Origin of the sequence: uncultured Psychroserpens sp., from assembly GCF_947494225.1 — a bacterium.
GTDB lineage: Bacteria > Bacteroidota > Bacteroidia > Flavobacteriales > Flavobacteriaceae > Psychroserpens.
The window spans coordinates 403,700-461,370 of sequence record NZ_CANLUG010000001.1 but is presented as its reverse complement, the minus strand read 5'-3'; the positions used below and the strand labels follow the sequence as shown (position 1 = coordinate 461,370).

The window sequence follows — 57,671 nt, the reverse complement described above, 5'->3', positions numbered from 1 at the left end:
TCGCTAATTTAGATCCTCCAGAACGTTTTTTATTAATTTTTTTGGCATATTTTACAATTAAACCAGCAAGAGCTTCGTGTTCTTTTATGAGTAACGGATTTAAACAGGTTAGATATAAATAATCATGTATAGATTTTCTCACTGTCAAGTCTTGCCCGTATAATTGATGGAATAAAAACCAATATAATTGGTTCTGACTCACAGCTATATTTCTCTCAATTTCAGTAGGAGGAAGAATAAGATTGCCATAAATACTAATGATTGAATTGTCGTCTAAAAACAACAACTCATTATGCGTAACGTTTGCCTTTTTAATGGCACGATTTAATTTTTTATAACGCCAATAAATAATCACGCAAATATCATGAAGTTCTACAGGAAATCCATTTGGATAATGAACATTTTCAGGGTGTAAGAAACCATTTTTATGCTCTAGAAGCACTTTGTAGAATTGTTCATTTAATATCTTGAGTTTCATAAAATCAATTTTAAAAAGGAGCATAAGCAAGACTCGAACCTGCAACCTCGGATTTGATGTCCGCTGTTTTTCCAATTAAACTATTACGCTCCCAGTATTAAATAAAGTGAGGGTGTATGGGATTCGAACCCATATCCTTCTGCGTGACAGGCAGACGCTCTTCCTGTTGAGCTAACACCCAATATTATAAAAGTAGAGAATGTATGAGATTCGAACTCATAACCTCGGGGTTGTCGACCCCGCGTTCTTCCAATTGAACTAACATTCTCCACCAATTTTTTAAAGTAGCAGACGGGACTCGAACCCGCAACCTTCGCTTGGCTGGCGATGTTCTTCCAATGATCTTGAACTACTGCCACAAAAATAACTTACCAAGATTCAACTCTATAATTTTTCAAGAGTTTTCCGGCTAACTTTTTTTGATGTGTTAATGTCTCGATAATAGGATGAATAATACGAGATGCACCATCTACTGGATCTAAGGGAGGGATATAACCACATTCATATTGTTTTTCTCTCAATGATTCTATCGCTCCTGTAGAAACCCAGCCAACATCAACGGCACTCATACAAATATTATAACCCTCATATTCTTTGGCTGAGGTTCGTGTGAGCATATTCAAAGCGGCCTTTGTCATATTAGTATGCGGATGAAACACCGTTTTATTAGTATAACTAAACTGGCCTTCAGAAGAGGTTACATTAATAATAAACTTCTGTTTAAATGCAGATGCTTTCATTAATGGCGTAAGCTCCTTTATTAAGAAATATGGTGATATTTGGTTGATTAAATTAACTTCAACCAACTCATACATTGACACATCTTCCAATGTTGAGTTCCAACTGTTTTTAGAGCTTAAATCTACGGGTTGCCCAAAACGATTCAGTTTTAATTCTAAATCACTTACAGATGCAAGTGCTTGCCTGTTTTGAATTATAGGCGTTTTGTTTTCAATAAGCTGTTGAGAAGGCCCATAATTTAAAAGCAACTCTTGCTCGTTCTTAACAATTGGCTCATAATATTGGTCTGAGTATTTTATCGTTTGTGCCGCATTATTTATTAATATATCAAGGCTGTCATGATGAGATGTATAATACGAAATAAAATCTTCAACAGATTTGAGGTGCTTTAGATCTAACCCATATATAGTTAAATTGCCCGACCAAGCATTATAATCTTTTTCCTTCTTAAAAAGAGCTAATGCCGAAGCAGGAAACCGCGTTGTTACTAAGACATTGGCATGACTTCTTAAAAAACGCAATGCAGTGGCGTAACCAATTTTTACTCGACCTCCAGTTATAATAACATTTCTAGAACTTAGGTCTACAGAGGCAAAACGATTGGCATAATTGAGCTCAGCACATGTTGGACATAACCTATTATAAAACGAATGAACTTCATTATAAGGAGCATTACATGAATAACAATTTTTAGGAATATTGATGGTTTCATAAGACTGCTCTGTTCTTGTAAAACCATTATATTCTGTAGTATTGTTTAACGCGTTTTGCGCAATTTTAGAGCTTTTAAGTATTTGCAAATCGTGGGTTCTTTTAGCTTTATAACTAGACGATCTGTTTTGTTTTTTGGCATTCTTATGAATTTTAGAAATCAATGTCCCAAATGTTTGATTATCTGGATTATCTAAGGGCTTGTCTTTTAACTCAGACAAAACCTTTAAGCAGGATTCCCATTCTTTGGATGTGAAATTATACGACTTCATAATTTAAGTTATAAAAAGGGTTCTAAAAAACCTATTAACAATTGATCTTTGTATGACCATCGCATACCATGACCACTTTCTACTCGTATTTCGAAAACGATTTCATGTTTGTAATGATGAAAGGTATTCCACCAGGTATGCTGTTCAATTAGTGTTGTTATGATTTGTTTTACTTTATTTTGTTTTTGCTGCGGTGTCCCTTTTATATTGCCCCAAAAAGCATCTTCAGAGCGGTCTGTATGCTTTTCCCAAGCCCGAACACCTACACTTATTTGTGAGTTAAATGCGCTTAAAGAACTATCAATAAGCACCTGTTTTTTTAATGGTAAACCCTTAATGGTTTTTAGAGTTGCCGACGTTTGTCGTTGCCCCATAATTAAAAGGATGTGATTAAAAGGTGTATTTTGAATCGTTTCCACAAGTTTTTCCGTTATAGCTATATCATTACTAATTTTTTCATCTATTATTTCTGAAATATCAGACTCAAAAAACCTGTATGAAGTATCTAAATTTGGCGTTATCTCTTCTGAAAAATGAGGCAATGGCAAATGGTCTGAAACCCCGTTCTCATGAAACCTTATCAACCCTTTTGAAAACCTTTGAATGTGTTCTCGCTCAAAGAACAGTCCATAGGATTTTAGCCAATCTTTGGAAAACAAAGATTTTGCGTCTAATATAAGTTGTGTTAATTGATCTGCTGTCATGATTACTTATGTCTTTGGCAAATATGATACAGTTGTACGCAGTCTTTTTACGTAATGATTAATAGTTGTTATAAAATTCTGTTCTTATAGACGCCAACAATGTATTAATATGAGCCATGTTTGGTCGTTCCATCAAATTAGAGCTTTTATAAATATCGTCTAATTCGCTTTTCATGTGTTCGGCTTTATTAACCAGGTCATCATATTCAAATTCGGCATTTTTCACAGACAATAAAAAATCCCGATCCAAGCGTTTCACATTAATACTCCCATCCAAACCAATTTCTTTTGCCATATGCAATAGCCTAAAAGTATGCATCATGTTTTTAGCATCATAGTTTTTGCTATGAGAGATATTGTTTTTATAGCGTTCCTCATTTCGAATATCTACCCAGTTCCAATACTCTTTATATGTTTTACAATACGCAGAGTAGCCATCCACATTAAAATACAATACAGCTATAGGCTGTTCTGGTTTTGGTACAGAACTTAAACAAACCTCGTTGGCATTAACTCTTGCAATCCCGTTGTAATTTAGATTTTCGTGATAAAACAGGTTGTAACAGTCCTTCATGTGAGGTAAATTTACTAGTCCGCAGTGTTCAGCTTTTAAATTATTATTCTTAATAAAATCTTTAAAAGGTATCGATTGTTTATCGGCTCTTATGTAACAAAAATCCTCTACTGTTTTACGCTCTTTATCGATTGGGTTAACAATTTTTTTGTTTAAACCTCTTGCTTTTTTAATTTGAGTAAAGGCATAATTAGCAAAGGTGTTTTTGCAAAGTTTAGATAGAAAGTCTTTTTTTTCAATGCTATCAAAAATGGGATGCTTATACAGGATGCACTCGTCTGGAACATTTAAAAGTTCTAAGATATTTGGATTGTTTTTAGACAATAACTCTACAAACTTATTCAGTTCATAATAGGCAATATCATTAGTTTCGTTGTTAACTTGCCCAATATAATTAAGCCCATAAAACAGGTTCTTAGGCAAAATAAAAACGCCTCTTATATCTGTATCAGAAGCGGCAGTATCTAAGCCATATGCTTTACTGCCGCTAATACTTTCAAAGATGATTGCTCCAGATGTTTTAAGATCTTCTATGGTCATGATATTGTGTTTAAGAAGAAACTATTAAATTCTTCTGGATTTGATTTTTTATGCATTACATCGTTTTTTATACGATTATTTTCTGCAACAGTTTCTCTAACCAATGTAATTAAAGTAGGATCAACTGGTTCTTGGCTTTTCTCTATTTCCCGACTTTTCAAATCAATTAAGTCATCTAATATTGAATGATATTTCATGTCGATTATAGGATAGAGCTCTTTAAATAAAACAGGCGGGATGCTCTCTTTTTTATAGATCCAATTGGCACATAAGGCTGTTCTAATCGCATAGAAAAAACTTTTAAGTGTCATTTTTTCTGTATCTAAAGTTTCTTCAAAGCCTTTACTCATACTGCTATAATGGTAAAACCCAGAAACTGGATTAAAGTTATTTGTAGCGAGTGATTTGACGTCATTTAAAAACGATTCATCGGCTCTATAGATTACTGGAGAAAATAACCACCCTAAGAATGAAGCATTTGATTTTGCTAATAGTTTAAGAGCCTTTCTTAAGTCCCACCCTGAACCATCAAGATCGTCATCGGTCATAAACTCTATAGTGTCTTTTTGCTCCCATAGATTCAAATACCAGTCTGTATTGTGTTTGTACACAAAACGAATGTCATAGTCTGAATCTGGAGATTCAAAACCCCAAGCCCTGCTTCCAGATTCCACTGCAAATAGGATCTCTATGTTACGCTCCCTTTCTATCTCGGAGAGTTTTTCTAGTATTTTAGTTTTCATTGTTTTTAATTTTTATTTTCCAAAAGACTATAAGCTATTGATAACCGATTAGCTTCTTCTTTATGTGTTGTGTTTAAGAAATGTTGTTCAATTTTCTCAAGGATTTTTGGATGTGCATATAATTCTGCTAACCTTTCGTTTATAGGCTGAGAATAACCTGTTAAGGCTTTATCTACAATATTTGAAATGAGCTTTTCTGAATCAGATTCTAATAAAATCTTAGATAATGTTTCAAAATCATTGTAAAGTAAATTCAATGAAATGAAACCGTCAATATGTTCTGAATTCTCATTTAGAGCCTGTATTAGAGCGCATTCTAAAACAGATTTTATAGCTTTAATCTCTTTCGCTTCCCAACCTTCCCATTTAGCATAGTCTAACTTTTCAAAAGTTAAAAAATCCTCTCTTACATCTGCTGAAAATATTACAAGTTCTAGTATTCTTGGTAAAAAGTGCTTGTAATCTTCAACATCTCCAAAAGTGGTCATTGCTGAGGTCATAAAATGATAAATATCGTCTTTATCAAGTGATTTAATAGGCTTAGACAATAGCATTTTTATTTCGGTATCAAAGACGCAACAATCACAACTCCTATCTCTTAAGTTTCCCAATATTGTATAAGATTTAAAAGTATCGTATAGATGATCTATAGCTTTTAAAAGTTGTGTTTTCATTGTTTTTAATTTTTCAAATTATGTATTGAGCGACCTATTAATTCAACGAAGGCATCAATATTATTATTTCTTTTATAAAGATGCTTAAAAGCATTGTAATGTTCCTTATGAATCAAGTTATCGTTTTCAATTTTCACCAATCTCGGGTAACTTCTATTGGAACAATCTTTTACCAAATGTCTAGTAAGTAAATCGTGTGTTAAACTTCTTTCAACCTTGATGCAAATAATATCCTCATATTTTTCCTTAATTACTTTCGAAAGATTATAACGATTATAATAGGCATGAATAAAATAAATTTGACCATTATTGATTTTTAGAAGCTCTTTAAGTTCAGATTTATCCTTACGTTTTTGAATTCCCCCAGAAATAATAGTATAAATTATAATTGGAAGGAAAATAACCGCAGCAATTATGATAATTGGAATGGCAACTATAAAACTCATAAGTCCTCTTATAATTTCTACTATTTTCATGGTCTTGTTTTAAAAAGCAGACCGACTAAAACCAATTAAAGTCAGCCTGCTTTTGCGTTTTCAAAATTCACTTTCTATTTTTTTTACGTTTTTCTCTTCTAATCTTCCAAGGTGCATTTTTTTGCCAGTCGCCTGCCATAATACAACCATAAGGCATCACTTCATCAATAACTTTACCTAAGCCAAATTCGTCCATTTGAGTTCTTACGGCTTTTGCATTTTTGTAAGCACTAGGAAGCTCAGTAATATCAATTTCCTTAGAGAAAAAACGAACATCCAAACCTCTAGTTTCTTCATTAAAGATCTGCATGATGCTTCCTGTTTTGCTTTTTCTATGTTGAGTTCTACTCACATTTCTACCAGCACCATGAGGTGCAAAACCTAAATTGGTTGTAGTTGTAGCGCCTTCAACAATTAAAACAGGCTCACTCATGTTTAATGGAATCAATCTCGGACCCGTAATATCTGGCATAAACTTAGCATCTAAAGGCGTTGCACCTTTGGCGTGATAAAACAAATCTCCATCCTTGAACACAAAATTATGTTCGTTCCAATACCTGTTTTCAATAGCGATCTCTAAAGTATCTGCCACCGAATTATGAATCACTTCATGATTGGTTTTTGTCCACTGTCTGATCACCTGCAACGCGTCCCAATATGATTGTCCTTCTTCAGTATCAAAAGGAATCCAGGCGTTTTGTTTTTTTGTGTCTGGCGATAATTCCTTTCTGAAACGTTCGGCTATTTTCATTCCTTTAGTATACAAACGTGCTCCAGGACCTCTTGATCCATGATGCGTTACTAACATGGTATTTCCCGTTTTTTTAGATCTACCAACAAACAAGAAATGATTACCATCACCTTGTGTTCCTAAGTGTGATCTGGCTATTTTCACCATTTCTTTATCATTCAAGAATACGTTAGTTTCAAAAGCCTCTAATAAGTCCTTCGGAAACCGAAATTGAGTGTTTCTATCACGTCCACCAGGACCAAAATGCGTATTGGCGTGAGCAGCGTCAAGGATGTCTTTAGGATCTGCTTTACCGAAATCGGTTAGCATCACCGAGCAGCAAATATCGGCACTATGCATTCCTGGGTGAATGGCGTTTTTTGCAACAGCCACACCTCCAACTGGAATAGTTCCGTCTGGACCAGCAGGACAAGCGTCAGGCATAATTGCACCATCAACAAGTGTTGGTGTTTTCATTAAAGTCTGCATTGAGTTAATCACTTTAGAAACGTTGTCTTCTTCCAGTTCGTTTTCTGCTTTAATATTTATAGAAAATGCCACAGGAGCATTATGCAAAGCTATTGGGTCTGGTGACTTAAATTGTTCTAAGTACGATGCCATAGCCTCACCTTCTAAGCCATTGTCATTAATATGAGCAATAGCTTCTTTCATCCATTTTCCTTGTCTATATCCTAAGGCGATTAAATCGTGACCTGTTGTTTTTGTTTTCATTTTCATTTCCCGTGAAAACGGGATTTTTTTAAGTTAAACTTTATTTTTAATGAGATTCCTCGATTGTGCTCGGAATGACATTACAAATATTATAACGTATTACGCAGTCTTTTTGCGTAGTTAAATATATGTCTTATTTATAGTGAAATAAGTGAATAATGCTTTGAAAATAGCCTTAATATTTGTGTTAGGATAAAAGCCAGAGCTATTAATACAGTTAATTTCTACAATTTTCCAACCGTTATGTGTTAAGCCAATATCCATTACGAAAGCGTCGGCAATATTAAAAAGGCTTATCATTTGCTTTGCAAACTGAATACCTTCTGGTGGAACATTTAACTCGAATGCGCTGTTTTCATTAAATTTATAATAACCTGCATCTATGATTTGTTCGCCTACAATCCAAAGTCTTGCTTCCTTACGAATGTCTTGTGGCTTTGAGATTTGGATAAGCGTATTTTCGTTGAGGTTTTCTGATCGTTTACTCGCAAGTGCTTCATAAACATAATCAGACCACGTATGCTTGTTGAAAACCTGTCCTGTGAACACTTTTGCATCACGAAAAGGCTTAATAAATAATTGGGTGTTTGTTGTCCAATCTATGTTATCTGTAAGTTTCATGACTTGAAATTCATAGTTTAACACATGGTCTTTGTAGTGTTTTGAATAGATTTCAAATAAGTGATTATTCCCATAAAATGAGTTGGGTTTCCAATCGGTGTATTGCAATGCCAAACGTGCTAATCTTACCGAGCCATATACAAAAATATCTTGTCTATTTGTGTTGAGTTTTAAGTGTTTCGTTTCTTTTAAAACTTCAATGGTTTCATAAGGATAATTTAGCTCATCTAACACATCGTAAATTCTGTTATGATCGGGATCTGAGTATATATTTGATTGAATTAAAAAGTACATGTTTTCAATAGTGTTTGTTTTAAATTAAGCCTACAAGATTGGGCTTGTAGGCTATTGAAACTTCGTTCTAATTAAAAAGTTTTAAAAAACTATCTTTTTCTAAATTTTCCAAAGAGAAATCAAAATCGGCTTCGTCTTTATAATCTGTAATTTGAGCTCCTAAAGCTCTGACTAAACTATCAAAAGATAAAGATTCATTCCATTGTTGATATAAGGCTTTGGTTGCTAAATTTGATACTTCAGAATTACCAGACACTCTAGTGTGACCTGCACCAAAGTTTAATAATACAAAGCACTGTTTGTCTTTTTTTGGAATTAATATTCCTAAAATAGTTTGCTTTTGTACAGACTCACATCTAATATCTGCAAACAGTTTGTTTGGATTCATCATATAGTCTTTAGAAACAGAATCGCCTTTACCGACGATAATTTTGTAGCCACAATCGGCTGCTCCGGAAAACACATTGTTTTGAATCAAAGTAGGAACATTTAATCCCTTGTTAGCATATAAATATTCTACAGCGCCATTAGGTGCTGAGGTTATATCTCCAGAATACATAAGATTGCCTTGTTGTTGATTATATGCGGCATTCCAACCTACTTTACCTGCAATGTTTAAGCCTGATAAATCTAAGTCTCTTGCTCCCCAAGCATCTTCCCAATAAATACCGACTGCTAACTTTTTACCATAGAAACGCGTCCCAGTAGGAATATTTCCCACATACATTTTTTCTGATGTTGGTAAAGCATAAGTAATGTCCTCAGGAAAAAATAAGCGCTTACCTGATAAATCAAAACGTTGTTTTAAATACTTAAGCAAGAACGCGTAATTTTGCTTGAACACCGTGTTTTCAGGAACGACTCCTTTATATTTAGCTGCTTTATTTTTCTTCAAAAGATTAACAAGCATGTTCTTTCTAACTACGGTAGAAACAGTATTAGATTTGACCCAAGATTTACCATTTCTAATTCTGTATAAAAAAGCATCTTGACCTTGGTTTCTGGTGTAGCATGCCGACAATGCTTTAAACAAAGCAAAAGGCGTTGCGTTATCTAACCAGTGAATATCGTTATCTGTTATTAATGCATTTGTGACATCGTTTAACGGATTAGAAATTAAAGGCTTGTGATACGTTTTAGATAACTTGCTAATCTTGTTGATCGTTTTAGGAGCTTTACTTTTGAATGCCAAAAACAAAGGTTTGAATCGGTTAAAAATTTCCGCAAGTTTTTCTAATCCAAACGTATTAAATGCTTGCGCTGGATTGTATGAACTGTCTTTGATTAATTCAATTAATGCGTCGTTTTTGATTAACAAGGTGGTGTCTGTAGCTCTATAAATGATATACCTAAAAAATTCAACAGGATTACTAGGGTAGATGTCATAATACTCGGCTAATTTTACAACGGCCTCTTTGTTTCTAATGTGTTCTTTGCCAGTAAATGTGTATCCTAATTCATCTACTAAAATAGTAATCAAGGCATCTACTGTGTCTTCTTTTAAAGCCATACCAGATGCTAAGATGTTCAAGCATTTCTGAGTCATCTCATCTATTGAATAGGCATTTATTATCTTATAGCTGAGCTTTACATTTGGAATACTTAAAATTTCTTCTGGAATATAAATGTCATCTCGAAAGTTACTTCCATAGGTTGACAGATAGTGCTTAATTTGCTCCATGTATAACTCATATCTTGAGCTATTTCTAATTTTAAGCCACGACTTGTGGAACGTTTTATTTAGATCATTGCCACTGAGTTTTTCAGCTTTTAAAAAAGCCATGATTCTATCTTTTGCCCAAAGTGCATTTGGTGCTATAATATAGCCTTCATCTGAGATGTATGGCTTGTCGTTTGATGTTTTCGCTAATACGGCGTTAAATAATTTTAATGTATTCATAGTATTCATATTTAAATAAGTGAGGTGTATGGATTTGATTAAAAGTCAATGAAATAGGAACACCTTTTACCTATTATTTTTAAAGACGAAGAGTAATTATCCTGCACCCAATGGGTGCAAGTCGTGAATTTATAGGAACTCTATTTGTCTTTTAAGACGAGATGTAGATACAACCAGAAGACCCTTCCGGGCGCTGGACTCGAACCAGCTAATTATAGGAACATCTTATGTCTTTTACTAACGGAAAGTAATTTCTCCGATGAATATTATAGGAACTTTCTGTGTCAGTAATTTTAATGTAGTCCAGGTGGGACTCGAACCCACGCCCCGCGGATTATGAATCTTTACAGGAACTTTTTTATGCCTAAAGCGAAAAGTATTTTCGCTGCTCTACCTTCTGAGCTACTGGACTATTTTTTTAAAAAAAGCGTTCTGAGAATACCTTCGCTTATAGACAAGCTTTCCTAGAATTATAACTTTCGTCTTCTCTAGTTTTCCACATTCTTCTCATTGCTTAGAGTGTCATGTACTTGTCTGATGCCTATTTACATTGTAGCTGTTCGGCAACTTAGACTTGGCTTGCATAGTGGCTTATTGCCACGCTTTGCAATTACGAGGGTTGGCTCCCTCACCATTCGTAGGCGTCCTCTCTTGAGGCGGCCTACTAGAATGTTCACCGCACGACAAAGGTTTGCGACCTTCATCGCCCCATATATTGCAATGGGTTTAGGCAACTACTAGCTGCTACAATGTTCGAAGTCTTTTGCGTTTACGATATGGGAAAAACCCAACCTCTGTATGTGAAATAACAGCGTTCTATAATTGAACTATATCTTTTGACCTAGGAGAAGGGCTTCGAAAATGGCTTCGTAGATTTTAGCCTACAAAATACCAACCTTCTCCTTGTGTACTTCCCAGTACACGATATGTTAAGCTACCGAACCGTTTCCAATCGGGTAACTCTAATATTGCAATACGCTCCGTTCGGTTGGATGACCTATACGTAACCTATTACTACAACTTTTCCTATTGATGTCTCCATCGCAAGCCTATCAAGTGTCGGCTACAAACCCTCTTTTACTTCAGCGGTTGCCCCTTGCAAAAAGTGGTTTGTGTTAGTTGCTTGCTTACCTGTACTATTTTCAAAAGAAAACAGTCTCCATTCACAGTGCCTGTAAATAGATTTATCCTTGTTGCCAAGTTTATCTAAGGACGATAAGCCGCCCTATCAAGCGATAATCGAGATTAACGCATGATGATTTTTTTATAATTGAAGCTCTAATCTGAGCTTCATTTTTATTTCAATGAACTTTTTTATTAAGCTCCACCAGAATCCCTCGGTCTGGTGGAGCACTACTACCAAAGTCTAACTAACAAGACTTCTTTATGATTACACTGCAAATGTTTAACCCTATTGCGCAATCATTTTGCGTAGTAAAAAAATAGTTTAATTTTCACAACTTTTTATAATGACATCTAGGACTTTTTCTGGGTCACAAGCGTAAATTCCTGAGCTGTATACAGGGTTTGCTTCAATTATGGCCCATCCTAAATCTTTAATGTATCCAAAGTCTACAACAATGGCTTCTGGAAGTTTTACGTCTGAGTCATTTAAAAATGCGCTTGTAAACTTTTCAAAACCATCCTTGTCTTTCGGAATATTAGAATCAATAAAATAGCGTCCATTTTTAAGATATGTTGAATAGGTTTGTATGGTGTTATTTAGAACAAATGTTCTAACCTCACAATCCCATTCTACAACATTACTTGTATATACATATTGATCTTTATCTAAGCTATGATATCCATTAATAGCTTCTTTAGTTTCGTACACACCAGCTTTAAAATATTTTGTATCTACTGGTTTAATGAAACTTTCATTTATTGAAACATCTTTCAATCTTTGGTGAACTACCGTTCGTTTTAAATACTTATTAGGAACACGAGCCAACCAATTTCCTTCTACATTAGATAAATGGAAACCACATTGGTGTGCGACATGTGTTGTAAAAAAATCTTCACCATAAACACCTACTATGTTTTTGCGCTCATTAAAAGGAACATTCCATTTTATGCAACGCAAACTTTTTAAATCTCTACTATATGTTGCCTGATTTATTAAGTTAGAATCTGTGCTATAAATAGGCGATAATGCTATGTGTTTTGTTCTCATTTTATTTTTTAATTACCATATAATTAAAACTAAGAAAGCTTCTTCCTTAATGAATTTGCTAACTCGTTTTTCAATTCGCTACGAAAACCTGAAAGCCCAGGAATATCGTTATACTCTACAATGTGTAGTTCTCCATTTTCGTCCTCAAGAATGTCAATAGCTAGAATATCTGCTTTAAGTTCTTTTTGTAGCATTAATAGCTTATTTGATATTCCTTTTAAAGGCTCTATTTCAGTAAAGTCAGTTGTCTCAATATTAGCTTTCCAATATTTTCCTTTTCTAGACATTGCCCAGACTTTGTCATTAATAACGATATATCTAATGTCTCTTTTATAATTAATATAAGGTTCTGTAGTAACGTAAGTTTCAGACACAAAAAGTAAATCTCTAATATCTTGCCATTGGCTCTCATTTTGTATTAATACCTTTCCATATCCTCCATGATAATTTCCAACTTTAACAACAAAAGGAAACTCCATCGTTATGTTTTTTAAATACGAAGATGCCGTAACTACGTTAAAGTCTATTATTGGTAACCCCATTTTTTTAATCATAAAAAGCATGGACAATCTATCAAAACCTTTTTTTAAGGTTTCCGACGAATTCACGCAAGGAATACCGGCTAACTCTATTAAATTTAGAGCTGTCGTCTGTATTTCCGATGGGCGAATAGCTCCTACTCGCCAAAGAATCCCATCGGGTTCAATGACACTTTCAGAATCGGCTACAAACAACCTATTGTTCTTTAATATCCATGAGGTGTTTTGAATAAACTTTTGTACTACTTTAAACTCAGGTAAAAAGTCTTGCCAATAAGTTTCTCCATTTATAACTAATATTGTTTTCATTCTACTACTTGTTATAACCTGAGCAGTATTCAACAAAGTACTGCTCAGGTTTAATTACTATTCTTTTGATTAACTGAATTCTACGAAAACCACTAATCTTTAATACAACTGCAATAATTCTTGTCTTACAAGCTTTGCTGAGTATTGATTCAGCTGTTTTGTTAATCGTTTTTGTTCTGATTTCTCAAGAGTTTTATATTGAATTTTAAACGCTTTTAAGAAATCTTCAAAAGCATCTTTAGATAGCAAACCAATAAGTTTACCAATTTGGATACTATCCAAATTACTTTCTTTACTCATTACATTTGCCAAACGATTAGGGTTGACATAGCGTTCTAATTCAGACAGTAAAATATGTGCCTCTTTTGACAACTCAATCTGTACTGAATGTTTTGAATTAGCTTTGCTTTTTTCGCTCCATTTCGCATTTTTATTCTTAATAATAACACGACTTCCGTTTGGTAAAAAATGTGGCTCTATAGGTTTAATAACTACACCTTCACAGATATTATCTGAGATTTCGGGTAGCTTTAACCATTCAGGAATTTTACTGTCAAAGGCATTAGGATAATCCAGCACCTCTTTTAGTGTTCCTCTGCAAAGTGTTTTTGCATAGAAGAAACCGTGGGTTTCTAATAGTTGATTAACCTCAATGACGTTGAGATAAAACTCCTGATTGATCATAATATCAAATGCATAGAACTCATTATAAGGTGCGTAAAACACTCCTTTCTGAACCTTAAATGCTCCTCTAACTTGCTCTACATCTGGATAGCTACCGCCAAATAGCTCACCAAAAACAGTTATACTTTCTGTATTTGGGTATTTGATTTTTACAGCTTCAAAGAGAGCTAACATTTTTTCATAGTATAGCGACTTGATTGAAGCATGGTTGTAAAACGTATCAGTATCTTCTAGAATACTAGTGCGTTTTGCAGACCTTAAATCCTTCCCGTTGGTGATTAGACTAAAATTAGCACCATGTACTTTTTCTTGCACCACAAAATCATTACTGTTTGCGGTAGCTATAGCCACACGCTCAATAAATTCTTTGCGGTATGCATTCTCGATTGAATTATATTTTTTAAACATCATAATTTTATGGTTTTAAGGGTTAATAATTATTTTAATTTTCTAAACGTTAAACTTATTCTTCCGTTTTCAGTATTAGCTTTTGTTATGGCATGTTGCCATATATTTTGGATCTCATTATTCACGTAAATCAATGAACCAGGTATAAGATTAAAGTCTACAGTCATACTTCTATCTTCGATATTTCTGAAGCAAAGTGTTCTTGTTTCTCCAATAGAGATAATTGCTACGCCTGTGTTTTCTTCAAGTATATCTATCTGGTCAGAATGAAACCCCATTCTTGAACTTCCATTTTCATAATAATTGATTAAGCAGTTATTAGATCTATAACCAACTAATGCTTCAATAGAATCCCTAATTTCTTCTAGTTCTTCTGTGAATTCCTGAAAAAGATATTCCATCTGAGCGTAATTGTAAGGCCTACCAAAACTTGCTGTTTTTCTATTAGCCATACGCGTATCCCATATGGTATTACTTATTAAGGTTTCAAATAATAAAGCATGATTGCTTAAAAAGTTTTCTATGTAAACTATTCCTTCCATGATTGTATTAAACGGCTTCATCTCATTTTAAGAGTTCTGCCAGGTTCTAGGCTAATTAAAACCCAGCAGAATCCCTTATAAAAAGAATAGGAATCTATTCTAGAGTGAAGTATTTTAAACCACTTTATCTGCGCAAGATGAACTTGCAAAAGCATGTGGTTTTGCTTTAAAAACAAAGCCCATTCCAAGAATGTAACCCATAGCATCTTTTAGGGCTACGTTAGATTGAAATTTTGGATCTGTATTGATATCGGCATGAACCTCTAAAGCAACATCGTATTTATCTAGAATATCACAAATAGTATAAGCGACTTCTACAGACATTGTTACTTCCTTGAGCATTCGTTCTTTAATACCAATGTGTTTTGTGCCTTTGTAATTTCTCATAAACATGAATCCACCTTTTCCTTCACGTAAAACCACAATAACAGTAGCATACTCAATATGAGATTTATAGGCTTGAGAATCTGAACCTACACAAACCTTTAAGCGATATCCAGCATTTTGCTCTTTCACAATGGCGCTTTCAATCAATTCTGTAATAGGTTGATTGTAGATTTTCCCACTAAAATTTCTCCATTTTTGTTGTACGATTTTCATTGGTCTTCATAGTTTAAATTAATAACAATTACTGCGGAACAAACTGGATTTGAACCAGTATCTTCTGGGCTTCAACCAGACGCATAGACCTACTTTGCTATTGTTCCTTTTTAGGGTGATTCCGAGATTCGAACTCTGTTCTCCTCATTCACAGTGAGGTACTTTACCACATAAGCTAAAACCACCATATTTTAGTTCTGATAAAAGGATTTGAACCTTTATCCACAAACGTATCAGGTTTGTACTTTACCAGTTAAGCTATATCAGAATATGTTAACCTGACAGGATTCGAACCTGTACCGGAAGATTCAAAATCTTCCATGCTGCCGTTACACCACAAGTTAATTTGTAGGTTTAATAGGATTCGAACCCATACCACAAGGGTCGAAACCTTGCATGCTATCCATTACACCATAAACCTAATTGTACTTCGCCTTGGATTCGAACCAAGAAATCACAGCGCTTAAAACTGATGCCTTTTCCAGTTTGGCCAGCGAAGCATAAGTACAGGAAGAGAGACTCGAACTCTCAAAATCTTGTTTCTAAAACAAGAGTGTATGCCAATTCCACCATTCCTGCAGTTGTTGAGATGTCAGGAATCGAACCTGAATCCTTCGCCTTATGAGAGCGATGCTCTACCAGATTAAGCTGCATCTCAATATGTTGAGGTAATGGGATTCGAACCTATGACTTTCACGATGTAAGCGTGATGCTCTAACCACTGAGCTATACCTCAATTTGTACTCTATAAGGGAATCGAACCCTTGTCTTCCGGTAGAAAGCCGTTTGCACTAACCACTATGCTAATAGAGCATGTTTTTCTTTTATGGCGTTACCCTAAAGGGTCAGGTTTTCGGTAGTCGCTCTCTGCGAGGAGCTTCAACAATACCTCAATCCTTAACGCGGTTGTTTAGCGGTTCATACGAGAATCGAACTCGTGTCTCCCGAGAGACAGTCGGGAAGGATAGCCATTACCCCAATGAACCATATTGTACATCTACTAGGATTAGTTCGTATCATACATATTGTTATAAATATGTACTCATGAACGCTTCGCGTTTCGAACCAAAGAACCTAAAGATTAGAAATGCGCAGCATTCACGAACACCTTCATTTAAAATAAAAATGGGTGAGCTAAATCTTTAGTGCTATCCCTTACATCATAGATGTGTGTTATTAATTATGAGCATCTATCGAGACTCGAACTCGAAACTATAGATTGGAAGTCTACTATGTTGCCAATTACACCATAGATGCTTATTGTGGGAATCATAGGATTCGAACCTATTTAGCTTTAGCACCAGTTTTACAGACTGGCTCAACTCTCCAACGTTGACGCATTCCCGTATTTTGAGACAAGGATGAGGATCGAACTCATAAAAATTGGTGTTGCAGACCAACGCCTTAGCCATTCAGCCACCTTGTCTTTTGCGATACCGATAGGATTCGAACCTATAACCTGATGGTTAACAACCAACTGCTCTGCCTTTGAGCTACGATATCATTTTGTGGAGCTACGGAGACTTGCACTCCATTCTGCGAATTGCAAATCCACTGTTTTGGCTTGTTAAACTATAACCCCATTATGTTGCGGAGAGTAAAGGAATTGAACCTTCACCGCGATATTGCGGACTTGTTTAGCAGACAAGCGCAACAAACCAATATTTGCCTACCCTCCAAAATATTTTTCAAGAGCATTTTTAATTTTATTATAAATACTCATGTTTTTAATGGTGCATTTCCATGCGCCATCTGGCACGTTCACTAAAAATGTCTACTAGACATTTTCTTAACGTTCCGTCCTGTCTAAGAGACAGGATTCGAACCTGCAACCTCTCACTTCCAAAGCGAGTAAACAGCCATTGTTATTCTCCTAGTTTTGCGGAAGGAGTGGGAGTCGAACCCACACGAGTCGTAATCTCCGAACACTTTTCAAGAGTGTGGCCACCGCCTATTGGCTTGTCCTTCCTGGTTTGTTGACGCAGTGAGAGTCGAACTCACATCATCTCGATTAAAAGTCGAGTGCTTTAGCCAGTTAAGCTACGCGTCAGTATTATTTAATTTCGGTTTACACCATAAAAAAAGCACCTCTTTTTAAGGAAGGTGCTTTTCTTAAATCTATAGATACATCAACTCATGGATCTATAACCTTCCTATTAAATACTATTGATCTGGCATCGCCGCCACTACGTAAGACTTCCATCTGCTTCGGTTCGAGCAGCCAGATCATTTCTTGATATATATGTTTTAAATAATTTCGCATTATTATCTTGTTTGTTTTGATGTTGCAAATATGAAACCAATTTTTGAATTTCACAAGAAAAATTTCAATTTAATTTATTGATAATCAATATGTTACGTTTATTTTGGACAAAGAAATTCCTGTCCGTTTTTTAACGAATATTCAACATGTTGTACAATAGTCTGTCTCCCAATTGTTTCACTGTTTTAAGCGTCTATTTTTGTCTTTTTACTTTTCGATAATTACTTTTAAAAAAAATTAAAAAAAGCGCCCAACTTTTAGGTTGGGCGCTTGCTATTCTAATATTAACTGTGTTTAAATCACAATGTTCTCTTTAAAATATGCATGAAACGCCCTCGAAGATGATTGAGTTCAATGACCATCCATCTATAATCGCATCCACTAAAATGCGATATCGGTTGTTTATGTATTAATTGTTTTACCATTCTATTATTATTTACCATGCAAAGATTATGTGTTAATACGCATTGTTTTTGCGTAGTAAATTATTTTTTTAATTATTTGGATGCGTACATTTTGTCTCTCCTGTCTATTTCGCCTAAGGGGCTTCCTTTGAAAGTTAAAATGTTTACGAACCCATTTTGTTTGGTGATTAAAGAGTCTTGTTCTTTAACGGCTCCAATACTTTTGTTGCCATAGTCTCCAGTAAACTTATTAGTCGCTGGATCAACATCTCCCCAAAGAATATTTGGTTTTCCGCTATCTATAGGTTCAACAAAATAGGTGATTCCTGTAACTTTAGAACTCACGATGAAACGACCAGTCTTATCTGTTCCTGTAAGAAATCGTTTCATTAATTCTTGACGTGTCATAACTCTTAATTTTTAATATTACTCGTTTTTAAAATGGTGGCTCCCACGTTTTTTTACTCATAATCTGCTTCACTTCTTCATAACTTATCGGATAAAAATCATGACAATCTACGCCAACATCGAAACTATTCATTGTTGGATCGTCGGGTAAACTACCATGTGAATGACCGTAAAGATGCCATGTGCCTCTGAAACTAGATCTCCAAACTCGCATTGCATAGTGCAAGAGCATGATTTTCTGCTTGCCATTTGGGGCATCGGAATCATTGACATTGAGTTCGAAATAATCTTTTATCCATTCAAATCTATTTGGGTTTGCCAAAGCAGCACCTTCATGATTGCCTCGAATTAAAAAGATATGTCCGTTTAACTCTTGTAAAATGTCCCGCATACGCTCGGCTTTACAGAGTCCGAAATCGCCTAAATGATAGACTTTATCATGTTTATTTACACGGCTATTCCAGCGTTTTATGAGTTCCTGGTCCATGTCTTCTACACTACCAAATGGACGATTGGTGAATTTTATAATATTCTCATGACCAAAATGATGATCTGAAGTGAAATATATGTTTCTTGTTTTATTCATGTTTTCTAATATGTTTTACAAATGATATTTAATCATTTTTGTTATTTTTTTTCGACTTCTTTTTATTCTTTTTTTTCTTTTTTGAAGTCTTCTTTTTCTTTGGTTTTATTTTGTTCTTGACCCTCGTTATTTCAGAATCTATGAACGAAATAAAACTGTTGTTGTAAACAAACAACTTCGATTTTTTAAAAGTTTTTAATGCCTTTTTATATGCGCCTTGGCATTCAAAAAGTTGAGCCTGTAATACCATAAGCTCTCCTTTTTGAATTGACCTTACAGTAGTTGCAAAATCAATTAGTTTTTGTGCTTCGTCAAAATCATGATTCCAAATTAAAACCAAAATGTATTTTGGATATACTTTTGCAAAATCCATCTTGCTAGCAAGCGCTTCTGCAAAGTAGTATTTGGCCTTTTCATAATCTCCAAGTTGCTCTGCTTGTAAACGACCCATGAGATATAATGCATAAGCGTTATCGCTCTCATAAGACAAAGCATAATTTAGATTTTCTACCGTTTCTTCTAAATCGTATGGATATGCATCTATTGCTTTTAACACGTAGTTGCTTAACAAATTCGTGTCCATTGTTTTTTATTTTAATAATTTGTTTGGTGCGAAAACATTCGCTTTAGCCCATAATTTGAGCTTTATATTTTAACTGTTTGGAGGAGGTTTAGCAGATCTGCTATAGACTGAAAACAAAAAATCCGAAACAGTTAAACAAGTGCTTCGGATTTTTCATTGTGTTTGAAAATGTATATTAACTATACGCTCGAAGCATCACAGAAAGGGCTTTTCCCTCTGGATTTCCTGAAATAGGTATGAATAAATACATAGCTTCGTGTTTTAGTTAATATTAATTTTTTGCCTGAATTGTTTAATTCGCTGTTGCAAATATTTAGATTTATTTTTCAATTTTCAAAATTTATTTTTTCATTTTCTGAAAATTTCCAGCCTTAATACATAGTATTAACTTTTTTTGAAAAAACAAAATCTGAATTCAAGTTTTTCGTTTTTTACTTGAATTTCATCACTACGCAGTATAATTGCGTATATTTAATTTTGCTATGATAATCATGCTAGACAGCATATGAAATTTAAGTTTTTTCTTTTTATTATTCTTGCCATAAGTTTTCAAAAATTGGACGCTCAAATTAGTATTGCGGATGAAGAAAAATTAGCAATATTTTTATTAGAGCACATCAACAAATTGAGAATAGAAAAAGGTAAGCAAGCTCTAAAAAGGCATGAAGATTTAGCCAAAGCGGCAAAGATACATTCTACCTACATTTCAAAGCGAAATAAGCTCACGCACATTCAAATTAAAACGGCTCTGCCGCAACCAAAAGACAGGGTAGAAAAATTTAATACATCTTTCGCGAATATAGGAGAGAACATTTTGTATTCAAAAACGATTAAAACACCACTATCTTCAACTGGTTTAAAGCGATTAGCTTTTGATATGTTTCGTTCTTGGAAAAACTCGCCTGGTCATTATGCGAATTTGATTTCAGATAGTTTTACGTATGGTGATTTTGGATTTACTTATAACGCAAAATCGAAACGTGTATTTGCTGTTCAGGTCTTTGGTAAAAAAGGACATGTGATAGACGGACAATTATCTAAAAATGCTTTTGGTATACAGCCAAGAGATGTGTCTTGCCATTATTTAATAGGCAACAAAGGCAATATTGTTGTTAATATGGGTAATGCGATATCTATCGTTGACGATGAGGTTATCTTGTCTCACCACAATCTTGAAACGATGCATGAAATATTTGAAAGTGTAAAGGATGGTTTGGCTATTGATTTGGTAGCGAGGGATCAATTGCAATGTGGTGAAGAGAATAGATTAGACGTTTCAAATATTTATGAAGGCACTTTGCTTGAACCCAAATATAGAGATGATATTTTCGGGAGTAATACTGCACAAAACCCTAAACGACTTATTGTGTCGTTGGGAAAAATCCCGGAGCATCTTAAAAATAAAGATTTAAGCCCTAATTTGATTTTAATAAAAGATGGGAAGAAATGCAGTTATGCAGTGCCTTCAAATATTCCTAGTAGAAGATATGATCTTAGACCTGTGGATCCTGAAATTTTAATCCCAGACGAGACTTTAAAAACCGAAGGAGTTCATGGGATTTATGAAGTGAGTTTTGATTTTAAAACTGGAAAAACGATACCAATAATCAACCCCGAAATTCAATTAGAAGGTCGTAAGGTTCATTCTATCGATATCAAAAGTTTCACTTCGGTTGATGGTAATTCGGCAACAAACAACGTATTACACAGTAAACGTGCGAGTTACATTAGAGATTTTTTAAATAAAAATTTAGAGTTAAGCGAGATTCCCATTACTATTAACGCTAAAGAAAATTGGGATTTGTGCTTTTATCATTTAGAACTTTTAGGTTTGGACCGAACCTTAGGGCGAAACAAAGAAGCGATTAGAGCCTACATTCTCAATAATTTGGATGATAAATGGGAGGAATCTCTTAGCTTACAACGACAATCAAAAGCTATTATATATACCATTGGAAGTTGGAGTGAAGCAGATAACCTTCACTTAAACAACAACCTAACCAATGCACTCTTAAATAAAAACTATGATTTGGCAAATCAAGCGCTAGCCGAAATGTATTTTTCGGGAAAAGATGACCTTTTTTTAAATGAAGAATTCATACGAGATAAATTATTTGACAAGCCAGAATTGGTTCAAAACGTAGCGGCTTTATTGTTGAAAAACATCAGTTATTATGCTACTGACAATATCGTATTTTTTGTTCGAAACTGGTTATCGAAACCTGATTTGCTTTCAGAGGAAGCTCAAAAAAACCTTTTGAACCTTTATACTATTACGTCTAGAGAACTTCTTAGAAAATGGGACAGTAGTGTAGAAGATTTTTCTAAGGTTTTGCATCCTGAGAAAGTAGAACCCCTTTTCGAGAATTACAAAAACAAAGATAAAGTAAGCCCGTTGTTTCTTAATTTTCATATGTCTAGTATCGAATACTTTGGTCAAATCAATTTCAGTCCTAAAATAAATGAATCGTTCGAGTTTATCACAAACTACTTTAAAAGCGCTGCTAAAAGTGTTAAAGATGATACAGATTTAAGCCTGTTTTTTAATAGTTGGAGTATGTATACGATGACTGTAGATCGTTTAATGGAGCGGTTTGATATTGGAAAAATGGATGAGAATTCGGCCTTTGTCTTAGCAAAAACTTTTGTAGCAAAGACTAAAGACTATGATCCCGAAATTTTGCTAAACATCCACAAACTGTCCATATCATTTAATAAAGATAGATGGTGCAAATGGATTAATAAGGACTTTCAGAATTTACGCGATGACGGCGTTAAAAATTTATTTTGTAAAACTTGTAATAACTAAACAATGGCAGTTAACAAAAATGCTCTAATACGATATAAAACAATTGATAGATGTCTTCAAAACAACTTTAGGCAATGGACACTCAATGATCTAATTGATGCTTGTTCTGATGCTTTGTATGAATATGAAGGTAAGGATGTTGATGTAAGTAAGCGAACAGTTCAGTTAGATATACAAATGATGCGAAGTGATAAACTAGGTTACAATGCACCAATTGTAGTTTATGATCGAAAGTTTTACAAGTATGAAGATGTCAATTATAGCATTACCAATAGTCCAATTTCTAATCAAGATTTAACTAAATTATCTGAGGCGGTATCATTTTTAAAACAATTTCAAGGATTTTCTCATTTTGCCGAGTTAGGTAGCATGGTTCAGAAGTTAGAAGATCATGTTTACACACAACAAACACATGAGAAGTCATTGATAGATTTTGAAAAGAATGACAACCTAAAAGGGTTAGAGTTTTTAGATCAGCTCTATCAGTTTATTTTAAAAAAACATGCGATAGAAATGACCTATCAATCGTTTAAAGCCCGACAAGAAAGTACCTTTACGTTTCATCCATATTTACTAAAAGAGTTTAGAAACCGATGGTTTGTGATAGGAAAAAGAAGGTCATCAGAAGGGATTATGAATCTAGCCTTAGATCGAATCGTTTCCATAGAGAAAAGCCCACAAACATTTAAAATCGATAAAGACTTTGATTCTGAAACCTATTACAATCATGCTATAGGTGTGTCTATTAGTCCTAACTTAGAGCCAGAGCACGTCTTGTTATATGTAAATCACAAACAAGCCCCTTATGTGCTTACAAAGCCATTTCACCATTCGCAAAACGTAGTAAGCCGAGATAACTATGGTGTTACGATTTCTTTAGATGTTCAATTAAATTTTGAATTAGAAAAAGAAATTTTAGGATTAGGAGAGGGTATAAAAGTAATTTCGCCAGAGCGTTTAAAGCGAAATATAAAAACTAGATTATATGATGCTGTAGATGCTTATGAAACGGAAATTGATGACAAAAATTTACGCACTTTATCAAAGCGGTTGGAGTATAAGGGTTTTGGAATTTTAAATCATGTCTACTCTAAACGTGATGTGAGAAAACTTAAAACAAAATTAGATGCTTATATAAAACAGCATCATGACGAAAAGGTTTTTGGCATGCGAGAAGTACTTTTAAAAATGCCAGAACTTAAAGCTATTTTGTTTAATAAAAATTTCAGAAAACTTGTAAGATCTATAGATAAAGATGCGTTCTTAACTAAAGCGATATACTTCGATAAGACCCCTAAAGATAATTGGTTTGTAAGCTGGCATCAAGATATTCCAATTAACGTTTCAGAAAAAAAGGAACTAAAAGGATTTGATTCTTGGACCAATAAAAAAGGTGTTATTAGCGTTCGGCCACCAGAGGAAATTTCTAAAAACACGTTCTCAATGCGAATTCATTTGGATGACACAACATTTAAAAATGGTGCTTTAAAGGTTATTCCTGGATCTCATAAAAAGCGACTAAGTAGTGAAGATATTAAGTTGATTACCACAAATTCTATCCCATTTATTAGTGAAGTTGGTTCTGGAGGTGTACAGTTATTAAAGCCCTTATTGCTTCATGCATCTTCTGAATCTAAAATTCAGCGACGCCGACGCGTACTTCATTTAGAGTTCTCATCAATAGAGTTACAACATGGGTTAAGGTATTCAGAAAAGGAACAGTTGTAAAATTATTTTAAATAGAAAATGTCTATGACATTGGTAATATTTCTATCACTTTTCCATAAACATGTTTTGTCCATCCGTTAATTCTCCCGCGATTATTTCCAATTAATAATCCGCGTTTGCTGTTTTTGCCTTTCACAATATGTGTAAAACAATATCCTCTAACTTTACAATAAACAATATCACCTACGTCACAGTTTTCCCAAGTTATAGGAATGAGCTTTACAGGCTGTTTAGATTTTAGAAGAGGTAACATAGAATTACCAGGTTCTTTTGAAATGATGGTTTCACCATTTTGAAGTTTTTGAATTTTCCAATTCATAATTTTAAATTTTAAAAGTTATATAAGTCAATATTGACGTATATATCCTCCAAAATTTCACAAAAGAACATTCAATGAACTAGAACAAATATATAGTAAATTATTTAACCTGTTTTAAAAACACAATGCTTTGGCTCTTAAGCGCAGTAGTATGTTCGAAAAAAAGAGTGTTGTTATCTGTTTCAGCTTCAATTAAATAATAATGACCTTTAAAGTAGCTTTTGGAAACGGTTACTTTGAGTCCAGATGTTTTGGTTATTTGAAGTTGATGTGCATAGACAATTGTATTATTTATACGATTAAACTCCCCAAAAAATGAAGCTATCAAGGCTGTTTTTGGCTGGTGATACAGATGTTCAGGTGTATCTATGGCTTCAATTTTATTGTCGTGTAAAACAATCATAGTATCTGCAAAACCAAGTACATCATCCTTGTCATGAGTTGCGAGAATGCAACTAATATTTTTACGTTTTAGGTATTTAAAAATACGTCGTCTTAGAGATTGTTTTTTAAAATTATCGATATGGCTAAAAGGCTCATCGAGTAAAACAATTTCAGGTTGTCTTGCCAAAGCTCTTGCCAGAGCAACACGCTGTTTTTGTCCACCCGAAAGTGCTTTAACCTTTGTTTTTGCGAATGCTGAAAGTTCAACAACTTCAAGAAGTTCTGCTGTACGTTCTTTTTTTTCTTCAGGAAAAAAGTTAGATAGAAATTTTCCAATGTTCTCTTCTACTGAAGTATAAGGCATGAGATCAAATTCTTGAGTCACATACTTCATGAAATCATATCCAATAACGAGGTTGTATTTTGGTCCGAGAATTTCGGTGTCTTTCCAGTAGATATTTCCGAAGTTTAGATCGTACTCACCATACAATAGTTTTAATAAGGTACTTTTTCCTGATCCGCTTTCACCTATAATGGCAAGATGCTCTCCTTGTTCTACTTTAAAAGTGAGGTCTTTTAGAACAGGCGTTTTATGGTATGAAAAAGTGAGGTTTTTTACGCTTAGCATATGATGCAAAAATACTACAAAAAAAGTCGCTCGATACATGAGCGACTTTTATATAAGATTGTGAAAAAGGGCTAGCCTTTTACTTCTCCTTCGGTTTTGCTTGGCAATACATCAAATCCCATATTATATAACGTAAAGCCAAAAATATCTGCATATTGCTCAATGGTTTTACTAATTGGTGTTCCAGCGCCATGACCAGCATCTGTTTCGATACGAATGAGCGTTGGGTTATTACCAGTTTGTTTGTCCTGAAGTTCTGCAGCAAATTTAAAACTATGGGCAGGTACTACACGATCATCATGATCTCCTGTGGTCACTAATGTTGCAGGATATTGAACCCCTTCTTTAACATTATGAACAGGCGAATATCCTTTTAAATATTCAAACATTTCTTTATTGTCGTCTGCAGTTCCGTAGTCATAAGCCCAACCAGCACCTGCCGTAAATGTATGATAACGTAGCATATCAAGAACACCAACAGCTGGCAATGCCACTTTCATTAAATCTGGACGTTGAGTCATTGTTGCTCCAACTAATAAACCGCCGTTAGAACCACCTCTAATGGCTAAGTAATCACTAGACGTATACTTATTTTCGATGAGGTATTCGGCAGCGGCGATAAAATCATCAAATACATTTTGCTTTTGCAGTTGTGTTCCTGCTTTATGCCATTCTTTTCCATACTCTCCACCGCCACGTAAATTAGCCACAGCATACACACCTCCTTGTTCCATCCAAACAGCATTAGTAACGCTAAAAGATGGATTTAAACTAATATTAAAACCACCATATCCATACAGAATAGTTGGGTTTTTTCCGTTGAGTTCAATACCTTTTTTATAGGTGATAATCATTGGAACTTTAGTGCCATCTTTTGAGTTATAGAACACTTGTTTACTTTCAAAATTGTCACTGTTAAATTCAATAGATGGTTTCCAGTACAACTCAGATTTTCCAGTATCAACGTTATAGGTGTAAATACTACTAGGTGTGTTGTAGTTTGTGAAAGAGTAATAATCGACTTTAGCGTCTTTTTTACCTCCGAAACCACCAGCGTTTCCTACACCAGGAAGTTCAATATCTCTAATAAATTTTCCATCAAAATCGTATTGCTTTACTTTAGAAACCGCATCTACCATATATTCTGCAAAGAAATAACCACCACCACTTGAAGGGCTTAGTACATACTCTGTTTCTGGAATAAAATCTACCCAATTGTCTGGAGTTGGGTTTGAAGCATCAACAGTTATAATTTTTTGATTTGGTGCGTTTAAATTAGTAACGAAATATAATGTGCTTCCCTTATTGTCAATAAGATATGTATCAGAATCTGTGTTGTCTAAAATGGTAACCATTTCGCTATCAGGCTTTGTGAGATCTTTCATAAACAATTTATTTCCAGAGGTCGAAACACTTGCTGAAATAAACAAATAGTTATTATCTTCTGAAAGATATGCACCAATGTACCTGTGTTTTTCAGAAGGTACGCCTCCAAAGATTAATTGATCATCTTTCTGAGGTGTTCCTAGTTTATGATAGTATACTTTGTGTTGATCTGTTTTTGCAGATAATTCACTTCCTTTAGGTTTATCATAACTTGAATAATAAAAACCGTCGTTTTTATACCAAGACATACCACTAAATTTGATGTCTACTAAGGTGTCTTCTATTATTTCTTTAGTTTCAGTATCCATGACTAAAACTTTTCTCCAGTCACTTCCGCCTTCTGAAATAGCATATGCTAAAGTCTTCCCATCTTCAGAAAAACTTGCGCCTCCAAGTGAGATAGTACCATCATCTTTGAACGTATTTGGATCTAAAAATACAGTTGCTGTACTAGGGTCTTCACCAGTTTTATGCCTGTAAATCACATACTGATTTTGAAGACCATTATTCTTATAAAAATAAGTATAGTCGCCTTCTTTAAATGGAGCTCCAACCTTTTCGTAATTCCAGAGTTTTGTTAAACGGTCTTTTAACTCCTCGCGATATGGGATGTTATCTAAATAACCAAACGTGGCTTCGTTTTGAGATTTCACCCAATCTTCTGTTTCTTTACTTCTATCATCCTCGAGCCATCTATAGGGGTCTTTTACATCTGTACCAAAATAATTGGTTACGGTATCAACTTTTTTTGTTTCAGGGTAATTTACCACAATGTCCTTTTTTTCTGTTTTAGCGTCCTCTTTACATGAACTAAACACAATTATAGCAATTAATAATATTGAAATTTTTTTCATAATGGGAATGTCTTGATTAGTATCTCAAAAATAAGCAAAAAAGCCTCTACAACTTAATGCAGAGGCTTTTTTAAGATATCATTAAGATTATTACTATTGTTTAATAAATTTTTGACTTTTAATACTGTTTCCAGATACAATTCTTAAGATGTAGTTTCCTGTATTTAGAGCACTAACATCAATTGTATTTTGGTTTAATTTTGCATTCATTACACGCTTACCTGTAATATCAAATATGGTGTAGATTGCATTTTGTAAATTGTCATTACTAGAGATTTTTATAACATCTTTAGTAGGATTTGGATAGATAACTAAATCATTAACAAACGACTCTTCAGCAGTAAGTGTAGCACCTTCTACAACCTCTAAAGGCGCATTAATAGCAGGGTTAGTTACTGTATCAATAACACCAGAAGGCCAATAAATAACAACACTATCAATTGTTGTTAATGAGCCAATTCCGAAGTGCGTATTAATAGTACTCATATATTCAAAGCCTTCTCCACTTCTAACATCTCTAATTTGAACACCAGCGCTTGTATATAATTCTACTCGAGCCCCAATACCATCAATATTACTTACCGTTCCAACCGTATTAATTTTAATCCAATTGTTAGATGTTGTGCCATTCCAATAGATAACTCCGTTATAATAGGTATCTAAAAACCCATCATTATTTAAATCCCCAAAAGAACCATTTTTATAGTTAATTTGATTAGGGTCTAAATCTTCAAAAGTCATATCTCCTTTACCATACATGATTGTACCGTTACAGGCAATATCTAGGAATCCATCGTTATCAAAATCATGACTTACATTTTCGTGACCTGTAGGCGCCGAACTTACATTTGCTGCAGTAGTAACGTCTACGAAAACACCGTTTCCGTCATTTCTCATTAATTTATGACTTCCAGAACTTGCACCAACAAAAAGGTCCATATCACCATCATTATCATAATCTCCCCAAGAAGAAGACCAAGTTTGCATTGGATCATCTAAACCTAAAGCTGCTGAATTTTCTGTATAAGTACCATCGCCATTATTAGTAAGCATGTTATTTCTTCTTCTATCTGTTTCACCACCACATTTAGCAATAAACATATCTAAATCTCTATCATTGTCGTAATCAATCCAGATTGATCCATAATTTCCTCCTGAAGAGTAGTCACCTAGTCCACCTTGGTTAAAGGTTAAGTTACCATTTCCATCATTGATATAATATACGTTAGGCGCTACATCATGACAGACAAAAGCATCTAAATTTCCATCGTTGTTGATATCGGCGAAATTTGATCGTTGAGAAAACACATATTGTGCCCCTGAAATTTCGGTAAAACCAGTACCAGTATTATTTGCTCTCATAAAAGTTACACCAGATCCGTTTCCATATAAAAGATCAGTGTGTCCGTTGCCATCAAAATCTGCGGCTGCCATACTCCATGTTGGAAGGAAATCTGCATTAGGTGTTGTAATATTAACTTCATTAAAGCCACCAAGTTCTTGTTGGTAGAAAATATTCACGTTTGTACTTGATGCTGATACGATATCATCTAAGTGATCGCCATTCATATCTACAACTGTTAAATCATATCCTCCAATAGGAAATGCTTGTGTTACGAAATTTACTCTAGCAGGTGAAAGGGTGTTAAATATAACAGGTCCAACCCAATTGCTATAATCCGTACCTCCACAATATCCTCTTACATATACCTCATAACTTGTTCCAGAATTTAAACCAGTAAGAGAATGAGGGTTATTTGATGATGTTGAGGTTCCAGATCCAGCAGGAACTCCAGAGCCTGGAGTTTGCACAGCAATTTCCCAGTTTGATTCATTATTTCCAGCTTGCCAGTAAATATCTGCAGAGTCTACAGTTACGTTATTCGCTAAAAGGTTTGTGATATTCGGACAAGCAGGAGGTGTTTGTGAACTTATCGTTGGTGATTGAAAACAAAATCCCCATCCCCAAACATTATTATCGTCATAAGAAATTCTATATCTAAAATTACTTAATTGATTTGCTGTAAATGCTGAAATATCTAGAGGAGATGACGTAAAACTTTCAGCAGCTCCGCCACAAAAATTATCGTTAGGAGGATTTGCGGTTCCGTCAAGAGCGGCACCCCAAACAACCCATGAACTAGCATCGGCATCCCAATATTGTAATGTTAGTAATTCTCCAATGTGATTAAACACATAACTTGAGCCTACTGTTATCCAGTTTTCACCAGCATTGCTAGCGGCTGTTAAATTTATAATAGGAGATTCTGCAGCGATATCATCGTCATGACCATTTTGAGCGTCGTCGTCGTCGTAAGCGAAGCTATTATCTTGAGTAGGGTTTGCCTCAAAAACAGCTGCGTCAAATAAGTAGTTACCAGTGATAGACCAGTTAGGGTTTGGCCAGTTTGCCGGTTGATTTAAAGTTTGGGAAAAACTAAAAAATGCACTTAATATAAAAAGTGTTAGCGTAATTTTTTTCATAGGTTTTTCGAGATTAATTAAGAAAGTTTATAAAAGTAAGAAAAAAGCCTCTAAATTCTTAGTTTAGAGGCTTCTTTGTTTAGTTTTTGATAAATTTTTGACTTTTTATTGATGTTCCAGATACTATTCTTAGAATATAATTACCAGGAGATAGTTTTGATACATCTATTGTTGGTGTTTCGAGTTTTGAATTCAAGATTCTCTTTCCAGTAACATCAAAAATTGAATAAATGGTAGAATCATTAAGCTGTAACGATTCAATATTTATAACATCCTTTGCTGGACTTGGATAAATAATTAATTCATCTGTTAAGGAATTTTCTAAACCAAGTGTTGCGCCTTCTACAACCTCTAAAGGTGTATTAATTGAAGGGTTAGTAACTGTATCGATAATTCCAGAAGGCCAATAAATAACAACGCTATTTATAGTTGCGTCAGTACCAATTCCAATATGTGTATTTAATGAGTTCATATATCTAAATCCGTCACCACTTTTCACATCTCTTATTCTAATTCCAGATGGTGTATGTACTTCTACACGAGCGCCAATACCTTCAAGGTTACTAACTGTTCCAACTGTATGAATTTTAATCCAGTTGTTATTACTTTCAGCGTTATTAATATATAAGTTTCCAGAGTTAAAAGCATCGATATAACCGTCATTATTTAGATCTCCATAAGATCCAGATCCAGGAAAGACGTTGGTGTAAACATTAAATGTCATATCACCATTTCCAAATAAGATATTATTTCCAGAGACTAAATCTAAGTTACCATCATTATCGAAATCGAAAGTTACCGTTTCCGTAGAGTTACTTGTAAGCGTATTTATATTAGAACCAGCAGAGATATCTGTAAACGTACCGCCGTCATTTCTCATAAGTTTGTGAGCACCAGAACTAGCACCAACAAATACATCCATATCGCCATCGCTATCGAAATCTCCCCAAGCGGCAGACCACGTTTGCATTGGATCTGCTAAACCAATAGCAGCAGCATTCTCTGTATAATTTTCATTTCCATCGTTTGTATGCATTTGGTTTGTTCTACGCGCTGTTTCACCACCACATTTAGCGATAAACATATCTAAGTCACGATCATTATCATAATCTATCCATATAGATCCATAGTTTCCTCCAGAAGCATAATCTCCTAGTCCACCTTGATTGAAAGATAAATTTCCACTTCCATCATTTAGATAATATACATTAGGTGCCACATCATGACAAACAAAGGCATCGAGATTTCCATCATTGTTAATGTCTACAAAATTAGAACGTTGAGAGAATACATCTTGCGGGCCAGAAACTTCTGTAAATCCAGTTCCAGTAGAGTTTGCACGCATAAACGTAACACCACTACCAGCACCATATAACAAATCTGTATAACCATTTTCATCGTAATCTGCAGCCGCTAAACTCCAGGTTGGAAGAAAATCTGCGCTAGGTGTTGTAATATTTTTTGTTGTAAAACCTCCACCAGCATTTTGTTCTCTAATATTCACATTTGTCTGAGAAATTGAAACCATGTCATCCAATTTATCACCATTCATGTCTACAACAGCAATTCGGTAACTTCCAGAAGAACCAGACGATTGCGATGTAAACGTTATAGGCATTGGAGGCGGTGGCGTATAGTTGATTGCTTCTAAACAGAAAGCAACATCTGCAAGTCCTGTTCCTTGGAAATCATAGATTTGAATAACTAAATCGTCTCCAACTGTCCAACCGTTTATGCTTTCGGTAGCAAAAGTATCTGTACAAGCAATTTCTGTTAAGCCATCAGAACTCCATACTACAATCCCAGGATTTCCAGGGTCTTCAGAAGAGAAAAATAATCCATTAGTGGTTGCGGTCCACGTAAAGAACTGATCCCGTCCCGAAGTTCTACATGACCCTTGAACACCACTATCGGTTGTTCCATCAGTAGAAAATGGTAAATTAAATGTAGGAGATGCGCATCCTGTTCCTTCAACCGAAGGCGTAATAGGAATTGCTCCTGCAAAATTGTCATTAGCAGGTTGTCCAAAAGACAGAGAGCAACATGCTAAAATTGTTAATACTAGTAATTTTGATTTCATAACTCTTTATTTATAATTTATTCACATTCTCCGCTAAGAGAATTAATCCATTCGTCGATTAGTCTAACACCTTCCGCGTGTTTTAAAGTTCTTCCTAATAAAGGCATTCTGTTTTGCTCTTCAATAGAGTTGACTCTAAATCGAAGGACAGACGCATCAATGTCTCCAGGAACAACAATATGTGTTGCGCCAGCAATTTGAGTGTCTGGTGTTACACATAATCCTTTATTTGTATCGTCATCGTTTTCATTAAAAGCGAATCGCATAGGTCTATACTCACAATAGCTTTCTTCTGAATGACAATGTGCACAATTAATATCTAGGTAAGAGCGAACTCTTAATTCTAAATCTAGAGATTCATCTTCCCATTTTACAGTAGAAACTATAGATGTAGGAAGGTTATCTTCTAGATATCCAAAGTTTATCCATTTTTCTAACTGGTTAAAGGTGCCGTCTGTATAACTTAAATCTCTATTAAGGTTTTGAGGTTTTGGTCCAATAGGTAAAGGTGTACCAAATTTATTGTGACATGTGAAACATTCATTTCTAGAAGGAATTCGATAAGTCGCATTATTTGTAATACCATTTTCTATCCATTCAACATCTGTAAAGCTTCCTGCATTAGTGAAAGTTGCTTCAGTTTGTTCATCATTCCAGACATATTTTGCAAAATCCCATCCATCTTCAGTCATATACATTAATCGCGTTTCAATTATTCTAGTTTCATTACTAGGTTGAACATTATCGTAATAGAAATTCTTAATGAGCACTGAGCCAATTGGGAAATCTAATGGTGTAAAATCACTATTATAACTTGCCTTTGTCCCATCGGGCATCCAAACAAATCGCTTTTTATGAGCGTAATCTGTAAATAAGGTAGAATTCAAATTGTAAGGTAACACTCCGTATACAGGGTCTAAATCTTTTAAAACTCCTTCAAAGAAGTTGTATTCTGAAAGCGTCGCATATGGGATGTCGTCTAAATTAAAATTTACAGGTGATGTAGGTGTTACCACAACAGTTACAGTACCTGTGGCACAATTATTATTGTCACTACAAATAGTGTATTGAAATGTATCGGTCCCGACAAAATCTAAAGTTGGTGTATATAAGATGACATCATCTGAAGGATTGTTTGGTGTATTATTTGGGTCTAAAATTTGAGCAGTACCATTTTGCGGAGTTTGAGCAGTAAGTGTTCCAGTGTTAGGAACATTAGTGTCATTTAACAATACCTGAATTTCAATAGCGTTATTTTGAGAAACCTCCACAGAATCTGCGTTAGCCTCAATAACTATAGGTACATAATTGTCGTCCTCACTGCATGAGTAGAAAGTTACAATGAGTATAACTATGCTAAGTAAATTGAGGTAATTTTTTAACATTTATAGTAAAATTTGGATAGTAAATATAGTTACAAACCCATCAATCCTTACAATTAATTAGTTGTAATACACTTTTTATCAGACGACAAGGGTCTAAATGCTAAAAAAATCTATAAAACAATATTAGTTGGTTAGGAACTTTGCAAAGGTTCTATTAATTAAACAACTTAATTATGAAAAACCCTACTTTTATATTAGAAATAAAGTGTTATAATCCTTGTTTTGTCAAACAATTCATAATCAAAAAGTTTATTTTTTCAAGAGCGAATACCTTTTCTAATCGTTTTGAATACTAGTTAGCGTTTAACCAAGAGGAATGAACAATTTCAAGAATTGTAATAATCTCTTTAGTAACATATTGACAATATAATATCACTTAAACTAAATTATTAGCCACCAAATATTCTGCAATTTGAATTGTGTTCGTAGCAGCTCCTTTTCTAAGGTTATCACTTACAATCCACAAGTTTAACGAATTGGGTTGCGACGTATCTCTACGAATTCTTCCAACAAAAACATCATCTTTACCATTAGCATAAATAGGCATTGGATAGGTGTTGACGTCTACATTGTCTTGCACTACAATACCAGAAGTTTCATTGAGTAACTGTCTTATTTCTTGAACGTTAAAGTCGTTTTCAAATTCAACATTTACGGCCTCACTATGACCACCTGCAGTTGGGATTCTAACTGCAGTTGCAGTTACAGCTATGGTGCGATCATCTAATATTTTTTGGGTTTCATTTACCAATTTCATTTCTTCTTTGGTATAGCCATTAGCTTCGAAAACATCACAATGTGGAATAGCATTTTGATGTATTGGATAAGGGTAAGCCATTTCTCCTTTAACACCTGCCAATTCATTTTCTAATTGCCTTACCGCTTTTACACCTGTACCTGTTATAGATTGGTATGTAGATACTACAATACGCTTAATCTTATATTTTTTATGAAGAGGAGCAAGAGCAACAACCATTTGAATGGTTGAACAATTGGGATTAGCAATAATTTTATCGTCAGAAGTTAAGGTATTTGCATTAATTTCGGGTACAACTAATTGTTTGCTATGGTCCATTCGCCAAGCTGAAGAATTATCAATGACAGTAATACCTGCTTCAGCAAATTTAGGAGCCCATTCTAAAGATGTGCTTCCACCAGCAGAGAATAAAGCTAACTGCGGTTTCATGTCAATAGCATTTTGCATGCTAACAACTTTGTAGTCGTTCCCTTTAAAAGAAATTAATTTACCAATAGAACGCTCTGAAGCGACAGGAATTAATTCCGAAACAGGAAATTGTCGTTCTTCAAGAACTCTTAGCATAACTTCGCCAACAAGACCAGTGGCACCAACAACTGCTATTTTCATAAGAAAAAGGTTTACATATAATATTGAACAAATGTAGTTATTATATCATTTTGAGGTCTAAAAAAAAACATAAAAAAACCGCTTCATTTAATGAAGCGGTTAAAGTTAAATATATAGTGTAGCGATTAGTTACAAACTATTTTTTTAAGGCATCTCTTATTTCTGTCAATAAATCAACTTCAGATGGTCCAGCAGGAGCTGGCTCTTCCGCAGGAGCCTTTGTTTTGTTATAAGCTTTTACAATAATAAATAGAACAAATCCAACGATTATTAAATTAATGATGGCGTTAATCCACTTACCATACATGATGGCATTTTCTGGTTTTTCAACAGTTCCATCGGCGGCCATAACGGCAGGAGATAGAACGTGCTTCATGTCTTCAAAGCTAACACCTCCAGTAAAATGACCCACTAACGGCATCATAATGTCGTTTACAAATCCACTTACAACCAGTCCCATTGCACCAGCAAGTAAAACGGCGACAGCAAGATCAATGACATTACCTGTCATTATAAATTCTTTAAATTCTTTAAGCATAATTAATGTATTAAGTTAGTTATTAGAACCCTAAAATAACTAAAAAAAACGAAATGTTAAAAAATGAAAACGACTCATTTTAAGACAATACGCTTTACACGTTGTGAAATAGCAGTGATAATTTCATAAGAAATGGTATTTGCAGATTGGGCTAACTCCGAAGCATTAGACGCTTTTCCAAACACAACGACTTCATCGCCTTCATGACATTCTATATGGCTTATATTAACCATAATCATATCCATACAAACGTTTCCAATTATAGGTGCTTTTTTATTATTGATAACAACATATCCTTTTCCGTTACCATATTGTCTACTTATACCATCTGCATGACCAATAGGTATCGTGGCTGTTTTTTCGTATCCTTTACTGGTATAAGCCCTATTATAACCTACAGTTTCTCCTTTTTCTATCTTATGAATTTGAGAAATAACAGATTTTAATGTTGCAATGGGTATCAAATTATGGTTCTCTTCTTTAGAATTTCCAAAACCGTATAAACCAATTCCGGTTCTTACCATATCGAGATGGGCTTCCGGATAATTAATAATTCCAGAGGTGTTTGTAAGATGAAGTATAGGCTGATAATCAATAGATTTTGAGAACTGCTCAGCTATTTTTTTAAAGTTAATAATTTGAGATTCTGTGAAGTCCTTTTCTTTTAAATCTTCACTTGCTGCCAAATGAGAAAACAATGATGCCGCCTTTATAGATGAGGTATTTTTAAGTTTAGATATGATATAGTCTACATCATTTTCCCAAAACCCCAAACGATTTAAACCCGTATTAAACTTAATATGTACAGGGTAGTTTGTTTGGTATTCCTGTGTAGCTATTTCAATAAAGGCATTTAAAACTTTAGCATTGTATAAACTCGGTTCTAAACAACGTTCAATTAATGTTTTGAAATTAACAGCCTGAGGATGTAAGACCAAAATAGGAGTCGTAACTCCTGCATCTCGTAAGGCTACACCTTCGCTAACATAGGCAACAGCTAAATAATCTACATCTAAATCTTGAAGGTAATTGGCAATGGTAACGGCATCGCTACCATAGGCAAATGCTTTAACAACCGCTAAAATTTTAGTGTTAGGTTTAAGTTTAGACTTAAGATACTCGAAGTTGTGTTTGAGCGCTTTTAAGTCTATTTCTAAAACAGTCTCTTTAGCTTTGGGCATTGGTTTTACTGTCTTTGTTAGAAATTTCTTCTGGATCAGTAACCTTCATATGTCTAATTTTATCACGTAACATTGCCTTATAAAAAGCAGCCCGACTCAAAGGTTCATATTCATCAACTTCTCCAAGTAAAACAAGTGCGTCACTAGTGGCTTTACGATAACTGTATTGTGCCAAGTTTCCTGTTCTTGTGCATATAGCATGTACTTTGGTTACATACTCTGCTGTGGCCATCAAATTTGGCATAGGACCAAATGGGTTTCCTTTAAAATCCATATCTAAACCTGCTACAATAACACGAATACCTTTATTAGCCAAATCGTTACAAACCCGTACTATTTCATCATCAAAAAATTGAGCTTCATCAATTCCAACAACATCGCAACCATCTGCCAAAATAGGAATATTTGCCGCAGCTGGAACAGGTGTAGACCTAATTTCGTTTGAATCATGAGAAACGACCATATCTTCGTCGTAACGAACATCAACCGCTGGTTTAAAGATTTCAACTTTTTGTCTAGCAAATTGGGCGCGTTTAAGTCTTCGAATCAATTCTTCCGTTTTACCAGAGAACATTGAGCCACAAATGACTTCAATCCATCCAAATTGTTCTTTATGATTTACTGTATTTTCGAGAAACATTTTGTAATTTTAACACTAAAACTCACCTAAAGTTCGTTTTGTATAAAGGTGGCGTAAATTTATTAAAAAACAAAAACCTATTTGGGAATAAAAAATAAAAGTTATGAAGAAGAAGCTGGAAGCAGATTTAATAAGCATTGCTCATAGAATTTTAAAACTTAAAGGAAAGGAAGATGTAGTAAAATTGCATGCTGAAGTTGCTGCCTTGTATGAAAAATTAAGCGTTCTCAAGTTTGCAAACGAAAACTTTGAGGGCGATTTACCAACAATTGGAAGCAATTCATCATTCTTTGGAATGCTTGATACGGCATTCAACAATAAAGTAAGTGACAATATTGAAATTGAGGATAAAATTTACGTTAATCTTGATGAAAAAGAAGACGACCATATTTATGAACCAGTGATGGAAAAAATCAAAGATATGGTAGCCCAAATGCCACAGGAAACTCAGCAAGTTGATGAACTCGTTGAAACTGCTGTTGCAGAACAACCAAAGACAGAAACTCATTTAGAAGATATTACAGCAGGTTTTGAAGAAATTCCTGTTTTTGAACCCGTATCTGAAGTTAATGAAAATTTGAAGCAGTCGTTAAATGACAAGCTCAAAAATGGTGGATTAAACATTGGACTTAATGATAAATTAGCTTTCATAAAACATCTCTTTAATGGACAAGTTGAAGATTACGAACGTGTTTTATCTCAGTTAAAAACAATAAGCTCACTTAAAGAAGCAACACATCTTATAAAAGACATTGTAAAACCAGATTATAATAACTGGGAAGGTAAAGAAGAGTTCGAAGAACGCTTCTTAGCAATTATTGAGCGTAAGTTTCAATAAGAGTTTTCGACTGCCAATAGATGAAAACAACCAAAATAATCTATTGGATTTCTACAATCCTTGTAGCACTAGTATTTCTGTATTCTGCTCAGATGTACTTTTTTAAAACAGAAATGATTAAAGGCTTTTTTGAGCATTTTAATTACCCAACCTATATTGTAATTCCACTTGCTATAGCTAAAATTACAGGTGTTGTTATGATTCTATGGCGAAAAAGTCAATGGCTAACAGAGTGGGCCTATGCTGGTTTTTTCTTCGACTTAGTTTTAGCGACAGCAGCACATCAAGAAGCTGGTCATGGATTAGGTTTATCGGCAATGGCAATTCCTGTACTAATAATATCTTATTTCCTAGGGAAACAGGAAAGACCTAATAATTTAGATATACCCAACCAAGAATAGGTTTTTCTCCAGTATTTAAATCCAAAATATAAAAATAAGTACCAACTGGTAAAAGACCTAAGTTGTTTGGTATGCCTTTATTTGGTGTACCATCCCAGTCGTTTTTGTAGTCTTTGCTTTCGTAGACTAGCACACCCAACCTATTATATATTTTGAGGCGATTATTCGGATATTCTTCAATACATTCTATGGAGAATACATCATTTAAGCCATCACCATTAGGAGATAACCCTTCAGGAATGTATAGACAAACGTCAACCGTAACTTCGGCATCATCCATGTTATTGGTATCATCTCTATCTGGTTCCTCTAAGTTGCTTAAAATTGCAGTGTTCAGTAAATCTGAAGCGGATGAAATTTGAGCTACTATTGTTAATGTTTCAGATTGATTACTATCTAACGCATCAATAGACCAAATGAATGTGGATTGGTTAAATACTCCTGCAGAAGTTGTTGCAGATATAAAGCTCATCCCACTAGGAAATACATCGAGAATTTCAATAAGTGTTCCTTGTGAGGTTCCTAAATTTGTGGCTGTAATTTGAAATGTTACTTGATCTCCAATTGAAGCTTCTTGTGGTGATACCGCTTTCAAAATTTCAATATCAACATCCGAATCATCGTCTAATACGGTTAAGGTCGCATTAGTTTGGGAGGTGTCAACGTTGTTCTGTGACTCAAAATTATTAGTATCATTAAGATAGACTCCTGGTGTATTTGAAGATACAACAACACTAAAGGTACAAGACGAAACACCATCTGGGAAAACCAAATTAGTAACACCAACAAAATTATCTCCAGTAGTTCCTATAAATGTAGCCGTACAACCATTACTCATTACCCAATCTGGCGCCGAAACCAATGTGATTTCCGCAGGAAATACATCTGTAAATGAAATATCACTTTGAGACGGATTTGAAGGTAAATTAGTTATAGTAAACGTCAAAGTGCTTTCTTCTCCAATAGTAATAATTTCGGGATTATAACTTTTGTCAAGAACTGGAGCTACGATTTGAACATTACTTATAGACGTGTTGGTTTCAGGAGAAATTTCAGAATTATCATTTTCATTTGGAGTTGCTATGGCAATGTTATTATAAGCACCTCCAAAGTTTGGAGCAGTAACCGGAATTGTAATTCTTATTGTTGATCCAGCGTCCATGTTATCAATGGTTCCAGTAACAACATTATTGTTTATGGCTAAACCAGAGATGCAAGTTGCATTACCATTAGTTACCACACATGATGGCGAACCATTAATAGTAAAAACATTATTAATAGTATCTTCAAACGAAATGTTAATGGCATTCGAACTGTTTTCACTATTGGTAATATCTATAATCCAATCAAAGTTTTGATTAATATTTACTTGTGTAAATTCTGGAAATGTTTGAACCACCAAATCCACACAAGGTGCAATAAAGGTGACAACATCATCTTCATTGTTCGCTGGGTTATTGTCAAAAGAACTATTAGCATGATTAATTTCAACCATATTATAAACAGGAATAGCATTAATATCGCAATCTGTTTCCCAATTTACTGTAACATGAAAGCTTACCGAACTATTACCAGGCAAATTCCAATTATCGGCTTCGGTAATTTCCCAAAATATGTCAGGTTCTCCATTTTGGGATATGCCATCTAACGGTACGCCAATATTTGCAGTATTAATTGTTGAGCATTCGGCATCTCCAGTCGTTGACACGCATTCTACGGCAACTAATGTGCCAGTGTAGCCAGTATTTCCTAGATTTTCAGTGAAATCTATGAGCTCAATAACTGTATCAAGATCACTAAGATTTGAAGCGGTAATCTCATAAATAACATTACCAGCTTGCATCGTATTATCTGGAGATTCTCCAATAGGCAATGTTGGACTTATTTGCGTTTTTGAAACTTCCAAATTTATAGTTGGACATGCTTCGGTTGCAGGTAACATTACAAAGTCTGTTTGCGTACTGTTTTCAATATTGGAGTCAAATATATTTGGTTCAAGAATATTGGTTCCACTTCTAATATTAGCCATACTAATATCTGTACTGAAAGAACATTCGGGCTCTAGAAATATCGCTACAGTGGTAATGGTAACGGTTGCACCGACAGGCAAAACAAAAGCGTCACTCACCCAAAACAGCTCATCTACATTTATGGTGACATCCTCGCAACTCACATTTCCAGTGGTTTGAGTACAGGTTACTGTAAGAATCTGCCATTCTATTTGTGGTGATAAATTTTGAAGAAAAAATGCAATACTGGCATCCAATGGGCCATTATTACAAACGGTCGTTTCAAAAGTGACTTCTTCATTCCAATCGGCTACTGTATCAGGATCTGGATCGGTTTGAATGGTATCAATACAAATATCAGTAAGCTGACATAATTCGGCTTCTAATAACTGAGTTATCACAGGATCAGACATACTAGGCGATATATTTTCGTGATCTAACTCTATCCTAATAGTACTAGATACGGCAATAGGTTGTTGTTCTACAGCGCATGAAGGATCTAAATATTCATAAACCATTTCAAAAGTAACAGAGCCTCCAGCAGTAAATACGTGAGGAGTGCCAATTGTAAACATAGTTGTAGTTGCACTAATCAAATTAGGCGATCCAGGAGCTAAACCCGAAACATCTGGGCATTCTGTGTCATTCGTTGTGCCAATACATTCAATAGATTCTAGACGTACGTTTGGTCTCCCATAGTCTAAATCTGAAACCAAAGTAAGTTCACCTACAATATCTGTAAGTGGAAAATCTATAGCGCTGTTATTGGTAATCGTAAATTGATAGGTTACAAAACTATTCCAAGAAGGGATGGGAGTGCCTTCTGGAGGAGATACTTGAGTGTGGGCTATTGAAAAATCGATGGCGACATCAATAACATCAATAGAAATTAGAGATTGATTGTTAGAGTCATTGGTGTCTGTGGTACCATCCGGAGGAGTAATAATGGCATTAATAGCAATACCTCCAACTTGAGAAGGGGCTGTTACTTCAATTTTTAATTCCACACTAGAATCACTAGGTAAACTAGCAACGCTCCCTGTGAGGACACTTCCATTTAAAATCAAGTTGGATGCATTAGATGCACCTCCTGAATTATTTTGAGAACTTATAGCATTAATATCGAGATTTGCTAAATCGGGATCCATGGTGATTTCAAATGTTGCATCAGAAACCGCATTTCCAGAGTTTATGATGGTAACGATATATTGAAAATCTTGGAAAATTTCTACTTGAGAAACGCCATTTCCGTCTACATTTTGAGCTTGCGCAACGATAGACAAATCGGTAGTTTGACCGTAAACAGAACTACATAGAAAGACTAAGATAAAGAAGCGGAAAATATTCCTAATCATATAGGATGGTTTATTGTTAGACGCTAAATAATATTAAAGGTTGCGTCAATATAGTTGAAAACATTGTAAATTTGAAAAGAAATCTCTTACAAATGAGTAAACTCTATATTGTACCAACACCTATCGGAAATTTAAAAGACATGACCTTTAGAGCTGTTGAAGTTTTAAAGGAGGTCGATTTAATTTTAGCTGAAGACACACGAACTTCTGGAAAACTGCTGAAACATTTTGAAATTGGAACTCAAATGCAAAGCCATCATATGCACAACGAACATAGAATGGTAGAGCAATTGGTCCAAAAATTTAAAAGTGGTTTATCTATTGCGCTTATAAGCGATGCGGGCACACCTGCAATTTCAGATCCTGGGTTTTTATTAACAAGAGCTTGTATTGAAAATGGTATAGAAGTAGATTGTTTACCAGGAGCAACGGCCTTTGTGCCTGCGTTGGTAAATTCAGGATTACCAAATGACAAGTTTGTATTTGAAGGATTTCTACCTGTGAAAAAAGGACGTCAAACACGATTAAAATTATTGGCGGAGGAAACTCGGACTATAGTATTTTATGAGAGTCCACATAAGTTGATAAAAACCTTGGGCAATTTTTGTGAGTATTTTGGTGAAGACAGGCCAGTTTCAGTATCTAGAGAGTTAACAAAACTTTACGAAGAAACGATTAGAGGTACGGCAAAAGAAGTTTTAGACCATTATACTAATAAGCCTCCAAAAGGGGAAATAGTGATTGTAGTAGGAGGGAAAAAATGATGCAAGAATTACTTCATGACATAAGACAATGTAAAATTTGTGAAGCGCATTTACCGCTAGGACCAAGACCTATTGCTACAGGGCACCCAGACTCGAAAATTGTAATTATTGGTCAGGCGCCAGGAACGAAAGTTCATGCCTCTGGAATTCCTTGGGATGATGCTAGCGGAAGACAATTACGTAAATGGTTAAACGTTTCTGATGCCGATTTTTATGATGAAAGTAAATTTGCCATCATACCCATGGGTTTTTGTTATCCAGGTAAAGGAAAAAGTGGTGATTTGCCACCACGAACAGAATGTGCACCACAATGGCACCAACCTTTGTTTGATTATATGAAACATGTAGAATTGGTTGTTTTAATTGGGATGTATGCTCAAAAATATTATTTAAAAGATCGTGCTAAGCGTACCTTAACGGAAACGGTTGCCAATTACCAAGATTACTTACCTGAGTTTTTCACCTTACCACATCCTAGCCCTAGAAACCGATTTTGGCTGGCAAAGAACCCTTGGTTTGAAACCGATGTGTTGCCAGAGTTGAAGAAGAGGGTAAAACATATTCTATAGTTTAAATGTAAACAATAAGAAGCCCCTCCATTTCTGAAGAGGCCTCATTCAACAACTAAAATATGACAACCATCAATTCAAAATCTCAATTGTATTTCCTTCAATCCAAGTTTTGTATTCATCACCATAATATAAGTAGGTTGTGCTTGCAGGAGCCTGATAATCACCCGCGATATCTGCTTTGAGGTCTAGTCTTATGGTTTTTGTTTCGGAAGGCCTGAAGAACCTCCAGTAAAACACCAGATAGTTATCAAACACTTCATAATAGGCTACTTTTTCTTTTTCTAATAGTTCTTTCAATTGCCAAGGCTGGGCTGTAGTTCCTGATGGAATACCAATAATGGAGGTCACCATTCCTAAAGGCTCTTCTTTGATGTTAGATACATGTATCGTCATGCTCACATTGTCTCCAACTTTATATTTATTCTCAAGAAGTTTTGTCTCTAATTTTAGTGGACTTTCTGAAGACGAATCAGGAACATAACTGTCCCAATTTATAGTTAAACAGTATGGAAAAGTGACTTTATCATTTGCAAATTGTACCTGAATCTTTTGTTGCCCTTGTTTAAAATAGGTTGCTAAACTATCAATGACAATCTTTCCTTGATCGTTGATGCTCAATCGTCTTTTTAGAGACTGTCCGTTAATTGTTAATTCTACAGTATCATTACCTTTGATAATGAGTTGTTTTTGCATTTTAGTGTAATTAATCAACGCTTTTAATGCCATAGCTGTAGATTGTGTAGAACCAAATCTGTCGTGTTTTCTTAGACCTACTAAATACTCAATACCTTTAGAAATTAAGGTTTTGTCTGCGTGTGCTTCTCTCATTAAAGCCAACAAGGTAAAAGCGGTAGTTTCTATATGTTTTGCATTTCCGTAGGATCTTGTAATGGTATTTTCTACTGGTAAGCCTTTAAAATCGTTTTTAAAGATCTGATCTTTAAGTTTACTAATGAGTGTGCTTGCATTTTCTGGCTTATCAAGATTATAACTGGCTAAGGCCATCATGGCCATTTTATAGGCATCTTTACTTTTTAGAGCATCTTTATATGCCGCTTCGTATTCTAGGTTGAGGTCTACATCAATTCCTGCTTCACTAATCGCATAGACAATATAGGCATTGGCAACATCTGCTGGAGAGCTCGCAAAACTATCATAACCTTTAGTGCTTTTTTTGAAGCCACCTTTCCCATCTTTTCTGCTCATGAGCCATTGTACGGTTCTATCAATCATGGCTTGATCTACATTACCATAGACCTGTTTCATCTCGGTAAACTCTAAAATGCCGTAAGCTGTTAAGGTTTCATGAGGCGGTGTTTTTCCAAACCATTCAAAACCACCGTCTTTAGTTTCAAACCCTATAAGACGCTTATAACCTTTATCAATAAAGTCTAAAGCTTTAGCTTCTATTTCAGGATTGCTTTTACCAGATTCTTTAAGGTATTGAAGTACCATAATGTTTGGATATGTTGATGATGAGGTTTGCTCAAAACAACCATAAGGAGCTCGTATTAAGGATTCTATGCCATTCATTACGTCTCCAATGACATCAGTGTATATGTTGAAATTGGCGCTTAGACTTCCGTCAACAACACTATTAATGTCAAATTGGTAGACTCCAGATTTAGATCCAGAAATGGAGGTTTGTGTTGGGAAGTACGGACTTAAAACCGTGACGTTTCTTTTAACCACATCACTTAGTGTTTCTGAGTTTATACGAACTTCAAGTGTTGCGTTCTCCGCTTTTTCAATAGGAACAACACGAACATTTCTCAATACCGAACTGTTGGCATTAACAGTGACTTGACGATCATAATTTTCGGCAAACTTTAATTGTTTTGGTAGTATAATTTCTATGTCAGTCGTAATGTCTTTATCTGTTTTGTTTGTTATGGTTAATGGTAAAACCACATCATCTTTGAGTACCATATAGTTCGGTGATTTAAAATCGACATTCAATAATTTTTTTGTGGCATAAGTTTCTTCTTGCCTTCCAATCATACCATTAAAGCCAACACCTTCAGTAGTAATTTTGAAAGATGTGATGGCATCGTTATTGTAAAACTCAACCTCTGCTTGCCCATTTTCGTCTGTTTGTACAACAGGGTTCCAATAAATCGTTTGTCTAAAATCGGTTCTCTCGTTTATGGTGTTTCCACCTACATAAACAGGAACATAGAATTCCTTTGCTTGAGAGAGACGTGATGGTTTTGAGTTTTGAAAATAGGCAATACCGTAGTTATTGAACTTTGCATTATTTAGTTTTTTCTTCGAACTGTTATTAATGTAACCACCACTATTGGTTTGAATAACAATAACACCATTACTGCCTCTTGAACCATAAATTGCAGTAGCTCCAGCATCTTTTATTACGCTAATACTATGGAGGTCTGAAGGATTAAGGTTTCGAAAAACACTTTCATCTACAGGAACTCCATCAACTATAAACAAAGGTTCAATGTTTCCAGAGATACTTCCAACACCTCTCAATTGAACGGTTGAGTTTGCGCCTGGCGCACCATTGGATGTTGTGATGTTAATTCCGGCCACTTGCCCTTGTAATAATTGTACAACAGAAGATGCATTTGAAAGGCTTTCTTCTGCGACTACTACCACAGAAGCGGTTGTTGAGCTCTTACTTGTTGTTCGATATCCTACAATCACTACTTCATCAAGTTGACTAGAATCTTCTGTAAGTGCAATTTCTATTGCTTCTGCTTCTTTTAGAATTTTCTTTTTTAAAGGCTTTTCTTCTTTATCAAATGTTTTAATACGCTTAACATTTTCTTTGTGGGTAGCGTCTTTATGATGTTGATAGCGACCATTAATGAAGTTCGTTTTTTTGATAAATACAGATTTTCTATCATCTCTGTAAGCTAATAGCACAAGATGCTGACTATCTGTGAATTTAAAAGTAAACGTACCATCGTTTTCGGTGTCAAATGCATGTATTTTATGACCAAGTCTATCCATAAGAAGTAAATGGGCTGTTATTGGTTTTCCTTTTTTGTCTACAACGGTTCCAGATTGAATAGCATGTTGTTCTGGTAAAAACTCGGCATTTTCTAATGTCACTTTTGGATCCACAATATAGTTTCTCCAACCATGAGTAAGCATCAAATAATCTAACGCTTCGGCAGACTTTTCTTTTTTAGGATTGAGGTAAAAACTTGGCTTGTGGATTTTTCCTTTTAATTCTGAAGACACTAACAAGTACGATAGGATATGATCTTGCTTGTCGTCTGCAAACGATAGTAGCTTGTTGTCTGCAACGGCAATTGATAAATTAGACGGTAAGGGGAGGCCTTTGCCATCTGTGGTATTGATCTTTAGCTTTACTCTTTCACGAGTTTCGTAAACGGTTTTTTCTAAATCTATATCAACGTTTAACTGTTTATGTGGGTTTACAAACACCAAACGCTCAGCTACAATTTGATTGTTGTTATTTATGATACTGAATTTTGTAATTCCCATTGGAAAGTCTTCCGTATTTATACTAATAAAACTTTCCTTGTTAGATATTTTCTTCTGAAGTAATACTTTAGAAGCACTTGAAACCTCTAAACGCAATGATTTTTTTTCAGTAGAAAACAGAATGATTTTAGTCATGGACTCTTCAGTTTCTACCGAAAATCGTGTTCCTTCTTTTTGAACTTTTGGAAGTGCAATAGCACGCTCAGAAACAAAAGGTGTTTTAAGTTTTGCTGTATAAACTTCACCTTCTTTTGCATTGAGAATAAAACTTCCCATCCCATCATGAAAACTTGAAAACGTAGTGATTAAACGTCCATTGCTATCCAATATATCTCCTGAAACATCGACTGGTTTTGTGAATTCGTTAATGGCTTTAAATGCTATGGTGTTGTTGGTTCCAGCAATTATTTGGCCGCTTTCAGGAAACAACTGAAAATCAATATTATCTAATGCTACAGGAACACTTCTTGATATAGATTCTGTAGATCCTTTGTAAGGGATAAGGACGTTGAGAACTACATCGGTAGTGACCAAATCTTTTGGAAGTGTAAACGTCGGATTAATTTTTCCTTCGCTATCTGTCACAGCGTTTTGAGTGCTTATTTTTTGCCCTTTTACTGAGACTTCATACGTGATTTCTGTGTTGGCGAGCGGATTGTTTTTTAAGTCTTTAACTTCAAAATCGGCTATCACCTTGCTGTTTTTTCCGTAACCTTCTTTTTGAAATTCTAGTGTTAAAAGTAAGTTAGGTTTCACTACTTTTTGAACAGTAATCTGTTTCGTAAAAAAGGTGTTTTCACCAAAATTACGCATCCAATTCGTATAGACTTTTAAGGTATAAATACCTCCTACCCAATTGGTGTTAATGTCAAAATCACCATAAGCATACCCATCTTTAATTGATAATCTTAGAGATTTAACGACAGCGCCTTTAGGTGAAATAAGTTGTGCATGTGCAACATCACTAAGGTTAGAAACCGTATTGTTTTCGGTAACGATATAAGATTTAAACCACAGTGTTTCTCCGGGGAAATAAAATGGTCTATCAGTCTGTGTATATATTTTCTCAATTGGAGCTATTGTATTTTGATACGCCTTAACAGCCGTCAATGATGTCATGACAATAGCAGTTAAAAGAAAATAAACGCTTATTTTTTTTATAGTTTTCATAACGATTATATTTTAATGTTAAGCATAAAGCCAATCTCACTAGTTATTGGCATATTAAAGAAGTTTAATCCAAGACTAGAAGGTGTGTCATAAAGGCTGCGATAAGGAGAAGCACCATCAAACTTGGCCCATGTGATAAGGTTATTAGCGTATAAACTAAGCGTTAATTCTCTTATAAATGTAGAATGGTCGTTGTCAAATTCGAAGTTATAGGAGAGGTCGATTGATTTTAAATTAACATAGCTCCCATCTTGAATTGCGGCTTCGTCGACACCCGAAAACCCATAGCGTATAAATCTGTTTTGTGAAATATCATTTTGCGGATTATAAAAATCAACAGGAACTGTATTTTGTTGTCCTAGCTGATTTACACCTGAGAAAATAAAGTTGGTAATTGTTCTTTCATTGGCAGACTGTTGAGACCTCCCTAAATAATTGAGCACATTTTGAGTGCCATTCCACACGTCGCCTCCTTTTTGAATATCTAAAACAACTTTTAGTTCTAAATCTTTCCATACAAATGATTGTTTAATTCCAAAATTAAAATCAGGAATTGGATCACCAATAATTTGTGGTTGATTGGCCACTAAAGGGAATCCTTCGTTATCAATGATTATGTTGTTTTGATTATCTCTAGCATATGCCGATCCAACAATAACTCCGGCAGATTCTCCTACAATAAGATTTTTAGACACCGATGAAAATCCAGCAATTGGAACACGTTCTTCATCACTATTTATACTAGTAACTTTTGCGTTATTAGTAGAAAAAACAAAAGATGAATTGTAATCGAAATTGTCTGTTATTCTAAGTCTTGAATGAAGACTCATTTCTAATCCTTTGTTTGTTACATCTGCAATGTTCTTTAATGCGTAGTTGTTGTTCTCAAAAATTGGAAATACAGAACCTTTGGTTTGGGTATTGAAATAACCCAGATCAAAACGGAAATAATTATGGCTGAGGTAAAATTCGAAATCTACACCAAACTGATAACTTCTTTTTTCTTCTAAATCTATGGCATCACTCAAAAACAAATCATTATTAGCGGTGTAACTTAAACTTTGAGAGGGTAATAAGCCCAGACTGTTATGACTTTGATTGTTGTAAAATAATGACGCGTTATTAACGTCAAAAGACGTTAAGGCATAAATATTAAAGAAGGTAAAACCATAAATATCAAATATTCTTTCGATGTCTGCATTAAGTTGTAAAAATGGAAGTGCCCACTTGTTGTTTTGAACAGATGAGATATACGAATTATTTCCTACAGTAAACTCAACATCAGAATAGTTCAATCCGTAGGTGAATTTGTTTAAAATCTGCAATGTGTTTCTGTTCAAGCGATTATTGATGGTATTAATCGTTTGCGGGTTTTCAAAGCTAAACGGATTAAATCCAATACCTTCATGGAGGTTATATGTTAAGTCTTCAGAAGAAAAGTCGAGTTTAGAGATCACTTTAATTTCATTTTTGTGATCGTCGCTTTCGTATTCAAAATCAAGTATGGCGTTGAATACATTCTTCTCAATAGTTTTGTCACTAGAATACCCATCATCAAATCCAGCAGAATTAGTTACCAGCCCAAAATTTTGAGTATCTGTATTTTTGGTATAACTTAAACTGTTATGAATATTAATGGTTTCAGATAGTTCTATTCCATTTTTAAGATAAGCGACAAAGAATTTGTTTTTTTCGGCGTTGCGATTGTTGTCTAATAACCAATTAGGATTATTGAAGTTTGCATTAAAACGACGTTGCGTATTATTAGTTAAAACAGGGTTTTGAGTATTGCTAAAACTGGCTGGAGTTGCCCAAGCGTTTAATAGCGTGTTATTTAAAAATCCATTTATATTAGGTTGATTGTCTCTGTTTTTACCATATTTTAGATAGGCTTCCCATGACAGTTTTTTAGAGTTACGGTAGCTTTGATTAAAAGAAATTTTCATAAAATCGCTAACACTTCTTTCTCGATTGAAGACATCTTTAAACAGAGTATTTGAATAATTAAATTCAAGAATACTTCCATCTGTAGATGCGCTAAAAGAAAGGGTGTTATCTGTTTTGTATGTTGTTTGTAAAACAGCATTGTCATAGGGGTTAGATACCGTCCCATTACCACTACCAAGAGCAACTAATTGTCCGTTAACATCATAATCATAGGTGCTACCATCAAATTCTAGATTGCTCAATTTTGGACCATAGGAAAATGGATTTCCTGTTTCGGCACCTAAAAAAGCAAGCTCACCATTTAGAGAAGCACCTTGGGCATAAACAGATTGTAACTTAGGCAAGTTCTCATCTTTAAAAAATTGAGTTCCGAACTTACTATTGAATTTAATTTCAAAATAGATATCGGAATCAAAATAGGTTAGATCTACTTTGTTTTCCTTGACTTTAATGTCTTTGATCCGATTATATTGGTAATTATTTACTTTGTTGTAAGTTTTATTAGAAAGATCCAAACTAGGTACATTAAATGGAGTATTGCTAGTCGTTTTTATAGCATTCTTGTAGGCGTCATTTTCAATGGGTTTAATGGGAATTTCATCAACGAAGAAATCGTTAGACTCCAATCCTAACATGCTTGATGTGACCTTTACCTCTTTGGTTGTCATAGCGATGTACTTAAATACTAAAGTTTCTCCAACTCTGCATTTAATACTGTAATTCCCATCAAAGTCGGTTTGAACACCTCTATTAGTGCCTTTTACTATAACACTAACACCAGGAAGAGGAAGACCATCTATTTCAGAATTGATCGTACCACTCACAGTACCTTCTTGAGCAAAGAGGTTTGCCGAAACAAGTATGACTAGCCCTATGCATAGTTTTTTAAGTAATTGATTTTTCATAATATTGACGGTTTAATAGTTCAAATCTATTTCAGTATTAAAGATTTGGAAACTAGAAATGAGTGAAAGCTACGTTTCAATGAGTGAAGTATTCCAATAAAAAATCCTCTTCGGATAGAAGAGGATTTTTTATTTTGATGTTAAAAATGGCTAGGGATAACTTAAATACCCTTTACATTTTTGAAGATTTTTGGACGTATTATATGATCTTTATTTAATATTGAGAACCATTATGTTTACCACTTTCCCAGCCGTGTTTACCTAGGTATTGATCTCCGCTTTCTACCGCACCTTCTTCAATAGAGGTTCCCATAGAGTCATTCCATCTGTTGAGGTATCCAAATAGAGAAATCACACCAAGCATTTCAACGATTTCACCTTCATCCCAGTGCTCATACAAACGTTTTTTGATATCGGCATTTACGGCATTAGGTACAAGAGAAGCCGCTAAGCTAAAATCTAATGCAGCACGCTCAGCTTCCGAAAAAGCAGGATGCGTTCTATATTCCCAAATATTATCTAATTGTTCTTGCTCGGCACCATAACGCTCTGCAGCACGAATGGCATGAGCTTGGCAATAACGACAACCAGTAGAATTACTGCTTACCCAAGCAATCATACGTTTTAATGCAGAAGTCACACGACCTTCATTAGCCATGACTGCTTTATTTAAGTTAATAAAGGCCTTACTAATAGCTGGTCTACGTTGCATGGTTAATACAGAATTTGGGCAAAACCCAAGAGTCTCGTTAAAAAATTCTGCAAGTTGTTTTGTTTCTGGATCGTGTTCTGCTGATAAAGGTGTAACTAATGCCATATTTTTGTTTTTTTTAGTAGTATTTTTGAGTTAACAATAAACGAAAAATTCTTTAGATATGTCTCATAAAGTTGTCACACATTGGAAAGGAAACTTACAATTTGAATCCGATAATCCAAACGGAAAGTTAGTTACTATGGATACAACTCCAGAACACGGAGGTCATAATTCTGGGTTAGGACCTAAAGCCATGATGTTATCGTCCTTAGCAGGTTGTTCTGGTTTAGACGTGGTCTCTATTCTTAAAAAGATGAAAGTGCCTTTTTCAGATTTTAGAATTGATACTTATGGAGAACTTACCGAAGAACACCCTAAATATTATCATACAGTAACTGTTGAATACCATTTGTATGGTGAAAACCTCGATGAAGCTAAGATTAAAAAAGCAGTAGACCTTTCTATCGAAAAATACTGCGGTGTTATGGAGATGTTTCGAAAATTCTCGGAAGTAAAAACGTCTATTCATTATCACAACGTATAGCGAAAATTTTCTATATTAGCATATGCGTTGGACTCTAAAACCAAAACAAGATCCGATTACTGTTGACACTTTGAAAAAAGCGTTGCAGGTTGATGCGTCAATAGCTACGCTTTTAGTGCAGAGAGGTATAGAGACTTACGAAGAAGCCAGGACATTTTTTCGCCCAAGTTTAGATGATTTACACGATCCATTTCTTATGAAAGATATGGACAAAGCCGTTGCTCGTATTGAAGCTGCACTTCTTCAAGGCGAGAATATTTTGGTTTATGGCGATTATGATGTTGATGGAACAACATCTGTGGCCTTACTATCATCCTATTTAGAAACGAAATCGGATCAAATTGCCACATACATACCAGATCGCTATGATGAAGGTTACGGCATCTCTTACAAAGGAATTGACTTTGCTCATGACAATGGGTTTTCGCTCATCGTTGCGCTAGATTGTGGTGTAAAAGCTATTGACAAAGTCGACTATGCTTCTGAAAAAGGAATTGATTTCATTATATGCGACCATCATAGACCAGGTGAGGTATTGCCAAAAGCTGTGGCTGTTTTAGACCCAAAGCGGAACGATTGTGAGTATCCTTTTAAGGAGTTATGTGGTTGCGGTGTTGGATTTAAATTAATACAGGCTTTAGCTTCAAAAGAGGGTAAAACTGTAGAGGAACTTTCGGAATACTTAGATTTAGTTGCTACTGCTATTGGCGCTGATATTGTTCCTATTGTTGGAGAAAACAGGGCCTTAGCTTATTTTGGATTACAAGTTATTAATTCGCAACCAAGACCGGGAATTCAAGCCATTATTGAGCAGGTTCAAAAAGATAAACTTACAATTACAGATGTCGTATTTATTGTTGCGCCTCGTATTAATGCGGCAGGGCGAATGAAACATGGTAACTACGCCGTAACCTTATTAACTGAAACTGATGCAGTTCTTGCAAAAGCATACGCTCAAGAGATTAACGCTTTTAATCAAGATAGACGAGAAGCGGATAAGCGTATTACTGAAGAAGCGCTACATCAAATTACTGAACTAAATGAAGAAAACCGACTAACAACGGTTGTTTATGACGAATCATGGCATAAAGGGGTTATTGGTATTGTGGCGTCCAGACTCACCGAAACCTATTATAGACCAACATTAGTTTTTACTAAAAGCGGAGATAAACTTGCAGCTTCAGCAAGATCGGTTTCTGGTTTTGACGTTTATAATGCGTTACAGGCATGCAGTGAACATTTAGAACAATTTGGAGGTCATAAATATGCCGCAGGTTTAACACTTAAGGAGGAGAATTATGATGCCTTTAAACAAGCATTTGAAGATGAGGTTTCTAAAACAATTGACAGAAATTTACTCACACCAGAAATAAAGATAGACATGCGTCTTGACCTGCGTCAGGTAGATCAAAAATTTTGGCGAATCATTAGTCAATTTGCACCATTTGGACCAGAAAATAGAACGCCTATTTTTATGACTGAGAACCTTAAAGACACAGGATATGGAAGGTGTGTTGGAGGTGATGATAAGCACTTACGACTAACGGCAACGCAAGATGGTTATAACATTGTTGGTATTGGATTTAACTTAGGTGATAAAATAGACATCATTAAAAACCGAAAGCCATTTAACGCAGTATATTCTATTGACGAAAACCATTGGCAAGGTCAAGTAAGTTTACAATTAAAACTACGAGACATTAAGTCATAATATTTCTTTTTGGTTTTCGTTACTCCATTATGAAACACATTACAACTATTATTTCCTGCTTAATTTGCAATATTATATTGGCGCAAAATTTAGTTGTTAACCCAAGTTTTGAGACGTATAAGTATTGTCCAGAATTTATAAGTAATTTCAATAAAAACGTGACCTCATGGTCAACACCTACTTTTGCCACTACTGACTATTTCAATACGTGTGCTGAACGCATGAAAAGTATTAATCATGCAGGAAACCAGAAAGCCAAGACAGGAAATGGCTATGTTGGAATATATACGTTTTCTGATAAAAATTATCGCGAATATATTCAAGGTGAATTACGCCAAAAACTGGAGGAAGGAATAACTTACAAGTTGTCTTTTTATGTGAGTTTAGCGGAGTATTCTACGCATGCTATAAGTCATATAGATGTTTTGTTTATGCCAATTCCATTACAAAATACAAATTCGAATCAAATCAATATAAAACGTTTATCTAAACAAGCTGTTGCATCAAATTTTTTAGAAATACCTCATGACGATTTCTATGCTGATACGGTGAATTGGATTAAGATAGATGTAGAGTATACGGCTTTAGGGTTTGAAAAATATTTTACCATTGGAAATTTTAGCTCTAATCGCAAAACGAAAAAACAGAATGTATTGTCTTCAACAGGTAAGCAATTTTCGTATTATTATATTGATGATGTGAGCGTTAAACCGATTGCTAAAAACGAAACTCAATTATCTACTGAAAAAGAACAGGAGAGTTTTGAAAATGAAACAATTTATACCTTTAAGAATGTCCTTTTCGAATTTGATAAGGCCAAATTACTGGATACTTCTAAAATTGAACTGAATAGCTTATATACATACCTATTTACGAACCCTGATTTGAATGTTGAAATTTATGGACATACTGATAATACAGGGACGGAAGTAAGAAATCTTGAATTGTCTCAACAAAGAGCTCAGGCGGTTTCTAAATATTTAATGTCATTAGGGATTCCTAATGAAAGAATTCAATTTTTTGGTTATGCTAGTTCTAAACCAATTGCAACCAATACAACAGCAGAAGGACGTGAACTTAATAGGCGTGTTGAATTTAAATTGATTAAGAAAATCAAAGATTAATACTTTGCTTTCGTTTATTTTTGTGGTAAATATTAGACATAATCACAAATTTATCTAATTGGCTAAAAACGATCCATACGCAGCATTACGGTTTAGAGAATTCAACATTTTTTTGATTCTTCGTTTTGCATTAGTTTTTGGTTGGTCTATGCAATTTGTAGTCATAGAATGGCAGGTCTATGCACTAACCGAAGACCCATTGTCATTGGGGATTATTGGTCTTTGCGAATTTTTACCAGCTTTTTTTCTTGCTCCTTTTGCAGGCCATATCGTCGATAAGAAAGAAAAACGAAATTTATTTGCACTTTGTATTTCATTGTTTTCTTTAATAAGTTTTGGATTGTTTTGGTTAACATCGAACACGGTTGAGTCTTCGTGGGAAACAAGTACTATTTTATATGGGATTTATGGGTTAGTTTTTTTTGGCGGTGTATTGAGGGCATTTTTTGGTCCTACGATATTTTCGCTAATAGCATTACTCGTTCCAAAGAAAGCATATCCTAATGCAGCAACATGGAGTAGTAGTACATGGAAAGGTGCAAATGTATTTGGAGCTTTATGCGGTGGGTTTTTAATAGCTTGGATAGGTGTAAATCAGACCTTAGGGATCGTATTTCTACTAGTAATGGTTGCCCTGGTATTGGTATTACAAATAGCTAAAAAACCAATTTTAAATAAAGGAAATAATGAATCAATAAAAGAAAGCTTAAAGGCCGGACTTAGCTTTGTGTTTAACGACAAGGTTATTTTAGGCGCTTTAACTTTAGATATGATGGCTGTCTTGTTTGGTGGCGCTGTGGCAATTTTTGCTGTATTTGCAAAAGATATTTTAGACGCTGGACCAAAAGGGTTCGGTATATTAAATGCAGCGCTTTCATCAGGTAGTATTATAACCATGTTAGCAACAACCTATATACCTATTACAAAAAATACAGGGAAGAAGTTACTCATTTCTGTGTTCGGATTTGGGTTTTGTATGATCATTTTTGGAGCATCTAAACTTATGTGGCTGAGTGTTTTAGCATTGTTTTTCTCAGGTGTTTTTGATGGTATTTCTATGGTTGTACGTCAAACCATACTTCAGCTTAAAACTCCAGATAATATGAGAGGTCGTGTTGGTGCGGTAAATTCTATGTTTGTAGGATCTTCTAATGAGCTGGGAGCTCTAGAGAGCGGTATTGCTGCCAGGATTTTTGGTGCGCCTTTAGCTGTTATGTTAGGCGGAACAGTAACCTTAATTGTTGTGGCGGTAATGGGAGTTAAAAATAAACCGTTACGTGATCTCGATTTAACAAAAGATATTGAAGCTCACGAAGCAGAGACCGATGAGACTACTTAAATGTTTTCAATTCCATTTGATTGCCATCAAAAACGCCATAGGTATAATAGGTTATCCAATCTCCTAGATTGATGTATTTTGATTGTTCATTGAGTTGAATATCTAAAGGCAAATGTCTGTGTCCGAATACAAAGAAGTCTCTATGTTCTGTTTCTAATTTTCGTTTACAATATTGTACTAGCCATTCTTTATCGTTCCCTAAAAATTTAGCATCGTCATCTCCAGATATCATTTTGTTTTTAACAGACATATAATGCCCAATGCGCATACCAAAATCGGGATGTAATAGACGTCTAAATAGCCATTTACAAATTGGATTTGTAAATACTTTTTTCATGCGTTTATAACCCTTATCTCCTGGGCCTAATCCATCACCATGACCAATAAAAAAACGCATATCATTAAAAATGAATTCTTTGGGTTTATGAAATACAGGAATATTAAGTTCTTCTTCAAAATATCCATTCATCCATAAGTCGTGATTACCAACAAAGTAGTAAATAGGAATTCCAGAGTCACTAATTTCAGCAAGTTTCCCTAAAGTTCTTGTAAATCCTTTTGGAACAACACGTCTGTACTCCATCCAAAAATCGAATAAATCACCAAGTAAAAAGATGGCTGCAGCGTCTTTTTTTATTTCATCAAGCCATGCTACAAATTTCTTTTCGCGAGGTAGGGAGGCTTCTTTTGTTGGTGCCCCCAAATGATTATCTGACGAAAAGTAAATTTTCTTGCCCTCTGGGATTTTTATGTGAGTTGGCTTAGTCATTATCAGAAGCGAACCACTGTGCGTATGAGGTTGCCGTTTCTTGGAGTTTTAATGAGTGTAGTTTGATGGTATTAGGTAAACGTTGTTTTATCTTTTCAGCAAAATCAATAACCATCATTTCACTTGTAGGTTGGTAATTAACCAATAATACATTATGGCCTCGATCTTCAAGTTCTTTAGCTAACTCAACATGTGGTGTATTCTTATTAAACACTGTCGCATGATCAAACACATCTACGATTTCTTCTTTAACAATCTTCTTGAGATCACTAAAATCAATAACCATCCCATATTTTACGTTGGTATTGTCTGAAATAGGCTTCCCAATAACCGTTACATCTAATCGATAGCTATGACCATGAACGTTTTTACACTTTCCGTCGTATCCATAAAGGGCATGACCAGTTTCAAAAGAAAATTGTTTTGTAATGCGAATGTTACTCATTATCGTTTTTTATTACGGTTGTAGAAATAAACAATAACTAAAACGATTCCTAAAATAAGAAATAAACCGTTTCCACTTA

Annotated in this window: 44 protein-coding genes and 23 tRNA genes (1 of these 67 cut by a window edge); 10 read left to right on the top strand and 57 right to left on the bottom strand. The window is 34.8% G+C overall.

Features of this window, described 5'->3' with window-relative positions:
- The 41 genes from Q0893_RS02050 to Q0893_RS01850 form a co-directional block, all read right to left on the bottom strand.
- Window positions 1-478 carry the 5' portion of a hypothetical protein gene (locus Q0893_RS02050; RefSeq protein WP_299272146.1) on the bottom strand. 134 nt of this gene lie to the left of the window's left edge, so 478 of the gene's 612 nt are visible here — the first part of the coding sequence; the start codon lies at window positions 476-478; the stop codon falls past the left edge of the window.
- 108 nt (window positions 479-586) lie between these two features.
- Window positions 587-658, bottom strand: a tRNA-Asp gene (locus Q0893_RS02045).
- Window positions 659-673: 15 nt separating this feature from the next.
- Window positions 674-746, bottom strand: a tRNA-Val gene (locus Q0893_RS02040).
- Between the two features lie 15 nt (window positions 747-761).
- A tRNA-Gly gene (locus Q0893_RS02035) sits at window positions 762-837 on the bottom strand.
- A 9-nt stretch (window positions 838-846) separates the two neighbouring features.
- A complete protein-coding gene (locus Q0893_RS02030; RefSeq protein WP_299272144.1) occupies window positions 847-2,202 on the bottom strand; it encodes an SDR family oxidoreductase in 1,356 nt (451 codons plus the stop codon).
- Window positions 2,203-2,210: 8 nt separating this feature from the next.
- The gene (locus Q0893_RS02025; RefSeq protein WP_299272141.1) at window positions 2,211-2,906 is read right to left on the bottom strand and encodes a hypothetical protein; all 696 of its coding nucleotides are present in this window, start codon (window positions 2,904-2,906) and stop codon (window positions 2,211-2,213) included.
- 58 nt (window positions 2,907-2,964) lie between these two features.
- A complete protein-coding gene (locus Q0893_RS02020) occupies window positions 2,965-4,020 on the bottom strand; it encodes a nucleotidyltransferase domain-containing protein (RefSeq protein ID WP_299272138.1) in 1,056 nt (351 codons plus the stop codon).
- The gene (locus tag Q0893_RS02015; protein WP_299272135.1) at window positions 4,017-4,763 is read right to left on the bottom strand and encodes a nucleotidyltransferase domain-containing protein; all 747 of its coding nucleotides are present in this window, start codon (window positions 4,761-4,763) and stop codon (window positions 4,017-4,019) included. The genes Q0893_RS02020 and Q0893_RS02015 overlap by 4 nt, the downstream gene beginning before the upstream one ends.
- A gap of 5 nt (window positions 4,764-4,768) precedes the next feature.
- Complete coding sequence (locus Q0893_RS02010) at window positions 4,769-5,437, bottom strand: hypothetical protein (RefSeq protein ID WP_299272132.1); 669 nt, start codon at window positions 5,435-5,437, stop codon at window positions 4,769-4,771.
- Window positions 5,438-5,442: 5 nt separating this feature from the next.
- Window positions 5,443-5,913, bottom strand: coding sequence for a hypothetical protein (locus tag Q0893_RS02005; protein ID WP_298901221.1), 471 nt, complete (start codon window positions 5,911-5,913; stop codon window positions 5,443-5,445).
- A 67-nt stretch (window positions 5,914-5,980) separates the two neighbouring features.
- Window positions 5,981-7,381: an RtcB family protein gene (locus tag Q0893_RS02000; RefSeq protein ID WP_298901222.1), complete on the bottom strand. Its 1,401-nt coding sequence runs from the start codon at window positions 7,379-7,381 to the stop codon at window positions 5,981-5,983.
- Between the two features lie 114 nt (window positions 7,382-7,495).
- A complete protein-coding gene (locus tag Q0893_RS01995; RefSeq protein WP_298901223.1) occupies window positions 7,496-8,290 on the bottom strand; it encodes an ATP-grasp domain-containing protein in 795 nt (264 codons plus the stop codon).
- A 67-nt stretch (window positions 8,291-8,357) separates the two neighbouring features.
- Complete coding sequence (locus Q0893_RS01990) at window positions 8,358-10,190, bottom strand: hypothetical protein (protein ID WP_299272125.1); 1,833 nt, start codon at window positions 10,188-10,190, stop codon at window positions 8,358-8,360.
- Between the two features lie 299 nt (window positions 10,191-10,489).
- Window positions 10,490-10,602 (bottom strand) — tRNA-Met (locus Q0893_RS01985).
- Window positions 10,603-11,637: 1,035 nt separating this feature from the next.
- Window positions 11,638-12,363, bottom strand: coding sequence for an ATP-grasp domain-containing protein (locus Q0893_RS01980; protein ID WP_299272122.1), 726 nt, complete (start codon window positions 12,361-12,363; stop codon window positions 11,638-11,640).
- A gap of 29 nt (window positions 12,364-12,392) precedes the next feature.
- Window positions 12,393-13,211 carry a RimK family alpha-L-glutamate ligase gene (locus Q0893_RS01975; protein ID WP_299272119.1) on the bottom strand — a complete coding sequence of 273 codons (819 nt, stop codon included), beginning with the start codon at window positions 13,209-13,211 and terminating at the stop codon, window positions 12,393-12,395.
- A 99-nt stretch (window positions 13,212-13,310) separates the two neighbouring features.
- Window positions 13,311-14,306, bottom strand: coding sequence for an RNA ligase family protein (locus Q0893_RS01970; RefSeq protein WP_299272116.1), 996 nt, complete (start codon window positions 14,304-14,306; stop codon window positions 13,311-13,313).
- A 26-nt stretch (window positions 14,307-14,332) separates the two neighbouring features.
- Entirely contained in the window at window positions 14,333-14,845 is a 513-nt protein-coding gene (locus Q0893_RS01965; protein WP_298901229.1) for an alpha-ketoglutarate-dependent dioxygenase AlkB, read from the bottom strand.
- A 114-nt stretch (window positions 14,846-14,959) separates the two neighbouring features.
- A complete protein-coding gene (locus Q0893_RS01960) occupies window positions 14,960-15,445 on the bottom strand; it encodes a ribonuclease H-like YkuK family protein (RefSeq protein ID WP_298901230.1) in 486 nt (161 codons plus the stop codon).
- Window positions 15,446-15,479: 34 nt separating this feature from the next.
- Window positions 15,480-15,552: transfer RNA gene (locus Q0893_RS01955), tRNA-Phe, on the bottom strand.
- Window positions 15,553-15,558: 6 nt separating this feature from the next.
- Window positions 15,559-15,631 (bottom strand) — tRNA-His (locus tag Q0893_RS01950).
- A 9-nt stretch (window positions 15,632-15,640) separates the two neighbouring features.
- A tRNA-Ile gene (locus tag Q0893_RS01945) sits at window positions 15,641-15,713 on the bottom strand.
- A 5-nt stretch (window positions 15,714-15,718) separates the two neighbouring features.
- Window positions 15,719-15,789 (bottom strand) — tRNA-Gln (locus Q0893_RS01940).
- A gap of 5 nt (window positions 15,790-15,794) precedes the next feature.
- A tRNA-Arg gene (locus Q0893_RS01935) sits at window positions 15,795-15,866 on the bottom strand.
- Between the two features lie 5 nt (window positions 15,867-15,871).
- Window positions 15,872-15,945: transfer RNA gene (locus Q0893_RS01930), tRNA-Leu, on the bottom strand.
- A 5-nt stretch (window positions 15,946-15,950) separates the two neighbouring features.
- Window positions 15,951-16,024, bottom strand: a tRNA-Leu gene (locus Q0893_RS01925).
- Window positions 16,025-16,029: 5 nt separating this feature from the next.
- Window positions 16,030-16,103, bottom strand: a tRNA-Met gene (locus tag Q0893_RS01920).
- Window positions 16,104-16,108: 5 nt separating this feature from the next.
- A tRNA-Val gene (locus Q0893_RS01915) sits at window positions 16,109-16,181 on the bottom strand.
- A 5-nt stretch (window positions 16,182-16,186) separates the two neighbouring features.
- A tRNA-Glu gene (locus tag Q0893_RS01910) sits at window positions 16,187-16,258 on the bottom strand.
- A 101-nt stretch (window positions 16,259-16,359) separates the two neighbouring features.
- Window positions 16,360-16,431: transfer RNA gene (locus Q0893_RS01905), tRNA-Asp, on the bottom strand.
- A 199-nt stretch (window positions 16,432-16,630) separates the two neighbouring features.
- Window positions 16,631-16,702 (bottom strand) — tRNA-Gly (locus Q0893_RS01900).
- Between the two features lie 96 nt (window positions 16,703-16,798).
- A tRNA-Cys gene (locus tag Q0893_RS01895) sits at window positions 16,799-16,871 on the bottom strand.
- A 5-nt stretch (window positions 16,872-16,876) separates the two neighbouring features.
- A tRNA-Asn gene (locus Q0893_RS01890) sits at window positions 16,877-16,948 on the bottom strand.
- 6 nt (window positions 16,949-16,954) lie between these two features.
- Window positions 16,955-17,027 (bottom strand) — tRNA-Ala (locus Q0893_RS01885).
- A gap of 9 nt (window positions 17,028-17,036) precedes the next feature.
- Window positions 17,037-17,123 (bottom strand) — tRNA-Ser (locus tag Q0893_RS01880).
- A 127-nt stretch (window positions 17,124-17,250) separates the two neighbouring features.
- Window positions 17,251-17,322, bottom strand: a tRNA-Pro gene (locus Q0893_RS01875).
- Between the two features lie 5 nt (window positions 17,323-17,327).
- Window positions 17,328-17,414: transfer RNA gene (locus tag Q0893_RS01870), tRNA-Ser, on the bottom strand.
- A 7-nt stretch (window positions 17,415-17,421) separates the two neighbouring features.
- Window positions 17,422-17,495, bottom strand: a tRNA-Lys gene (locus Q0893_RS01865).
- 710 nt (window positions 17,496-18,205) lie between these two features.
- Window positions 18,206-18,520 carry a hypothetical protein gene (locus tag Q0893_RS01860; protein WP_299272111.1) on the bottom strand — a complete coding sequence of 105 codons (315 nt, stop codon included), beginning with the start codon at window positions 18,518-18,520 and terminating at the stop codon, window positions 18,206-18,208.
- 28 nt (window positions 18,521-18,548) lie between these two features.
- Window positions 18,549-19,106, bottom strand: coding sequence for a metallophosphoesterase (locus Q0893_RS01855; protein WP_298901232.1), 558 nt, complete (start codon window positions 19,104-19,106; stop codon window positions 18,549-18,551).
- 28 nt (window positions 19,107-19,134) lie between these two features.
- Entirely contained in the window at window positions 19,135-19,689 is a 555-nt protein-coding gene (locus Q0893_RS01850; RefSeq protein ID WP_299272107.1) for a hypothetical protein, read from the bottom strand.
- A 505-nt stretch (window positions 19,690-20,194) separates the two neighbouring features.
- Between Q0893_RS01850 and Q0893_RS01845 the strand changes: the two genes are divergently transcribed.
- Together Q0893_RS01845 and Q0893_RS19570 are read left to right on the top strand one after the other, a co-directional pair.
- On the top strand, window positions 20,195-22,498 hold the full coding sequence (locus tag Q0893_RS01845; RefSeq protein ID WP_298901234.1) for a CAP domain-containing protein: 2,304 nt from the start codon (window positions 20,195-20,197) through the stop codon (window positions 22,496-22,498).
- Window positions 22,499-22,501: 3 nt separating this feature from the next.
- Entirely contained in the window at window positions 22,502-24,226 is a 1,725-nt protein-coding gene (locus Q0893_RS19570) for a WYL domain-containing protein (RefSeq protein ID WP_366915880.1), read from the top strand.
- Between the two features lie 22 nt (window positions 24,227-24,248).
- Here Q0893_RS19570 and Q0893_RS01830 read toward each other — a convergent pair whose 3' ends face one another.
- From Q0893_RS01830 to Q0893_RS01785, 10 genes are all read right to left on the bottom strand, one after another.
- Window positions 24,249-24,545 (bottom strand): S26 family signal peptidase, encoded by a 297-nt coding sequence (locus Q0893_RS01830; RefSeq protein WP_298901235.1) that lies wholly within the window; start codon window positions 24,543-24,545, stop codon window positions 24,249-24,251.
- 100 nt (window positions 24,546-24,645) lie between these two features.
- Window positions 24,646-25,557 (bottom strand): ABC transporter ATP-binding protein, encoded by a 912-nt coding sequence (locus Q0893_RS01825; protein ID WP_298901236.1) that lies wholly within the window; start codon window positions 25,555-25,557, stop codon window positions 24,646-24,648.
- Between the two features lie 71 nt (window positions 25,558-25,628).
- Window positions 25,629-27,797 (bottom strand): prolyl oligopeptidase family serine peptidase, encoded by a 2,169-nt coding sequence (locus Q0893_RS01820; protein WP_298901237.1) that lies wholly within the window; start codon window positions 27,795-27,797, stop codon window positions 25,629-25,631.
- A 93-nt stretch (window positions 27,798-27,890) separates the two neighbouring features.
- A complete protein-coding gene (locus Q0893_RS01815) occupies window positions 27,891-30,281 on the bottom strand; it encodes an FG-GAP-like repeat-containing protein (RefSeq protein WP_299272103.1) in 2,391 nt (796 codons plus the stop codon).
- Window positions 30,282-30,360: 79 nt separating this feature from the next.
- A complete protein-coding gene (locus tag Q0893_RS01810) occupies window positions 30,361-32,361 on the bottom strand; it encodes an FG-GAP-like repeat-containing protein (protein WP_299272100.1) in 2,001 nt (666 codons plus the stop codon).
- Between the two features lie 17 nt (window positions 32,362-32,378).
- Window positions 32,379-33,746, bottom strand: coding sequence for an Ig-like domain-containing protein (locus Q0893_RS01805; protein WP_298901240.1), 1,368 nt, complete (start codon window positions 33,744-33,746; stop codon window positions 32,379-32,381).
- 376 nt (window positions 33,747-34,122) lie between these two features.
- Window positions 34,123-35,112, bottom strand: a complete 990-nt coding sequence (locus Q0893_RS01800) for an aspartate-semialdehyde dehydrogenase (RefSeq protein ID WP_298901242.1) — start codon at window positions 35,110-35,112, stop codon at window positions 34,123-34,125.
- A 136-nt stretch (window positions 35,113-35,248) separates the two neighbouring features.
- The gene (gene mscL, locus Q0893_RS01795) at window positions 35,249-35,650 is read right to left on the bottom strand and encodes a large conductance mechanosensitive channel protein MscL (protein ID WP_298901244.1); all 402 of its coding nucleotides are present in this window, start codon (window positions 35,648-35,650) and stop codon (window positions 35,249-35,251) included.
- 74 nt (window positions 35,651-35,724) lie between these two features.
- Complete coding sequence (gene alr, locus Q0893_RS01790) at window positions 35,725-36,831, bottom strand: alanine racemase (RefSeq protein ID WP_299272095.1); 1,107 nt, start codon at window positions 36,829-36,831, stop codon at window positions 35,725-35,727.
- A complete protein-coding gene (locus Q0893_RS01785; protein ID WP_298901247.1) occupies window positions 36,818-37,471 on the bottom strand; it encodes a thymidine kinase in 654 nt (217 codons plus the stop codon). Before Q0893_RS01785 ends, alr begins: the two co-directional genes overlap by 14 nt.
- A gap of 103 nt (window positions 37,472-37,574) precedes the next feature.
- Between Q0893_RS01785 and Q0893_RS01780 the strand changes: the two genes are divergently transcribed.
- Window positions 37,575-38,309: a hypothetical protein gene (locus tag Q0893_RS01780; protein ID WP_298901248.1), complete on the top strand. Its 735-nt coding sequence runs from the start codon at window positions 37,575-37,577 to the stop codon at window positions 38,307-38,309.
- A 20-nt stretch (window positions 38,310-38,329) separates the two neighbouring features.
- The gene (locus tag Q0893_RS01775; protein WP_299272092.1) at window positions 38,330-38,710 is read left to right on the top strand and encodes a DoxX family protein; all 381 of its coding nucleotides are present in this window, start codon (window positions 38,330-38,332) and stop codon (window positions 38,708-38,710) included.
- On the opposite strand, the gene Q0893_RS01770 is transcribed toward Q0893_RS01775, so the two are convergent.
- Window positions 38,679-42,074, bottom strand: coding sequence for a gliding motility-associated C-terminal domain-containing protein (locus tag Q0893_RS01770; protein WP_299272089.1), 3,396 nt, complete (start codon window positions 42,072-42,074; stop codon window positions 38,679-38,681). The genes Q0893_RS01775 and Q0893_RS01770 overlap by 32 nt on opposite strands.
- Before the next feature lie 92 nt (window positions 42,075-42,166).
- Here Q0893_RS01770 and rsmI point away from each other — a divergent pair, with 92 nt between their 5' ends.
- Window positions 42,167-42,838, top strand: a complete 672-nt coding sequence (gene rsmI / locus Q0893_RS01765; RefSeq protein WP_298901251.1) for a 16S rRNA (cytidine(1402)-2'-O)-methyltransferase — start codon at window positions 42,167-42,169, stop codon at window positions 42,836-42,838.
- Window positions 42,838-43,407 carry a uracil-DNA glycosylase family protein gene (locus Q0893_RS01760; RefSeq protein WP_299272645.1) on the top strand — a complete coding sequence of 190 codons (570 nt, stop codon included), beginning with the start codon at window positions 42,838-42,840 and terminating at the stop codon, window positions 43,405-43,407. Before rsmI ends, Q0893_RS01760 begins: the two co-directional genes overlap by 1 nt.
- 72 nt (window positions 43,408-43,479) lie before the next feature.
- Here the strand turns inward: Q0893_RS01760 and Q0893_RS01755 are convergent, their stop codons facing one another.
- From Q0893_RS01755 to Q0893_RS01745, 3 genes are all read right to left on the bottom strand, one after another.
- Window positions 43,480-48,054, bottom strand: coding sequence for a TonB-dependent receptor plug domain-containing protein (locus tag Q0893_RS01755; RefSeq protein ID WP_299272085.1), 4,575 nt, complete (start codon window positions 48,052-48,054; stop codon window positions 43,480-43,482).
- Window positions 48,055-48,059: 5 nt separating this feature from the next.
- Window positions 48,060-50,906, bottom strand: coding sequence for a carboxypeptidase-like regulatory domain-containing protein (locus Q0893_RS01750; RefSeq protein WP_299272082.1), 2,847 nt, complete (start codon window positions 50,904-50,906; stop codon window positions 48,060-48,062).
- Window positions 50,907-51,120: 214 nt separating this feature from the next.
- Window positions 51,121-51,723: a carboxymuconolactone decarboxylase family protein gene (locus Q0893_RS01745; protein WP_298901254.1), complete on the bottom strand. Its 603-nt coding sequence runs from the start codon at window positions 51,721-51,723 to the stop codon at window positions 51,121-51,123.
- 58 nt (window positions 51,724-51,781) lie between these two features.
- Between Q0893_RS01745 and Q0893_RS01740 the strand changes: the two genes are divergently transcribed.
- The 4 genes from Q0893_RS01740 to Q0893_RS01725 are packed head-to-tail and all read left to right on the top strand — an operon-like array spanning window position 51,782 to window position 56,378.
- A complete protein-coding gene (locus Q0893_RS01740; RefSeq protein WP_298901255.1) occupies window positions 51,782-52,204 on the top strand; it encodes an OsmC family protein in 423 nt (140 codons plus the stop codon).
- A gap of 22 nt (window positions 52,205-52,226) precedes the next feature.
- Complete coding sequence (gene recJ / locus Q0893_RS01735) at window positions 52,227-53,915, top strand: single-stranded-DNA-specific exonuclease RecJ (RefSeq protein ID WP_299272077.1); 1,689 nt, start codon at window positions 52,227-52,229, stop codon at window positions 53,913-53,915.
- A 29-nt stretch (window positions 53,916-53,944) separates the two neighbouring features.
- Window positions 53,945-55,039: an OmpA family protein gene (locus tag Q0893_RS01730; RefSeq protein ID WP_299272074.1), complete on the top strand. Its 1,095-nt coding sequence runs from the start codon at window positions 53,945-53,947 to the stop codon at window positions 55,037-55,039.
- Between the two features lie 58 nt (window positions 55,040-55,097).
- Window positions 55,098-56,378, top strand: coding sequence for an MFS transporter (locus tag Q0893_RS01725; RefSeq protein ID WP_298901258.1), 1,281 nt, complete (start codon window positions 55,098-55,100; stop codon window positions 56,376-56,378).
- Here the strand turns inward: Q0893_RS01725 and Q0893_RS01720 are convergent.
- Window positions 56,371-57,129, bottom strand: a complete 759-nt coding sequence (locus Q0893_RS01720) for a UDP-2,3-diacylglucosamine diphosphatase (protein WP_299272643.1) — start codon at window positions 57,127-57,129, stop codon at window positions 56,371-56,373. The two genes, Q0893_RS01725 and Q0893_RS01720, sit on opposite strands and share 8 nt — an antisense overlap.
- 10 nt (window positions 57,130-57,139) lie before the next feature.
- A complete protein-coding gene (locus tag Q0893_RS01715; protein ID WP_298901259.1) occupies window positions 57,140-57,592 on the bottom strand; it encodes a 6-carboxytetrahydropterin synthase in 453 nt (150 codons plus the stop codon).
- Between the last annotated feature and the right edge of the window lie 79 nt (window positions 57,593-57,671).

Coding starts and splice junctions, on each gene's coding strand:
- Q0893_RS02030 (WP_299272144.1), bottom strand. CDS start 2,202: ATGAAGTCGTATAATTTCACATCCAAAGAATGGGAATCCTGCTTAAAG.
- Q0893_RS02025 (WP_299272141.1), bottom strand. CDS start 2,906: ATGACAGCAGATCAATTAACACAACTTATATTAGACGCAAAATCTTTG.
- Q0893_RS02020 (WP_299272138.1), bottom strand. CDS start 4,020: ATGACCATAGAAGATCTTAAAACATCTGGAGCAATCATCTTTGAAAGT.
- Q0893_RS02015 (WP_299272135.1), bottom strand. CDS start 4,763: ATGAAAACTAAAATACTAGAAAAACTCTCCGAGATAGAAAGGGAGCGT.
- Q0893_RS02010 (WP_299272132.1), bottom strand. CDS start 5,437: ATGAAAACACAACTTTTAAAAGCTATAGATCATCTATACGATACTTTT.
- Q0893_RS02005 (WP_298901221.1), bottom strand. CDS start 5,913: ATGAAAATAGTAGAAATTATAAGAGGACTTATGAGTTTTATAGTTGCC.
- Q0893_RS02000 (WP_298901222.1), bottom strand. CDS start 7,381: ATGAAAATGAAAACAAAAACAACAGGTCACGATTTAATCGCCTTAGGA.
- Q0893_RS01995 (WP_298901223.1), bottom strand. CDS start 8,290: ATGTACTTTTTAATTCAATCAAATATATACTCAGATCCCGATCATAAC.
- Q0893_RS01990 (WP_299272125.1), bottom strand. CDS start 10,190: ATGAATACATTAAAATTATTTAACGCCGTATTAGCGAAAACATCAAAC.
- Q0893_RS01980 (WP_299272122.1), bottom strand. CDS start 12,363: ATGAGAACAAAACACATAGCATTATCGCCTATTTATAGCACAGATTCT.
- Q0893_RS01975 (WP_299272119.1), bottom strand. CDS start 13,211: ATGAAAACAATATTAGTTATAAATGGAGAAACTTATTGGCAAGACTTT.
- Q0893_RS01970 (WP_299272116.1), bottom strand. CDS start 14,306: ATGATGTTTAAAAAATATAATTCAATCGAGAATGCATACCGCAAAGAA.
- Q0893_RS01965 (WP_298901229.1), bottom strand. CDS start 14,845: ATGGAAGGAATAGTTTACATAGAAAACTTTTTAAGCAATCATGCTTTA.
- Q0893_RS01960 (WP_298901230.1), bottom strand. CDS start 15,445: ATGAAAATCGTACAACAAAAATGGAGAAATTTTAGTGGGAAAATCTAC.
- Q0893_RS01860 (WP_299272111.1), bottom strand. CDS start 18,520: ATGACACGTCAAGAATTAATGAAACGATTTCTTACAGGAACAGATAAG.
- Q0893_RS01855 (WP_298901232.1), bottom strand. CDS start 19,106: ATGAATAAAACAAGAAACATATATTTCACTTCAGATCATCATTTTGGT.
- Q0893_RS01850 (WP_299272107.1), bottom strand. CDS start 19,689: ATGGACACGAATTTGTTAAGCAACTACGTGTTAAAAGCAATAGATGCA.
- Q0893_RS01845 (WP_298901234.1), top strand. CDS start 20,195: ATGAAATTTAAGTTTTTTCTTTTTATTATTCTTGCCATAAGTTTTCAA.
- Q0893_RS19570 (WP_366915880.1), top strand. CDS start 22,502: ATGGCAGTTAACAAAAATGCTCTAATACGATATAAAACAATTGATAGA.
- Q0893_RS01830 (WP_298901235.1), bottom strand. CDS start 24,545: ATGAATTGGAAAATTCAAAAACTTCAAAATGGTGAAACCATCATTTCA.
- Q0893_RS01825 (WP_298901236.1), bottom strand. CDS start 25,557: ATGCTAAGCGTAAAAAACCTCACTTTTTCATACCATAAAACGCCTGTT.
- Q0893_RS01820 (WP_298901237.1), bottom strand. CDS start 27,797: ATGAAAAAAATTTCAATATTATTAATTGCTATAATTGTGTTTAGTTCA.
- Q0893_RS01815 (WP_299272103.1), bottom strand. CDS start 30,281: ATGAAAAAAATTACGCTAACACTTTTTATATTAAGTGCATTTTTTAGT.
- Q0893_RS01810 (WP_299272100.1), bottom strand. CDS start 32,361: ATGAAATCAAAATTACTAGTATTAACAATTTTAGCATGTTGCTCTCTG.
- Q0893_RS01805 (WP_298901240.1), bottom strand. CDS start 33,746: ATGTTAAAAAATTACCTCAATTTACTTAGCATAGTTATACTCATTGTA.
- Q0893_RS01800 (WP_298901242.1), bottom strand. CDS start 35,112: ATGAAAATAGCAGTTGTTGGTGCCACTGGTCTTGTTGGCGAAGTTATG.
- mscL (WP_298901244.1), bottom strand. CDS start 35,650: ATGCTTAAAGAATTTAAAGAATTTATAATGACAGGTAATGTCATTGAT.
- alr (WP_299272095.1), bottom strand. CDS start 36,831: ATGCCCAAAGCTAAAGAGACTGTTTTAGAAATAGACTTAAAAGCGCTC.
- Q0893_RS01785 (WP_298901247.1), bottom strand. CDS start 37,471: ATGTTTCTCGAAAATACAGTAAATCATAAAGAACAATTTGGATGGATT.
- Q0893_RS01780 (WP_298901248.1), top strand. CDS start 37,575: ATGAAGAAGAAGCTGGAAGCAGATTTAATAAGCATTGCTCATAGAATT.
- Q0893_RS01775 (WP_299272092.1), top strand. CDS start 38,330: ATGAAAACAACCAAAATAATCTATTGGATTTCTACAATCCTTGTAGCA.
- Q0893_RS01770 (WP_299272089.1), bottom strand. CDS start 42,074: ATGATTAGGAATATTTTCCGCTTCTTTATCTTAGTCTTTCTATGTAGT.
- rsmI (WP_298901251.1), top strand. CDS start 42,167: ATGAGTAAACTCTATATTGTACCAACACCTATCGGAAATTTAAAAGAC.
- Q0893_RS01760 (WP_299272645.1), top strand. CDS start 42,838: ATGCAAGAATTACTTCATGACATAAGACAATGTAAAATTTGTGAAGCG.
- Q0893_RS01755 (WP_299272085.1), bottom strand. CDS start 48,054: ATGAAAACTATAAAAAAAATAAGCGTTTATTTTCTTTTAACTGCTATT.
- Q0893_RS01750 (WP_299272082.1), bottom strand. CDS start 50,906: ATGAAAAATCAATTACTTAAAAAACTATGCATAGGGCTAGTCATACTT.
- Q0893_RS01745 (WP_298901254.1), bottom strand. CDS start 51,723: ATGGCATTAGTTACACCTTTATCAGCAGAACACGATCCAGAAACAAAA.
- Q0893_RS01740 (WP_298901255.1), top strand. CDS start 51,782: ATGTCTCATAAAGTTGTCACACATTGGAAAGGAAACTTACAATTTGAA.
- recJ (WP_299272077.1), top strand. CDS start 52,227: ATGCGTTGGACTCTAAAACCAAAACAAGATCCGATTACTGTTGACACT.
- Q0893_RS01730 (WP_299272074.1), top strand. CDS start 53,945: ATGAAACACATTACAACTATTATTTCCTGCTTAATTTGCAATATTATA.
- Q0893_RS01715 (WP_298901259.1), bottom strand. CDS start 57,592: ATGAGTAACATTCGCATTACAAAACAATTTTCTTTTGAAACTGGTCAT.